Genomic DNA, 46,259 nt, shown 5'->3' on the forward strand with positions numbered 1-46,259 from the left:
CCGTCTTCTGCCCGACGACCTCCAGCAACGCCGCCTCAACACCCGCCGCATCCACGGTGGGCACGGACGACTTAGCGGCCGGGGCGGGCAGCTGCACCGTTGCGGTCGACGCGGCGGAGGACGCCATGAACTCCACGATGTGGCGCAGGGTCCGCAGCTCGGCCAGCTGCTCCGGACCGGCAGCCACACCACCACCGAACCGCTCCTGCATCACACCCATGATCTCGACCCGCTTGATCGAGTCGATCCCCAAATCCGCCTCGACGTCCATGTCCAGCTCAAGCATGTCCGCCGGATAACCCGTCTTCTGCCCGACGACCTCCAGCAACGCCGCCTCAACACCCGCCGCATCCACGGTGGGCACGGACGACTTAGCGGCCGGGGCGGGCAGCTGCACGGTTACGGTCGACGCGGCGGAGGTCAGCGGCTGCGGGGTCGGCGCGGGTGCCGTGGGCCGGGCTTGCGGGGCGGATGCCGGGGCCGGGGGCGCGGCCGGGGCGGGTGCCGGGGGCAGCGCGGTGGGGGCAGGGGTGGGCAGGGCGGACTGCGAGGTCGGCTGCGCAGGAGCCGAGTGGGGGGCCGAGGACGGCCCCGCCGTGCCAAGCTCCAGGCCGGCAAGGTCGCGCAGGATCTCGTTGGCCCGCAGGTGGCTGCGTCCGATGTCCAGGCCGTGCTCCTTCACGGCGTTAATCCCGGGGAGGACCTGGCCGAGCCGGTTCTGTTCGGCGGCGCGCTCCAGGAGACCGGTGAGGCGCTCGGCGCTCTGGAGTTGACCGTTCAGGTAGTCGTCGTGCAGGGCGAGATGATCGGCCATGAGCTCGGCCAGGCGGTCACGGTCCACGTGAGGTGTCTCCATGGCGGTGGAAGCAGGAGTGGGGATTGGGGCGGGTGCTGCCGCAGCGGGTGCGGCCGGGGCCGGGGGGCTCGGCTCACGCACGGCCACGGCGGCGTGGGACGAGCCGTTGGGGCCGGGAATCGTCGCGGCAGCGGCGGCGTGGACGGGAGCGGGTGCCGGGACGGCGGCGGATGCGGCCGGGGCTCCGGCGGCTCCTCCACCCGGTCCGGCAGCGGCGTCCCGCGGTACTGTCCCATTGATTCCGGACAGTGTCGGTGCGGCGATCTTGTATCCGTTGTCGATCGCGTCCCGGTACTTCGCCTTCCGCTCGGGCGAGACGTAGTTGATGCCGTTGAGGAGGATAGACATGCCCTTGGCGGGGGGCTCTTCGGCCACGGGTTCGACGTAGCGGTCGCTCGTGGCGAGGGCCAGTCCGTGGACGGCGAGCTGGGCCAGGGCCTGCTTTAGAGCTACGTCGGCGTCGCGTCCCGGGCCGGCGTCCAGGGCGAGCGCGGTGTGCTCGCGGTCGCCCAGGATGCGCCGTACGAGCTGGGTAAGCACGCTCTTTGGGCCGAACTCCACGAACACCCGGTGTCCGGCCGCGTACATGTCCTCCACGCACGTGGCGAAGTCGACGGGGTTGATGAGCTGTTCGGCCAGGACCGCGCGGTTGGCGGCGATGTCGTCGCCGTACGCGGCGCCCTTGGTGTTCGCGTAGACCGTGCCGTTCGGGGCGCTCACGTCGAACCGGTCCACGTCGGCGCGGAAAGCGTCCACGGCGTGGCCGACGAACGGGGTGTGGAAGGCGGCCGAGACGGGCAATCGGCTCGCGCGCAGACCGGCCGCGCCGGCCTCGGCGACCAGGCGGTCGATCTCCTCGGTGGGGCCGCCGACGACGATCTGGTCCGGCGCGTTGCGGTTGCAGATCACCACGTCGGTGCGCGCGGCGAGCAGTTCGGTCAGCCGCTCCTCGGAGGCCGAGACGGCGGCCATGGCGCCCGCGTCGAAGCCGGGGTCCTGCGGCGGCGCCATCGCCTTGCCGCGGGCGCGGGCCAGTGCGAAGAAGGCCTCGTTGGTGAGGGCTCCAGCGGCCCACAGGGCACTGAGTTCGCCGAAGCTGTGGCCGAGGAAGCCCTCGGCGCGGAAGCCGAGTTCGGTGAGATAGGTGAACTGGCCGGCCGACAGCGCGCCGATGGCCGGCTGGGCGTACGCGGTGGCCCGCAGCCCGGTCTCCTGTTCGGCGCGCTCGGCGTCGCTGAACGCGGGCGGCGGGAAGGCGATGCGGGACAGCGGCTCGACGCCGTCGAAGTGGTCGTTGGCTGCGTCAAAGGCGGCCCGCAGCGGCGGGAGCGCCATGACGGCGGACCGACCGGGGTTGACATACTGGCTGCCCTGACCGGCGAACAGCGCGGCGACCTTCCCGGAGGGCGCGGCCGAGCGGCGGAAGAATACGCCCTTGGGGTGGGACCAGGCATCGGCGTCGGGGCGGGCGCGCAGTTCGCCGAGGGTGATCGCGCGCAGGTCGGCCAACTCCCACTCGGTGCGGGTCACGAACGCGACGCGCGCATGGTTTGCGGGTGCCGGGCCGCCGGTCGGGGGCGTGCCTGAGGCGAGAGCCTCGGTCAGCTGCGCGGTGTCGGGCGCGTGCCACAGATGCACGGTCGCCACGGGGTAGGAGACGCGCAGGTCGTCGCCGTCGCCGTACTCCTCCAGGACCAGGTGGAAGTTGGTGCCGCCGAAGCCGAACGAGGACAGCGCGGCACGGCGATTGGGACGCTCCGGCGTGCGAATCCAGGGCCGTGCCTCGGAGTTGACGTAGACGGGCCCGTCTGTGAAATCGATGGCGGGGTTGGGCTCGCCCACGTTGATGGTGGGCGGCAGCACCTTGTGGTGCAGGGCGAGTGACAGCTTGATCAGGCCGGCCGCGCCGGCCGCCGCCTTGGTGTGCCCGATCTGCGACTTGACACTGCCGAGGGCCGCGTACCGCCGGCTGTCGGTGGCCTCGGAGACCACGGCGGACAGAGCGCTCAGCTCGGTGGCGTCGCCGACGGCGGTGCCGGTGCCATGCGCCTCGAAGAGCTCGATGCTCGACGGTGAGCAGTCGGCGTCCTCGTAGGCGCGGCGCAGGGCGACCATCTGGCCCTCCTTGCGCGGGGCGTAGATGGACTTGAAGCGGCCGTCGCTGGAGGTGCCGATGCCACGCAGGACGGCGTAGATCTTGTTGCCGTCGCGTTCGGCGTCGGACAGGCGGCGCAGCGCGAGCATGCCGATGCCCTCGCCAATCAGCGTGCCGTCGGCGTTCTTGTCGAACGGACGGATGTGCCCGGACTTCGACAGCGCGGGCGTCTTGCTGAAGCACAGGTACATGAAGATCGTGTTCTCGGCGTCACAGCCGCCGACCAGCATGGTGTCCGCGCGCCGCTCGACCAGCTCGCTCGCGGCCGCGCGGACCGCACCGAGGGAGCTGGCGCAGGCGGCGTCGATCGTCATGTTGATGCCGCCGAGGTCGAACCGGTTGGCGACGCGACCGGCGACGACGTTGCCGAGCATGCCGGGGAAGGAGTTCTCCTCCCACGGGGCGTACGCGAGGCGGAACTTGGCGACGATCTCCTCGGCGTCCTGCTCGGACAGGCCGCAGCTGCGTACGACTTCCTTGAGCACTCCGCTCTGCAGCCGGGAGGTGAGCGGTTGAGTGAGTTGGTTGGCGCCGGTGATGCCGAGGACGACTCCGGTGCGCGACTTGTCGTACCAGGCCTGGTCGGCTCCGGCGTCCTTCAACAGGTCGCGGGCGACGACCAGGCTGAGCAGCTGGAGGACGTCCGTGACCTCCAGAGTGTTGGGCGGAAGCCCGAACTCCAGCGGATTGAAGGGCGTGTCGGGGATGAAGCCGCCGCGCCTGGCATACGTCTTGTCCGGCACGGTGGGGTCCGGGTCGTAGTGCTCATCGACGTCCCAGTGGCCGGCGGGCACGTCGTCGATGCAATCGGCGGCCGAGACGACGTTCGACCAGAACTCCCGCAGATTGCTGGACTTGGGGAAGAGCGCGGAGAGGCCGACGATGGCGAGGGGTTCCCGGGCGAGCCGACGGTCGAGGTCGGATTCCTGCGAAGAGTTCACGGCGAGTCTCTCTGGATCTGGAGCGAACAGGGAGGTCGGGAGCGGTGGGCGGCCCGCTGGCCGCACGACCGGCCGGGCGGGGCGCGTGGCGAGGGCGGCGGTTCCGGCGAGTGCGGTCCTGTGGGAGGCGACTCCCGGCGGATCCGCCTCGACGACGGGGCTCCGGGCGGACGATCGGGGATGGCCCGGCCCGGTGCCCGCCGACGTCACGCCGCGGCGATCCGCTGCTCGGACTCCTCGGCGATGTGCGCCGCGAGGGCCTCTATGGTCGGGTGGTACCAGAGGGCAGTGGTACCGAGCTCGAAGCCCAGCCACTTCTCCATCTCGCCCGCTATGATCAGCGCCGCGGTGCTGTCAAGGTCAAGCTCGTCAAAGTACTGGTCCGGCGGGACCTCGGACGGGTCAACGCCCAGGCGCTGCGCGATCTCGTCGATCAGCCACTTCTGGGCCTCCTCGGCCGTGATTTTCACCATTTCCGATCCTCTCCGAACGGCTTGTCGCACGTTTGTCGGGGGTTGGGTGGGATTCCCGGAGAGCGCCCCACTGCGGAGGGCGCGGGGATGATATGAGCAAAGGGGGCCACAACGGGCCGGGGGACGGATCCTGATCCGCGAGCGTGAACCTATGGCCACCGGCCCCGACCGGCAACCGGGATCAGCACCGCCAAAACCTTTCCGCCCGCATGGCAATGGGTTGTGTGACGGTATTCCGCCGGTATCCCCCACGCTGAGCTGGGGCGTTTTCGCCGGGCTGAGGAAAGCCGACACTGATGTCAGGATGAGGCAAAGATGTCAGCGTTCGTGTCAGCCATTTGGGCGGACGACCCGCCGCTGTTCTCACGTGTTTCTAGCGTGCGGGTCAGGCGAGTTGTGAGCGATGGACGAAGGGGGGACGGATTCCGCCACCGCGCGTGCGAGTTCACCGACGACGGCGCGGACGGACCTGCCCGGACTTACCGCGAGACGAGCTGCGACGGCACACAACCGCAGCGGAACGGCCTGCAGACCGCCACTAGTCCGGCGGTGGCATCGGGTACGGCAGCGATTCGCTCGACGCCGGGACAGGCCGACTCAGCCTCACTTGAAGACGTATCCGCCCTGGACTGTGCCGATCCCGCGCCCGCCGCCCCGACCGCTGGCTCACTGCCCGAAGAACCACCGCAGCCGGGCGCGGCGTTCCTGGTGCACAGGACGTCGAGGGCGCGCAGCTTCATCGGCATCGCGACAGCCCCGCGCGCACCACTGTCAGGGCCCCAGCAGGCGTATCTCGCAAGGCGCCGTGGCCGGATCGTATCCGACCACCTGTGCGACGCGGTCGAGCGAATCGAGCCGCGGATTGTGTACCTGGCCGTACTCGATGCCGAGTGCACGGTGAATTAAGGATCTTTACTCCAACCGCGGAGCGCACGGACATGAGGAGCGGCAAAGGGACGGATTCATCACCCAGAAGTCACCTCCCGAACAGTAGGCAAATTCCGAGGATTGCGCTTCCGAATCGAATCCCTCCGCTCGGCTACCGGATTTTCCACGCGCGCGTCGCGGGCAGGTTTCCGGAGGTTTACGCGTCGAGAGTCACCGGGATCGGCGGTCACATCGCGCGGATGTCTCCTTCCGGCGCCGTCCTGAGCTCTGTGGTTTCCTGCAGGGCTCCGGTCACCGCAGGTTCGGCGGAGCCGCGCACCACGAGCAGTACCAGGATGCCAGCGACGACGGACACGAGTCCGCCGACGAGGAACACCCGGTCGAGGCCGGCGGCACAGGCGTCCTCGATCATCCGCTTCGCGGCGGCTCGGGACTGCCCGGGGACCGAGACAAGCACGGCCGCCGATTGCCCGCCGGTGACGAGGCTGGCGGCGGTGTCGCTGTGGGTGAACAGCCCGCCGTCGGCCAGCTTGGTCGCGACTACCCCGGACAGGATTGTGCCCACGGCGGGGATACCGAGGGCGAACCCCAGTTGGCGGAAGGTGTTGGCAGCACCGCCCGCCATGCCCGCGCGATCGGGCGGGGCCGCCGCCAGCGCGGCCGAGGCGAGGATCGGCGAGGCGATGCCGACGCCAGCGCCAGCCACCAGGAAACCGGCCAGCAGGCCCGTCCAGCCGGATGTGCCGGAGACGAACATCTCCAGGAACGAGCCTGCACCAATCAGCAGAAGACCGCCACCGATCGGGTACTGCGGCGGGACGTTCGCGAGGAACCGGCCAGCGAGCCCGGCGGCGAGGAAGGACATGCCGCTGAACGGCATAAGGATCAGTCCGGCCTTGACGGGGCTGAAGCCGAGCACCGACTGGGCCCACACGGACACGAACACGAGATTGGCGAAGGCGGCGGCGCTGAACACCACGGCGCCGGTCATTAGGGTGGCGAAGGACGGCGTACGCATTAGGCGCAGGTCCAGCATGGGGTCTCGCCGGCTGCGTTCGACCAGTACGAACAGCACCAGCGCGAGAGCCGATCCGCCGAAAATTTGGAGGGTGCGGCCAGCGCCCCAGCCGTCCTCACCCGCGCGGATCAGGCCGAAGATCAGCAAGGCGGCGACGAGAGTGAAGCCGATCGTGCCGGGCAGGTCGATGCGACGGCCGAGGCGGGTGGCCGTGCCGGCCAGGTGCCGGGCGCCGATGAACAGGGCGCCGACCGCGACGGGCAGGTTGACCAGGAAGATCCAGCGCCAGTCGAGGTGCTCGGTGAGCAGCCCGCCTAGGATCGGCCCAGCGGCCGCGGCGGCGCCGTTGACGGCGCCCCAGATACCGAACGCGACGCCACGGTCGCGGCCCTCGTAATTGATTGCCAGGAGCGTGGTGTTGGTGGCGAACATGGCGGCCGCGCCGACACCCTGCAACCCGCGCGCGACGATCAGCATCTCGCTGCTCGTGGCCATGCCGCAGGCGAGCGAGGACAGGGCGAAGGCCGCTAGCCCGGCGAGGTAGACGCGTCGGGTACCGATCAGGTCCGACAGCGATCCGAACGCCATCAGTAGGGCGGCGAGGACAAGGACGTAGATGTCCACAACCCATTGCAGGGCGGAGAACGATGCGTCGAGCGAGTCGGTCATCTGGGGCAGCGCGACGCTTACGATGGTCACGTCGATGAGCAGCATGAAGGTGCCCAGGCACACGGCCAGCAGCGGCATCCATTTGCGCATGGCGTGGAGCCTCTCGGGGTGGGTTCGGCGCGGGCGGGAAGGCAGCCGCACCGGGACGGAAGTGGAGACGGGAAGGCGCTCCCGGAGAGGTCGACAGGACCTCTATTAGCCACTGTCTAAGAGGCTACACCATGCTCTTAGACAGTGGCTAATAGGTTAGGATGGATCGTGCCTAGCGAGCCGCCGGGCATCACAGCGCTGCAACCGACAGCGCCTCAGCGTGAGGTCTTTCGTCATGCCTGACTCAGCGCCCCGCCGCCGATCACGGGCGTCGGCGGGCCTGCCGCCGATCACGGCGGACAAGATCATCGATGTCGCAGTCGAGCTAACCGGAGAACGCGGACTCGACGGCTGGTCCATCCGCCAGATCGCCACCAAACTGGACGTCTGGCCGGGGGTGATCGCCCATCATGTCGGCGACCGCGAAGCGGTGGTCATGGGAGTGACTGACCGCGTGATCTCCCGGATACCGGTCCCGGGAGACGACGTGCCCTGGCGCCACTGGTTCCGCTCCGTGATGTTCGACGGGCGCACCGTCCTGCGCGAATACCCCGGGGTGGCCCGGCGTCTGTGCGTTGTGGGACCGAACGTGCCTTCTGCCCTGTCCACCATCGACACGGGCATCCGAGTACTGATAAAGGCCGGGTTCGGAGAGCACGCGCCCGAGGTCTACCGGTATCTGTTCAACTCTGCGTTCACGCTGGTCGCCGTAGAAAACGACCGGGGCAACTTCCCCACGGCGCGGGCCGACATGGGGCGCGCGATGGCCGCCTTCGCGGAGGACGAGTCACAACCGGGCCTCGCCGCAGCGGGCACTACCGCCCGCGCCCGAGGCACCGACCCCAAGGCCATAGCGGCACAAGAGACGGAGTTCTTCCACTTCACCGTCGAACGCTCCCTGGACGGCGCGGAAGCCATGCTGACATCCTGCTAAAGGAACGTGACGACGGCTTGTGGGCTGCCCGGACAGGTCCATCCGGGCAGCCCCCGATCCGTCGTCGGCGAAATGCGGACGCATACGGACCCGCCTTGACTGCGCCAGCACGCGCGTCGGCCGCCGTCCTCGCCCGGACCGGCCGCACCTGGTCGACGGTAGCGAGGACGGCGGCAGCTTCGCGTTACTGATATCGGCGTTTTGGAGTCGGGGCGTCGTCGGACCCGGTGACGGGGCACGCCGTGGGTGGTAGCCCAGAAGTATGCGGTATCCAGACGGGGGCAACTTGACCGCCGAGCGGCGCAAGCGCCACGAAGACCTACGCATGCGGACCGCTGGCCCCTTTGAGGAGCGCATGGAAGTCCCGTGCATCGCCCGGGAGTTACGGGGGAGCGAGAAGTCGGTCTTTCAATGACGCCGTGCCTGGGAGTCGGGGAGCGCGCCTGCGGAGACCGCCGGTGATCAGGTAGGTGCCGCCGAGAGCGAGTTCGGCCGGGACGAGCGCGGGACCCGTACGCCGTCCTCGGCGACGGAGATCACGGGCTCGGCGGGCCGCAGATGCAGCAGGTTGAGCAGCAGCCGGGCGGGCACCTCGCCGAGTGGCCCGGCCGGGACGTCGATGACCCCGCCCCAGAACTGGGGGTGCTCGCTCGCAGCGGCGCGGCCCATGCCCCAGAGCGGGGCTTGGGCGAGCGCCCCGGTGGTGGCCCCCTCGCGTACGCCACGTGTCAGGCACCACAGCAGCGGTCTGCGTCCGGGCAATGCGGCGATGTCGGCGGCCAGCCGGGCGAACTCAGCAGGTACGTCCGCCGGTTCGCCCGTGTCGGCCCCGTCCAGGGCGCCGAGTGCGAACAGTACGTGGTCGGCGTCAGCGAGCGCGGCCCGGTCGGCGCTCACCGTCGCACCGTGTGCCGCGGCCCCGGGCACCAGCGAGCGGGCCAGTCCGGCTTGCCCGAGGACCAGCACTGTGCATCCAATCAGGGCCATCTGGGCCGTGGTGTCCCCCGGGAAGGGCTGCCAGATCACCTCGAAGCGGCCGTCGGCTCCCTGTTCCTGGCCGACCAGGTCGCCGTAGCGCAGCATCGTCAGCTCCCCTTCGGGACGACATATGGGGCGACGCTGCGGAGCTTTTCGCAGGTTTCCTCGTACTCGCGGGCGGGCCGGGACGCCCCGACGAGGCCCGCGCCGGCGCGCAGCCAGGCTCGGCCATCCTGCTGGTAGACGGCGCGCAGTACCAGCGCCGAGTCCAGCGAGCCGTCGGCGCTGGCGCGCAGGACAGCGCCCGCGTACAGACCGCGCGGCTCATCCTCCAATTCGCGAATCAGTTGGTATGCGGCCTGCTTGGGGATGCCAGACGCGGTGACCGGCGGGAAGACCGCGCCAAGAGCGTCCCATGCGGTGCGGCTCTCGGCGAGAACGGTGGTGACGCGGGAGGCGAGATGCTGAACGCTGCCGCGCTGCTTCACTGTGAGGAACTCCCCCACGCGTGTGGTGCCCGGCTCACCCACGGAGGACAACTCCTCCACGGCCAGCTTCACGGAGGTGGCGTGCTCGTAGACCTCCTTGGCGTCGCGATACAGTTCGGCGCGCAGGGCGGCGTCCGTGTCCAGGTCGCCGGTCAAGGCACGGGTTCCGGCTAGCGGTTGAGTGGTAGCGGTGCCGTCCCCGGGTGCCTCGACCACGGATTCGGGGCTGACGCCAGCAGCCTGGATACCGTCGAGATCCAGGAGGAACGACCGCGCGGGCGTGTTGGCGGTCCGGGCGCTGACGTAGGTGGCCGTCATGTCGACGGGGAACGGCACGGGAACGGTGCGGGAAAGGATGACCTTGTCGAGCCTGCCGCGGCCGATCTCGGCGACGGCGTTGGCGACATGACGCTGGTAGACGCTGGGGTCGTGGATGTCGACCGGCTTGGGGGCAAGTGCGGCCTTCGGTGTCTCAGCCAGCACCTTGCGGAGGCGGTCCGGGAGGTCCGGGTCGAGTGTCCGGATGCTTACTTCAGCCTCGGTGACCGTCAGCTCGGTGCCGGGGACGATGAGATGGCCGAGGGGGGCGTCGGTGCGGGCGCCGCTCGCCAGCTCGAAGGCCAGCCATCCGTAGGCGTGCCAGTCGGGTACCGGCGCCTCGTGCAGTGCAGAACGAATGGCTTCCCAGGGCGATCCTGACCAGGTGTGGGTCTCTCCAGCCGTCGTACGGACGACGTCGGCCTCAACGCGCACCTCATAGATGGGGTTGCCCGCGACGTACCACCGCTGGTCCTGCTCGTATATGACGTAGTCGGTGAGTAGGCCCGAGTCGGCGATCTCTGCGACGACAGCCAGAGGTACGAACGGTCCCTTGATGCAGGCGTCTTGGTGGAGCTCGGTCATGCTGGCCTCCTGTTAGTAGCAGAGCGGTGCGCGCAGTGGGGTGGTTACGGGGTCGATTACACGGGCTCCGTGCGGCATCTTCGATGCAACTGAAGTGGTTGCCTTCGATGCCGGTGACGGGCAGGGCGCCGATGCACACGTCCTGCCGGAAGGCGAGCGTGGCGTCGTCCGTGGCGGGCGCCAAGCCGGAGGCGCTGCGTGTCGAAGCGGATGTCTCCGGCGTGCGGCTCCGGGGGAAGCGGGCCGGCAGGTCGGAGGGGGAGGGCGTTAGAGGGAACGGTCATACGCACGGGAAGGGTCGTGCGGTATGAGGAGGCGTCAGAAGTACATGACCGCCCTGTCCCAGTCCTCGCCCTCCGCGAACAGATAGCGGGCCTTGAGGATGTCGCGCTGCGCGGTGAGGGCCTCCACCGGGACGAGGCTGCCCAGGGGACGTCCGGTGATCCGGTGCGGGACGCCGAGTTCGCGGTCGATGGCGGCGCCCAGATCCTTCACGGCCTGCTCGCGCGTCGCCTCCGGGGCTTCGAACTCCAGCCGCAGCACGTCGGGATGGGCCATGGCCCGCCAGAACATCACCTCGTAGGTGGCGGGCAGCGAGAACACCAGCTCCTCCAGCCGCGCCTGCGTCACGGTGACGCGGCCCACGGTGTATTCGGTGCCAGCCCTGCCGAGCACCGTGACCGTCGGCAGCAGCCAGCCGCATGGGCACGGATCGGTGGACACCTCGACCTCGTCTGCGAGGTTATAGCGCAGCAACGGCATCGCGTCGCGGTACAGCGGGGTCACGACCATCTGTCCGCGGCCCGCGTCGGAGAGCGTGAACGTCGTCGGATCGTATACCTCGAAGATCGCGCGGTCGGCCCACAGGTGCAGCCGGCCCTCGGGACACTGCCCGGCGATGGTGCCGGTCTCTGTGGAGCCGTACTCCTCGACGATCGGGATGCCGCCCCAGATCTCGCTCAGCCGACTGCGGCGCACCGCGGTCAGCGGCTCCGCGGCGGTGAACATGGCGCGCAGGGCAGGGAAGTCCTCCTCCGGGCGCAGGCCCACGGCCTTCGCGGCGGCCGCCAGCATGGTGATCTCGGTCGGGTTGCACCAGGTGAGCGTCACGTCCAGGGACTTTAGGACGCGCACCATACGGGACAGCGGTGTGGCGAGCGAGCGGGCATCGCCGGGAACGACCGTGGCACCGCGCATCCGGCCGGCGGCCTGGGCGAGATGCCCGGTGATGACCAGGCCGTAGGGGGTGCGCACCAGGAAGGTGTCGGAGGGATGGATGCCGACCCACTTGCGGGCGTACCGCTCGGCGAGGTCGATCCAGTCCTCTTCGGTGTAGTAGGAGGCGGTGGGCTCGCCCGCCGTGCCACTGGACTCATGGTAGGTGGCGAGCTGCTCGCGCTGCACCGCGAGCATCCCGAATGGGTACTGGTCGCGCAGGTCCTGCTTGGTGGTCAGCTCGATGCCGGCGAAGTCGGCAGCGGTGCGCGGCGCGGGACCGTCCGCGTAGCGCGCCGCGTAAAAGGGTGAGCGCAGAGCCTGTGCAAGGACCCTCGGCAACTGGGATCGCTGCAATTCGGCCAGTTCGGCGGGGCTCGACCAATCACCGGGTTCTGGACGCGACTGCAACATACGGGACCTCTCTCGTGTGTGCCCGAGGACCTTTCCGACGCAACATCCCGGGCCCGCGGGGTCTGGTGTGCAACCGCTCACCAACTGGTGTTCTGCGGTCGCGCGGCACCGAAGACAGGCTCCGACCGCGTGCCGATCCCACGCGACGGCTACGGCGATAGCACACCACCGCGGGGGCGGCGGCCACGCGAGTAGTCGCCACTCAATTCGGCCACCGGGTAGGGAGCCCGATCCCGGGGTCGTCACCGCGCAGGGGGCCTCGCGGCCGGGCCGGCGAGGACCGCGCCGGTTGAGTACCGCCTACTCATGAGACCCGGCGGCCCTGGTGCTGTGCTTGCGGCCAGGGCATTCACCTATCCGCAGCACCCCCGGGCCGTCCCCGTCCGAACCCCACCTGCGCCCCCACACACTCATCCGCCCGTACGCGTTTTCCCCCTGCGCCCAACCGGCTATTCCCCCCTCCCGCCTGCCCGGCATTCCCCAGGCACGCACGAGGTCACACATCAGGACACGAAGGAGTCGGCTCGATGAGGACTGCGAACCTGTATCTCGCCGGGATCGGCAACCACCTGCCGGCCCTGTTCCCGGCCGAGCGCGCGGTCGCGGAGGGGCTGTACGACGAGGAGGCCCGGCAGGCTTCCGGTATGCGGTCGGTCGCCGTCAGCGCATCCACGCCGGCCCCTCAGATGGCGATCGACGCGGCGCGGGCCGCGCTGGCCGGTTCCGGGCACGGCGCGGACGACATCGGGATTCTGCTACACAGCTACACCCACCACCAGGGCCCCGACGGCTGGTCGGCGGCGCACTACATCCTGAACAACACGATCGACCGGCCCGTGCCCGCTGTCGAGATCAAGCAGGGCTGCCTCGGCATGCTGGTCTCGGTAGCCATGGCCGCGAACCTCCTGATCGCCAACCCAACGCACGATGCCGCGCTGATCACCACGGGCGACAACTACTCCACCCCCGGCGTCGAACGCTGGCGCGCCTCGGGCCTGTTCGTGCTCGCCGACGCGGGTAGTGCCGTGGTGGTCTCGCGCCGTTCGGGCTTCGCCGAGCTGCTCGCCCTGGACTCGCTGTCCGACTCCTCCATGGAGATCCTGCATCGCGCCGGCGAGGAGCTGTTCCCGCCAGGTGTCACCCGCGGCCGCGGCCTGAACTTCGCCGAACGCGCCGAGAAGGTCCGCGAGCAGTGGGCAGCCGGTCAGGCCCCGCCCATCAAGAACTTCGGGGACCGGATCGCGGAGATCACCGAACGCACCCTCAAGCAGGCGGACGTGACCTGGGATCAGATCGTCAAGGTGTGCCACGTCGGGTTCGGCTGGCCCGCCTTGGAGGCGATGTTCCTGCTGCCGCTCGACGTCCCCGAGGAGAAGACAGTCTGGGAGTACGTCAACACCATCGGGCACACCGGCGCTGCCGACCTCTTCCTGGGTCTGGAGCACGTGTGGCGCACCGGCCAGGTCAAGCCCGGCGACCATGTGCTGCTGATTGGCGCGAGCACCGGAATGGAGGCCGGCGCGGCCGTCGTCCGCATCACGGAGGCCGCCCCGGAGGCCACCACGTCCGCAACCGAGTCCGAGTAGGAGCGCGGACATGCTCGAGGGATTCACCCCCTGGCCTGAGGACGTCGCACGCCGCTATCGCGACCAGGGCATCTGGCGTGGCGAGACGCTGGGCGCGGTGTTGCGTGAGGCCGCGCGTCGGCACGGCGACAAGAGCGCGCTGATCCACGGTGAGCGGCGGATCAGCTACGCCGAACTCGACGGCTGGGCCGACCGGCTGGCGGCCGGCTTCGCCGCGCACGGCCTGCGTCCCGGCGACCGGATCGTCGTCCAGCTGCCGAACGTGCCGGAGTTCGTGGCGATCGCGTTCGGGCTGATGCGGCTCGGCGTGAAGGTGGTTTTCTCGCTGCCGGCACACCGGGCCACCGAGATCGTCCACCTGGTCCGGCTGAGCGGAGCGGTCGGCTACCTGGTGCCCGAGACGCACCGCGGCTACGACTACCGCGAACTGGCCCGGCAGGTCCAGGCCGAGACTCCCACGCTGACGTCGCTGTTTGTGCTGGGGGCGAAGACCGAGGGTTTCGTGTCGGTCGCCGAACTGGAGTCGTCCGTCGCCGAACCGCGACCACTGCCTGAGCCCGATGCCGCCGACGTGGCATTCTTCCTCCTGTCCGGCGGGACCACGTCCCTGCCGAAGCTGATCCCGCGGACCCACGACGACTACGTCTACATGTCTGACCGCGCGGCGCAGGTGTGCGAGCTGGCCGAGGACGACGTGTACCTCGCCGTCCTGCCCATCGAGTTCAACTTCGCCTTCGGCTGCCCTGGCCTGGTCGGCACGCTCCAGACCGGCGGCACCACGGTCCTCGCCGATGCCCCCAACCCTCTGGACTGCTTCCCACTGATCCAGCGTTACGGGGCCACCGTCACCGCGGTGGTGCCCTCCATCATGACGCTGTGGCTGGAGGCGGCCGAGTGGGCCGAGGAGGATCTGTCCAGCCTTCGACTGGTGCAGGTTGGCGGTGCGCGGATAACGCGTGAGATCGCCGCACGGGTCCAGCCCACGCTGGGCGCGAGGCTCCAGCAGGTGTTCGGCATGGCCGAGGGGCTGCTCACCTTCAGCAGACCGGGCGATCCGGCTGAGTCGGTCCTCACCACGCAGGGCAAGCCGATCTCCGACGCCGATGAGCTCGTGATCGTCGACGAGGACGGCAGGCTGCTGCCCCCGGGCGAGATCGGCGAGCTGATCACCCGCGGCCCGTACACCCTGCGCGGCTACTACCGGGTGCCCGACTACAACCGTCGTGCGTTCACCGAGGACGGCTTCTACCGCACCGGTGACCTGGCCCGGTTTACCGAGGACGGCAACCTGGTCATCGAGGGCCGCATCAAGGAGACGATCATCCGCGGAGGCGACAAGATCTCCGCGGGTGAGGTCGAGGACCTGCTTCACCCCCACCCCGGCATCGCCGAGGCAGCCGTGATCGGCGTGCCCGACGCGTTCCTGGGCGAGCGGATCTGCGCCTACCTCGTCGCCGACGGCCCCGAGGTCCCACTCGCCGACCTCAAGCAGTTCGTGCACGCGCAGGGTGTGGCCGACTACAAGCTGCCCGACATCGTGCGCTACGTGCCCGAACTCCCCCTGACCCCTCTCGGCAAAGTCGACAAGAAGGCGCTGGCCGCACACGCCGCGTCCGAGCAGGAAGGCTGACGTGGACGCCTCTACATTCCCGACCGAACGCGAGCTGCGCGCTATCGTCGCGCCCCTGGTGGGCATCGAGCCCGGCCGGATCGAGCCGGACGCCAGCCTGGTGCAGCTCGGACTGAGTTCGCTGGAGATCATGCGGCTGGTCAGCCGCTGGCGCAAGGCGCGCATCCCGGTGCAGTTCGACGCCCTGGTCGCCGCGCCGACGTTGAGCGGCTGGCTCGCCCACTTCGACACGCTGGCCGCATCCGCGCCTACCGACCCAGGGACCGCGTGATGGCGGCCCAGCTGATCACCGGAGGCACCGTCTACACCGCCGACGCTCAGGAATCCGCGCACTCCTGCGGCGCGGTCCTGATCGTGGATGACAAGATCACCGCCGTGGGCCCAGCCCGGGAGGTCGAGCAGGCGGTGGCCGCGCTCCATCCGGTGGTCAGATCGGAACTGCGCACGATCGACGCCAGCCGGATGATGGTGCTGCCGGGCTTTGTGAACGCCCACTGGCACGAGATGTTCGCGATGGGCTTCACCATGCGCGGTGCGCTCCGGCCGGTCTCCGACCGCGAGGATCAGGTCGTGTTCATGGGCGGCGGCGGTGACATGCACCAGATCTCGACCGCTTTCGATCAATTCGACAACCTGATCGAGGCCCTGACGCCGGACGAGGCGCAGTCCATCGCCGAGTATTCGATGTGGATCCAGCTGCGCGGCGGAGCGACGACGCTCGGCGATATGGGCTCCCTGAACCGGCCGCACTCCATGGTCGCCGCGGCCCGCCGCCTCGGCATCCGATTCTCGGCGAGCACCTGGGCAAGCGACGCGGTCTGCCCACCCGACCGATCGCGGTTCCTGCGTACCCGAGACGCAGACGCGATCCTCGCTGGCTTCGAGTCGCTGCTCGGTGCGGTCACCTCGGACACCACGGGCCGGATCAGGTGCCGTCCGAATATCTCCTATGTCACCAACATGACCGACGAACTGGCGAGCGGAATGGCCAATCTGGTCGTCCGGCACAATCTGCCGTTCGCCACGCATGTGGGTGCGCTGCGCAACGAGGTCGAGGTGATGCGCACGTACTACGGCGAGACCGGGCTGCGTCGGCTGGAGGAAGTCGGCCTGATTAATGACGGGTTTATGGCCGGGCACGGCGCCTTCCTGGATGAGCACGAGCAGAAGCTGATGCTCGCCGCGCGGGCTCACATCAGCCACTCCCCCGGCAAGTACGGTCCCTCGGGCGAGTCTTCGCTGACCGAGACCGGGGTGGTGCCGGCGCTGCGCCGCGCCGGCCTGGACGTGTCGCTGTCGACCGACGCGGCCTCACTGCCGGGCGCGGGGATCGCCGAGACGATGCGCGCTGCCTGGCAGATGTACAACGAGATGAGCGCCGACCAGACCGAGGTGCTGCCCACCGACGCGCTCGCGATGGCCACCCGGATCGCCGCCAGAGGGCTGTGCTGGGACGACGCCGTCGGCAGTCTCGAGCCCGGCAAGCAGGCCGACCTTCTGCTGGTCCGCACCGACGACTGGCGCTATCTGCTCAATCCGCGGCCGCTGGAGAGCTTTCTGTGGTTGGCCGGCTCCGCGGACGTGGACACGGTGATCGTCGGCGGCCGCACCCTGGTGGCGGGCGGCCGGGGCGTCGAGGTGGACGAGAGGGCGTTGCGGGACCGCTATCTGGAGGCGCTGCGCGGCTTCACCACGCGGGCCCTGCGCGTACCCGCCGAGGCGGTCGACGCAGTACTGGGAAGGGTGGCGCGATGAGTGGTTCCCGTGTGACGACCGGGGAGCCCGGCGCGGAGTGGTCGGGGGCCGCCGTGGTGACCGGGGCGGCCGGCGGCATCGGTGCCGAGGTCGCCCGCGCACTGGTGGCCACCGGAGTCCCCGTGGCCTTGCTCGACCGAGAGCCCGTGCCGCTGTGGGAGCTGGCGGACGACCTAGACGGATCCCGCGGCGGTGTGCTGGCAGTACCCACGGACGTCACGGACAGCGCCGACGTGGACACCGCGATCGCCAAGGTCGAGGCCGAACTCGGGCCGATCGCCTACCTCGTCAACAGCGCGGGGGTACTGCGCAGCGGCCCGGCCAGCGAGCTCAGCGACGAAGAGTGGGACGCCACGTTCGCGGTCAACGCGGGCGGGGTGTTCCGCGTCAGCCGGGCGGTGGCCCGGGTGATGATTCCGCGCGGGCGGGGGTCCATCGTCACGATCGCCTCCAACGCGGCCCTCACCCCCCGGACCTCGATGGCGGCGTACGCAGCGTCCAAGGCGGCCTCGGCGATGTTCACCAAGTGCCTCGGCCTGGAACTGGCCCGGCACGGCATCCGCTGCAACGTCGTCGCGCCCGGCTCGACGCGCACCTCGATGCTGACCGCGCTGCAGGGCAACGCCGCCGAGCGCGCCTCGGTGGACGGGGTGCCGGAGGCCTACCGGGTCGGCATTCCACTGGGTCGGATCGCCGAGCCCGCCCACATCGCCGACGCAGTCCTGTTCCTGCTCTCCGAGCGGTCCGCCCACATCACTCTGCACGACCTGACGGTGGACGGCGGCGCGGCGCTGGGCGTCTGAACAGCAGATCCGTATGGGGGGCTCCGCACCAGCCCGCACCACCAGAAACCCTCCCCCGGCACGCCCCCTCCAGGACCGGCCCGGCAACGGGCCGCCCGCCCGGACTACTCCCCCGGGTCCGGGCCGGGAGGCGCCCGGGACCGAATCCCTCCGGTCCCGGGCGCCCACCGCCGCACGCCATCGGTGTCCCCGAGGCCGAGGAACACCCGACGCCAGCCGTCATCCGACCAGGAAAGGAACCCGACGTGGCGATCGCCCCGATCAATCCGTATCCGATGCCACGGCTCGCAGAGCTGCCACCCAACACCGTTTCCTGGAGCGTCGATCCGCACCGGGCGGTGCTGCTGGTGCACGACATGCAGCACTACTTCCTCGCCCCGTTCAAGCCGGGTGCCCAGCCGCACGCCGACCTGCACGCCCACGTCCAGGTGCTGCGCGAGACCTGTGCCGCCGTCGGTGTGCCGGTCGTCTACTCGGCGCAGCCCGGGGATATGACGCCCGAACAGCGTGGTCTGCTCGCGGACTTCTGGGGTCCTGGTATGTCGGCGGCCCCGGAGGACCGTGGAATCCCCGAGGCCGTCGCGCCCGGTGCGCACGACACGGTTATCACTAAGTGGCGTGCCAGCGCGTTTCACCGTACTCCCCTGCTCGAACTCCTACGCGAACAGGGCCGCGACCAGCTGATCATCTGCGGCATCTACGCCCATGTCGGCATTCTGCTCACCGCGTGCGACGCCTTCGCTCACGGCATCAAGCCCTTCGTGGTCGCCGACGCGATCGCCGACTTCACGCCGGCGTTCCACCAGATGGCGCTGGACTACGCGGCGTCCCGGTGCGCCATGGTCCTGCCCACCGCAGCGGTCCTCCAGGAACTGTCGACGACGGCCCCCGCGTCCGTAGGAGACCCCTCATGACGTCGCTGGAGGAACTGGCCGCAGGCGGACAGTCGTTCGCGCTGCTCCACCGGACCGGCAGTGGCGCGGGCAGCCATGTCGACCTGCTGGTGGGCGAGTTCGGGGTCGTCGCGGGTACGGCGGAGCTGCCGGTCCCCGACTTCGGGAAGCCCAGCACCCACGAGGTGCTCGTTGTCCTGCCGTACCGGGTGATCGGCGAGCGCGGCTACGACCACCACGATGACAGCGAACCGATCCTCGCGATGCCCGTGCGCGAACAGGCGTTGCTGCCCGTCGACGACGTGCTCGACACCGTCCTCGCCTGGCCCCTCGCCACCGACGAGGGCCACTTCGACCTCGACGACGAGGAGTACGGCGACCTCGTGCGCCGCGTCGTCGACGAGGAGATCGGCCACGGCTCCGGCGCCAACTTCGTCCTCAAGCGCACCTTCGTCACCGAGATCCCCGACTGGTCGGCCCGTACGGCGCTCGCCTTCTGGGGGCGGCTGCTGCGCGGCGAGCCCGGCGCGTACTGGACATTTTTGATCCACACCGGCAGCCGCACCTTGATCGGCGCGAGCCCCGAACGCCATGTCAGCCTCGACGACGGCGTCGCCGTCATGAACCCGATCAGCGGCACCTACCGCTATCCGGCCGACGGCCCCACCATCGCATCCGTGCTGGACTTCCTCGCCGACGGCAAGGAGACCAACGAGCTGTACATGGTGCTCGACGAGGAGCTGAAAATGATGAGCCGCGTGTGCGACGACGCGCACGTGGTCGGGCCGCACCTGAAGGAGATGGCCCACCTCGCCCACACCGAGTACCGCATCGTCGGCCACAGCACCCGGGACGTCCGCGAGATCTTGCGGGAGACCCTACTTGCCCCGGCGGTGACCGGCAGCCCAGTGCAGAGCGCCTGCCGGGTGATCGCCAAGTTCGAACCGAGCGGCCGGAGTTATTACTCCGGCGTGGCCGCCTTGATCGGCCGCGACGCCACCGGACGGCGGCGCATGGATTCGGCCATCGTGATCAGGACGGCGGACATCGACGCGGCTGGCCGGGTCCGGATCGGTGTCGGAGCGACGCTCGTGCGCGACTCCGATCCTGCCAAGGAGGCCGCCGAGACCAAGGCGAAAGCCGCAGGCCTGCTCGACGCCCTGCATCGGGTCGCCGAGCGGCCTCGCCCCGCCGGCCTGGAGCGGCATCCGCAGATCCGAGCGGCGCTCGCCTCGCGCAACACACCGCTGTCGGAGTTCTGGCTCGCGCCGGCGCTGGTGCGGCCGACGACTCGCGCCAAAGTGCTGATCATCGACGCGGAAGACACGTTCACCGCGATGGGCGCGCTGCAACTGCGCAGCCTCGGCTACGACGTGACGATCTGCCGCTACGACGAGCCGTACCGGCTGACCGGCTACGACCTTGTCCTGCTCGGCCCGGGCCCCGGCGACCCGCGCGAGGTGAGCCACCCCAAAATCGCCCATCTGCGAGCGGTCACCGGCAGCCTGCTCAACCTGCGGATTCCGTTCGTGTCGGTGTGCCTCAGTCACCAGGTGCTCTGCTCGCTGCTCGGCCTCGAACTGCGCAAGCTGGGCTTCCCAAACCAGGGAGTGCGACGCACGATCGACCTGTTCGGCACCCCTGAGCCGGTCTACTTCTACAACACGTTCGCCGCGTACAGCGACAGCGCCCTGCTGGACGGACCTCTCGGCCCAGGCCTAGTCGAGGTCGCCCGCGACCGGGCGACAGGCGAGGTGCACGCGCTGCGCGGACCCGGTTTCACCTCCGTGCAGTTCCACCCCGCGTCGGTGATGACGCTGCGCGGAGCTTCCATCCTGGACCACCTGGTCACCGATGCCCTGGCACCGGTGCCTCACCGAGCGGAGCTGACGGCGTGACCCCCCTCCTCGATCTGCCCACTGCGCATGCGATGCACGTGGGCTGGCGCGCGCTCCCGGCCGGTCAGCAGCCGTCGTGGCCGGACGCCGCCGCGTTGGACGCCGCGGTCGCCACCCTCGCTGCAAGCCTGCCGCTGGTGATGCCTCGCGAGTGCGACCTGCTCAAGGGCCGACTGGCCGCGGTTGCACGCGGCGAGGCGTTCCTGGTCCAGGGCGGCGACTGCGCCGAGGCCCTGGACGCCGTCAACGCCACATCCATCAGCCGTACCGCCGGCGTCCTGCAGCAGTTGGCCACCGTTTTCGGATACGTGATGTCGCTGCCCGTGGTGACGCTCGCACGCATGGCTGGGCAGTACGCCAAGCCGCGTTCGGCGAACACCGAGACCCTGGACGACGTCGAACTGCCGGTATACCGGGGCGACGCGGTGAACGGGCACGCCTTCACGGCGGCCGACCGCACCCCCGACCCGCACCGGATGGTCCGCGTCTACCACACGTCCGCCGCCACCTTGAACCTCATACGGGCGTATGGCGCCAGCGAACACGCCGGGCCCGAGCATGTCATGGAGGCCCTGCGGCAGTTCACCGCGGCCTCACCGGAGTCGTACGAGGTGCTCACCAAGGAGATCGAGCAGGCCGGCGGCTTCACCGGCATCGGCGACGGCTGGCACACGCCCGACGAGCTGTTCATGTCCCACGAGGGACTGTTGCTGGACTACGAGTCGGCGCTGGCCCGAATCGACGCTGCCACCGGTCGGCCGTATGCCACCTCCGGACATCTGCTGTGGATCGGCGAGCGCACCCGCCAGCTCGACGGGGCCCACGTGGAGTTCTTCTCCCGGATCCGCAATCCGATCGCAGTCAAGATCGGCCCGAGCGCCAGCGTCGACGACGTGCTTCGCCTGATCCACCGGTTGTCGCCCGAGGGCGAGCCGGGCCGGCTGACACTGGTTGCCCGGATGGGCGCCGGGAAGGTGCGGGAGACGCTGCCCAGCCTAGTCGAACGGGTCATGGCAGAGGGGCTGCCGGTGGCGTGGGTGTCCGACCCCATGCACGGCAACACCATCAGCGCGCCGAGCGGCCACAAGACCCGGCGGTTCGACGATGTCCTCGACGAGCTGGCTGGCTTCTTCGAAGTGCTCCGCGGGCTGGGCGCTCACCCGGGCGGGGTGCACCTGGAGCTGACCGGCAACGACGTGACCGAGTGCATCGGCGGCGGCGCGGGCCTCGACTACGACGACCTGCCCACGCGCTACCAGTCGCTCTGCGATCCACGGCTGAACCGGGACCAGTCGCTCGACCTCGCCTTCCGGCTCGCCGAGCTCCTCGACAGTGCGACTGCGCCGGACTCTGCGGAGACTCTGCGGTGACGGACCTGTGGATGTTGCCCGAGTCGGCGCTGGCCACCTTCGTCGAGCGGATGGGCGGCGAGAGGCTGCTCACCGACGACGAACGGGCCCGTCTGGAACGAATGTTGACACAACGTCAGCGAAGGCAGTTCCTGGCGGGGCGGCTGCTGTGCCGGCACGCGCTCAGCGCCCGGACGGGTCATCCACAGGACGACTGGCAGTTCCCCGCGACTCCTGACGGGCGGCCCGAGCCCAGACCAGACTGGTACGGCCTGCGGTTCAGCATCTCGCACACGGACGGGCTGATCGCCTGTGTCGTGACGGACGGCCGGGCCTGCGGGGTGGATGTCGAGGATTGGCTGTCCGACGAGTCGGCCACCCACCTCACACACTTCTTCGCGCCCTGCGAACGGGCCGAACTGACTGCCCTCCCCCCGGCCGAGCGCGCTGATCGCACCAGGGAACTGTGGGTGCTCAAAGAGGCGTACCTCAAGGGCCTCGGCACCGGGATGCGCCGCAACCTCGACGGCTTCTCCTTCGCCCCCCGAACCGCCGCACGAATCACCGTGCACGACCCGCAGCAGCCTCACCCCGGCGGCCCCGGCTGGAGCTTCGAGCTGTTCCGGCCCACCCCCCGACACGTCCTCGCCCTCGCCGTCGAGAGCGACAGCACCGGGGCCGTGCGTCAGGTGGACCTGACCGATCCGACCAGCCTGACCGAGCCGCTCGCCGTATCGGACGTCTGAAGACGACGGGAACCCTCATGAATCGAGACCTGGATCTGACCGTTGCCCTCTTCCCCGGGCAGGGCGCCTATCGTCCCGGCGCCCTCGCGGGGCTCTGGGAGCGGGGCGTGGAGGCTGTGCGGAGCACGTTCGAGGTGGTGGACGCGGTCGCGAAGGAGCGGTTCGGCCAGGATGTGTCGTCCGTGCTGTTCCGGCCATCGCCGCCCAGCCCTGCGGCCCTCCTCCAACAGGCCCCGGACATCCTCCAGCTGGCAATATTCGCCACCTCGGTGGCCACGCACCGACTGCTGGCCGAGCGCGGCGCGAGCCCTTCGGTCCACCTGGGACACAGTCTGGGCGAGGTTGCCGCGCTAACGTGCGCGGGCGCCTACGACCTCACCGACGCGGCCACGGTGCTCTGCGAGCGGATTTCCGTCGTCCGCGCCCACGACCGCAGTGGGGGTGCGCTGCTCGCGCTGTGCTGTGAACGGGTGCGGGCCGAGCGGCTCGTCGACGTGATCGGCCACCCCGCTTTGGTGGTGGCCGTCGACAACGCCGTCGACCAGACTGTCATCTCCGGGCCCGCTGACGCGATCGGCATGGCCGAAGCGATCGCGCAGCGGCTCGGCATCACGGCGACGCCGCTGCGCTCCCCGCACCCCTTCCACAACCCGCTGCTGGCTGAGGCGCGCCGTGAACTTGCCGTCAGCATAGGTAAGTTCAGGCGCCGCCCGACGACCGTGCCGGTGTACTCGCCGATTCTCGGCCGCTTCTACCGCGACGGTGACGATCTTGCCGAGCTGCTGGCCCTGCACCTGGTGACACCCGTCGAGTTCCGTACGTCCGTCGCCGCGCTGCATGCCGCCGGTGCGCGCACCTTTGTGGAGGTAGGCGCCGGGCAGGTGCTGACGAGCCTGGTCGGCGCGGCGCTGCCTGGCGTGCACACAGCGGCACCGCTCGCGGGCCGTGACGAGGAGGCCGCGCTGGCGGTGGCCGCCGACGCGCTGCGGGAACCGCTGAGCCCGGCCGCCGCGATGAGCCCGGCCCCGGCTGCACCGGTCGCGCTAAATCCTGTGGCGGTGGCCCCGGTCTTCGAAAGATCGGCCTCCGAGACCGACCGGCCCTCGCAGAGTGCCGCGCCCGCTGTGGTTGACCGGGGCGAACTGGCCGGTCGTGTCCGGGCCTTGTACGCCGAGGCAATGGAATACCCTCAGGAGGTCTTCACCGACGACGTGCTCCTCGAGGCAGACCTCGGCGTCGACTCCGTGAAGCAGACCGAGCTGCTGAGCCGACTCGGCGACCGCTTCGGCCTGGGGGTGCCGCCGGCCGGGCTGCGCGTGGCGGACTACGACACCTTCGGGAAGGTCGTCGACTTCGTGGCCGCCGGGGTCACGAGCGGCGCCTTGGCCGACGGCGCGGCTGCCCGATGAGCGCCCGCCTGTCCGTGGGCCACGGGGCGCCGGAGTTCGCCGGGCGCGTCGCCCTCGTCACCGGCGGTGCCGGAAGTGTGGGCCGGGTGATCGTGGAACGGCTCGCCGAGCGCGGCGCCACCGTGCTGCTCAATTGCTTCCATTCCTACGACGCCGCCAAGGAACTGGCGCGCGGCCTGGCCAAGAGAGGCCTGGACGTCCGGGTCGTCAGGGCCTCGGTGGCGCGACCGGCGCAGGTGGAGCGGATGTTCGCCGAGATCGGCGAGACACACGGCCGGCTGGACATCCTGGTGAACAACGCGGCGGCGGGCTCCTTCGTACCGTTCGAGGAGATCACCGAGGAACTGCTCGACCGGACGTACGCCACCAACGTCAAGGGTCCGCTGTGGTGCGCCCGGTACGCCCGGCCGCTGCTCGCCCGGTCCGCCGGGCAAGGCGGCTCGGTGGTCAACGTCTCCTCCCTCGGCTCGGTCACCACTCCGGCCAACTATCTGCCTGTAGGCATCTCCAAGGCCGCTCTGGAGTCGCTGACCCGCTATCTCGCGGCCGAACTCGCCGCGGACCGGATCCGGGTGAACGCGGCGTCCTGCGGGCTGATCGACAACCCCGTCGGCCAGCTGTTCCCGGCCTTCGACGATGTCAGCGCCAACACGGTCGCCGCCACGCCGCTCGACCGCCTCGGCCGCCCCGAGGACCTCGCCGAAGTCGTTCTCTTCCTCGCCTCCGAGCGATCCGGCTGGGTCACCGGGCAAACGGTGCTGGCGGACGGCGGCCTGACCCTGCTGCGCTCGGCGATGTCCCCGACGCCGCAGCCCCCGACGACACTTGAAGCACCGGCCGTCGTCACCGCGTCGGCTGAGGCCACCACGCCAGCCGAGGTCACCACGCCCGCTGGCACCGGCGCTCCTGAGCCGGAGCCCCCATCCGGCCCGACTGACGATCCCATCGCCATCGTCGGCATGGGCCTCGCCGTCCCCGGCGCGTCCTCGCCACAGGAGTTTTGGCGCCTGCTGCTGGAGGGCGACGAACTGTTCGTAGAGGCACCCGCAGACCGCTGGGACATCGCGCGCTTCCACGACCCGGACCGCAGTGCACCGGACAAGACCTATCAGCGGCGCTCCGGCTTTATCACCGGCTTCCGGCCGCACGAGCGGCTACGGAAGGAGGGCCCGGCCGCGGCCCGGCTCGACCACACCACGTTGTGGCTGCGGCACAGCCTGCACCAGGCGCTGGAGGACGTGCGCCACGATCCCGGCGACCGCTTCTCCTTCTGCGTCGGCTACACGCCCGACGGCAGCCAGCACCTGGAGGAGGCCTTCGTACTGCGCACCGCGCTCGGCACGCTGTCCGAGGACGGCGAGGACGCCGTCGAGGGGCCGATCGGCGACGCGTTGCGGCGCCGGTTCCACCGCGGCAGCGACCCGTCCGCCCGGTACCTCCCGCACCGGATCGGCGAGGACGCGATGGCCGGCATCCTGCCGCCCGGCACCCGGCTGCACATGGTGGACACCGCGTGCTCCTCCTCGCTCTACGCGATGGATCTCGGAGTGCGCGACCTGCTGTCCGGCCAGAGCGACATCGCCGTCTGCGGTGGTTCGTTCGCCCTGGCGCCAAGCGGTTCGGTGCTGTTCGCCAAGCTCAACGGCCTCTCGGCGGGCGGCGCGGTGCGCGCGCTGGACGCCGGGGCGGACGGCGCGCTGTTCTCCGACGGCGCCGGTCTGGTTGTCCTGAAACGGCTCTCGCGTGCCCGCGCCGACGGAGACCGGGTGCTGGGGCTGCTGTCAGCGATCGGTCTGTCGGCCGACGGCCGCGGCAAAGCCATCTATGCCCCGGCGCCCGCCGGTCAGGAGCTCGCCGTCGAGCGGGCCCTGGGCCGCGGCGGGCTCGCCCCGGACGACGTGGACTGGATCGTCGCGCACGCGACCGGCACGCCGGCCGGCGACGAGGCGGAGTTCACCGGTCTGCACGCGCGCTACGCCGGGACTCGGCCGACGTACATCACCTCCAACAAGTCCCTGGTGGGACACAGTGGTTGGGCGGCCGGCGTCGTCTCCGTGATCCATGCGCTCCTTGCACTGCGGAACGACACGATCCCCGCGCAGTACCGCTTCGAACGGCTGCCGGACACGCTGACCGGTCTGTCCGGGGAACTGCGGGTGCCGCAGGAGCCGGTGCCGTGGCCGGCTCATGCCGACCGCCCGCGCCGGGTGGCCGTCTCGGGCTTTGGCTTCGGCGGCACCAACGCCCATCTGATCATCTCCGAAGATCACCGGACGGCCTCCCGTTCCGGCGGTCCGCTCGCCCTGCCCGCCCCTAGCGACGAGGACCTGGTGGTGGTCGGCTGGTCGTCCCGGCTGCCTGGCGATCCGGATGCCGAAGCGGTCGCCGCCTGGGCCGCGGCCCGGGGGCCCGCTCCCGAGCCGTCGTTCGGAACCGTCTATCCCGTGCCGCCGTTCCAGGAGCTGCGGATGCCGCCCCCGACGGCCCGCGCGACGGACCGCACCCAGTTGATGCTGGTGCGCTGTGTACAGCAACTTGACGATGTCGTGCGGGAGTTCTGCCTGAGCCGGCACAAGACCGCCGGCGTGGTGGTCGGTCACACGGGCGCGACCCGCAACGCGCTGCTGTACAAGACGCGCGCCTACCTCGACGAGATCGCCCACGCTGTGGCGGGCGCCGGGGATCCCGCCGTGGCGGCCAAATTCCTGCAGCGTCTTGAGGAGCAGGCCACGGGTCTGATCGCCGCGCCCACCGAGGATTCCTTCCCGGGCGAGATGCCGAACGTCATCGCGGCCCGCCTGTCCAACTACTTCGATCTGCGCGGCCTCAGCCTCACCGTCGACGCGGGCGAGGCCTCGCTCCTGGAGGCTTTCGACGTGGCCGGGCTCTACCTCGGCTTCAACGAGATCGATGTGGCGCTGGTGGCCGGCGTAAACGGCACGGCGCTGGCCGGCTGGAACGACACGGACGGTCGTCCCGCTGCCGAGGGAGCGTTTCTTTTCGTCGTGACCCGGCGCTCCCTCGCCGAGGCGGCCGGCCTTCCCGTCCTGGCCGTCATGGAAAGGAGCGCGGCCGCATGAACGACCATCAGGTCAGCACACTCTTGGGTGCCGAGGGCGCTCGCGAACTGATCGCCTTCCTCACCCGGGCGGACGCGGCAGCGGACACGGCGGTGCTGGAACGCGCGCCGCGGAAGGACGGGCCGGTGCACCGGCTGGCGTTCCGCCGCGCCACCATGAGCACGGTGAGGGCCGAGCCGCCGGGCGACGCGGCGAACGCTGAGCCGCACCTCCTCGACCGTCACGTCCTGCGCCTGACCCCGGCCCCGGCCCCGGCCCGCCGCGATTGCCCGGCAGCGGACCTCTTCCCGCCCGGCACCGCCCTCCTGACGAACACCCCGAACCACGTCACTGGGGTGGAGCCACTCCCCCTCGACGACACCCTCGAAGCCACGATCGAGCGCGCTCGCCCCCGGCACATCCGCGTCCTCGTCGATCTGCACGCCGAGCGCTTGGCACCCTCCGCCGCACTGCTCGACCTGCACGATGCCCTGTTCCGCACTGCGAAGGCCTGCGTCGCGCTGTCCTCCCGACCGGAGTCGTTCGCCGTGGTGGTGCTCGGCGGCGTCGGCGCCGCGCGCGTTCCGCACCCGTGCGCGGGGCTGTTCACCGGGTTCGCGAAGAGTCTGGCCCTGGAATGGCCGGACACGTCGGTCGTGGCTGTCGTGCACGAGTCTCGGGCCCTGATCACGGCCGAGCCGGACGCGGCCCGTGAGACCGTGACCGAGCAATTGCTGCCCGTCGTGTACTACGCAGGCGGCACCCGGCTGCTGTGGCAGGCCGTCGTCGATCCGGGCGAGCGCGTCGAGGCCCCGGTGGGCACCGGGGACTACACGGTCGTCTCAGCTGGCGGCGCCCGCGGCATCGGGGCCGAGCTGCTGCTCGCCCTGGCCCGCCGCGACCGGCCCCGCCTGCACATCATCGGCTCGACCTGCCCGGATGGCGAGGTGGCCGCCGCGCATCTGGAACGCAAGGACTTCATCCGGGCCCGTACAACCGGCCCGCAGCGGCTCACCGTCCGCGAGGCGAACATGGCGTACGACCGACTCGGCGCCGCCCGCGAGGTCCGCGCCACTCTGGCCGCGCTGCGGGAGCTGTGCGGCGCGAACCGGGTTTCCTACCACGTGTGCGACCTGCGCGACCAGGAGGCCGTGCACGCCGTGGTCCGCCGGATCACGGAGGCGGACGGCACCGTCGACCTGCTCCTCAACATCGCCGGTACGAACCGGGCTGCGTCGGTCGAACAGAAGCGCCTGAAGGACTTCCGTACGGTCCGCGACCTGAAAGTCCGCTCGTACACCCACCTGAAGGCGGCGTTCGGCGACCGGCAGCCGCGGCGCTGGTGCAACTTCGGTTCTTTCGTCGGGTTCACGGGCCAGATGGGCGAGACCGATTACGGCGCGGCGAACGACTACTTCAACTCCGCCGCCCTGCACAACTCCGCCTGCGGAGCACGGGAGTTCACCCTCGGCTGGACCCTGTGGCGGGACGTGGGCCTGGGCGCGACACCGCTGATGCGGACTTTCCTCGCCAAGAGCGCCCAGTTCACCGCCATGTCCACGGCCGAGGGCGTCGATCATTTCCTACACGAGCTCGACCAGGCCGAGCAAGACCCGGTCACGGTGTTCTTCGGCGCCGCGGAACGCGCCTCCATCGAAGCGGCTGCCCCGGGCTACCTGGACTTCTGCCGTACGACAGTTCCGACCGCGGCGATCGCACCGGCCGCGCCAACCCCGCGGCTGCCCGACTTCTATGTCGACGACATCGTGGATCGCGCCCCCGGCCGGCTCACCGTCGTCCGCGCCTTCAGGCAGGACCGCGATGCCTACCTCCATGAGCACGTCGTCAACGGCTACCCCACCCTGCCGGGCACGTTCGTGCCCGAACTCGCCGCCGAGGCCGCCATGCACCTCGTACCCGGACGCGTGCCGACGGTCATCGAAGACGTCCGCCTGGAGTCGTTCCTGCGCGTCTACAGAGCGGGGCGCGACGAGGTCAAGCGGGTTCGTGCGCGGCTGATCGACGACGGACCGCACGAGTCGGTCGTCGCGGTCGAGGTGACCGGCGATGTCCTGGCGCCGGACGGGCGCCTATTGGTGAAGGATCGCCGGCACTTCACGACGCGTGTACGGCTGCGTGACGAACCTGTGGCGCCGCCGCGCTGGGAGCACTGGGATGACCAGGGCGCCGAGCCGCTGGCCGACCCCTATCACCTGCCGAATCCGGCCGTGCTGCTCAGCGGAGTCTTTGTCTCCACGGCCGACACCCGCACCCATCCAAGTGGTCGGCGTGCCCGGTACGCGCCCGACCGGCCCGGGATCGAGCGCTGGTTCTCTGGGCTCGTGGTGCCGTCCGTGCTGCTGGACGGTCTGGCCCGGGTGTGCGTCCTGGATCGCGCTGAGCTGTCGGGGCACGGCGGCGGCTGGACTCCGCTTGCCGTGCCGCGCACGATCCGCCGCATCGACCTGTACGGCGGCCACACCGATGCCTCCCTCGCCGCCGCCGGAACCCGCGTCGAGTTGTACTCCCTGCCTTCGCGCCTGGACCTGGAGAGCGAGGAGTCCAACCGAGCGGTTGCGGTCACCGCCGACGGTGACGTGGTGCTCCAGATCAAGGACATGACCGGCGTGGTGCTTGGCCATGTCCACCAAACCCACGGCGCGTACCTCGAACGCCCGCGCCGCAGCGCGCACGACCAGGAGGCGACACCATGACCCGGGAGATCACCGCTCAGGGCCGCGAGACCGTCCCCGAGGGCGCCGTCCGCTGCCCGGTGACCGGAGCCGTGGCGGGCGACGCCCCGCCGAGGGAGCCCGACGGGCCGACCGGCCTCCCGCTCGCCTGGCCCGTGGTCGGCTCCACGGTCCTTTACGCCGCCGACCCACCGGGCTTCGCGTTGCGCGCGCAGCGGGCCCACGGCACCGTCCTGAAACTGCCGATGCTCCCGCACAACCCGACCGTACAGGTCACCGACCCGGAGGGCATCCGACGGATCCTTCAGGGCAACGCGGACAACTACCGCCGCGGCGCCTACTACGAGGCGTTCAAGCTGTTCATGGGTCACGGCCTGCTGACGTTGGACGACGCCGACTGGCGCAGCCACCGCAAGGTCGTCAATCCCGCATTCACCCCGAACGCGATCGCCGCGCGGGCCGCCGAGACCGACGCAGCCGTGGCGGACCTGACGGACCGCTGGGCCGAACACGCCCGCGTGGGGCGTCCGTTCGACCTGTACGCCGAGTCGATGCGGCTGACCTGCCGGGTCATCGGGCACGCTCTGGTGGGCCGCGACCTCTCCCAGGAGGGCGGCGAGTTCGCCAGCGCCCTGTCGGTCGCCCTCGAGGCGATCTTCAAGGAGGTCGGCTCCCTGGAGAAGATGGTCCCCTCTTTCATTCCGACCCCCTACCGGCGGCGCGTCAACCGAGCCCGGCTCACCTTGCAGCGAGTGATCGCCCAAGCCGCGCAGGATGCAGACGAGGGCGCCGGCGGCGAGGTCGCGTCCCTCATCCGGGCGTCCGACCTACCCGAGGACGCCTTCTGGTCGGACCTGGTGACGCTCATGCTCGCGGGCGTGGAGACCACTGCGCTGGCCTTGGCGTGGACGCTGTACGAAACCGCCCGCCATCCGGAGGTCCGCGACCGACTGGAGGAGGAGGCGGACGAGGTGTTGGGCGGGAGCCCGCCTATCGTGGCGGACCTCGACCGTCTGACATACACCGAGATGGCTGTCGACGAAGCGTTGCGCATGCACCCGCCGGTGTGGCAGTTCCCTCGGCAGTCGATCGAGGACGACATCCTGGCGGGCCGTCGCATCCCGGCGGGCACCCCGGTCCTCATCTCCGTGTACGCAGCGCATCGCAACCCCGAGCAGTGGAAGGACCCAGATCGGTTCGACCCGGAGCGGTTCCGGACGGGCGCCTGCCCAGACCGGGACAGGTCCGCCTATCTTCCCTTCGGCGGTGGGCGGCGCCAGTGCATCGGCAAGAAGCTGGGGCTGGGGCTGCTGCGCCAGACGGTGGCCGCGGTGCATGGTCGTTTTCGGCTCACCCTGATCGGCGAGGCGCCCCGCAATGGCGCGTACATCACCCTCTTCCCCAAGGACGGTATCCGGGTGACGGCCGAGGAGCGCCGACGATGACCTCCGCCGCCCAACCGGCACCGGCGGAGCGGGACTGGCCGGCGCTGCGCCCTCACCTGTCCTCCTTCGACCCCGACGCCTTCGTCCGCCCTGTGGGCCGTTTCGTCTGGGAGCCCATCGAGGTCCCGCGTCCCGGCCCCGACACAGACGAGCCGCTCGCCGGACGAGCCTTGCTGCTCATGGGCGAGTCGGCTGAGTTGGTCGGCGCTGTTGGCGCGGCCCTGGAGCGGCGCGGGGCGCAAGTGGTGCAGTACACCCCCGGCAGCAAGCTGCCCGCCGACGGCTGGGACGGCATCATCGACCTCAACGTCGTAGGCCAGACATACGAGTTGGGGGACAAGACGTGGCGGCCTGCGCTCGCCCGCACCACGGATGCCGTGCGCGCCGCGTACGGCCGCTGGGCCGCCGAGCGCCGCTTCGGCCACCACGTCTATCTCGCCGTCACCCATCTCGGCGGGCTGGGCGGACACGGCGATGGGCCGGTGCCACAGCCATTGGGCGGCATCTGGGCCGGACTGGCCAAGTGCCTGCCGCGGGAGTTGCCCGCCACCGCGATCGTCGTCGTGGACGTGGACCGTGCCGAACCCGAGGTGATCGCCGAGGCTGTCGTCCGCGAGTACGTGCGCCCCGAGCATTTCGAGGTCTGCTATCGCAGCGGCCAACGCCGTGTGCTCGCGGGACGGCCCGCCCCGGCCGTGCCGCCGGACGGCCCCGCGGCGCCCGGCCCCGACGACACCGTTCTGGTCACGGGCGGTGCGCGCGGTGTCGGCTTCGCGGCGGCCCGCGCCTTCGCCGAGACCTTCGGCTGCCGCGTCTTGGTCACCGGACGAGGTGAACGCCCGGCGCCGGACGGAAGCACCATGCTGGACGACGAGGAGTTCACCCGTTGGCGCCGCGAGCGGCTCGCCACCGCTCGGACAGCCGCCGAACTCGCCGGTGTACGAGGCGAGGTTCGCCGGGCGGAGGAGAACCGCACCGTCCACCGCAACCTCGCCGGTGCGGCAGCCGACGGGCTGCGCATCGACTATCTGCGCTGCGACTGCACGGACCCCGACCAGGTCGAGCGGGCCTTCGCCGCGCTGGGCGACGGGCCGACCCACGTCGTGCACAACGCCGGCATCGACGACCCGGCCCGCCTCGACCGCAAGTCCGCCGACGACGTCCTGCACACCGTCGACGTCAAGGTCACCGGTTTCGCCAACCTGGTCGCCGGGATCCTGGCCCGCCCCGAACGCAGGTCCCGGCTAAAGGTGTTCAGCAATGTCGGCTCGCTCGCAGGCCGGATGGGCGGCATGGTCGGGCAGATCGACTACGCGGCGGGCAACGAGGCGCTGGCCCGGCTGGGCTTCTGGGCCCGGGACAACCTCGGCCTGCCCGTGCAGACGCTGTGCTGGCCGACCTGGGAGCGGCTCGGCGTCATCGCCAACTACTCAGCCGCCGTGCGGTACGTCTCCACGCTCGACCCTGCCGAGGGTGCCCGCCGCTGGAGTGCCGAACTGGCCTCAGGCCACACCGGCGAGACGGTCTTCCTCGGCCGCATCGGCGCCGTTCTCTCCCCCGGCCAGCTGCGCGGCTTCGGCATGCTCACGGGGCATCCGGACCTGCCGCGGCTGCACGCTCTGGACCACTATCTCGGCGAGGTCGAGGAGTACGAGATCTTCCGTGCGTTGCGCAGCACGCTGACCCTGACGGCACGTCACCACCCATGTCTGGCCGAGTTCCACGTCGGTTCGGACCTCGCCGTACCGGTCAGCGTCATCCTCGAATGCATGGTGGCCTCGGGCGACTGGGTGGTTCCAGAGGGCTGGCCCCTGCTGCACCTGCGTGAACTGCGCGACCTGCGCTTCCGGCTCGCGGCGCTGCGGTTCGCCGACGGCTCGCTCACCCTAAGCCGCGCGACGCGGGGCGTGCACCGCGACGGCCAATGGTGCGTGGACGTCGCAGTCCACGACGCCGCGGGCGCGGACGTCGCATCGGTGACGCTGGTCTACGGCGAGCGGCCGATCTCAGAGCTTCCGGGCAGCGGTTGCAGCAGTGCTGACGCGGGTGGACCGCGGCGACAGGGCGGCCTGCTCGACTGGGCGGGCGTGGTCTTCCCGGAGTGCGACGACGGGGTGCCCGCGGTCCTCCCAGCCGATTTGTGGACCGTGCCCTTCCCACCCGACCCGACGGTCGACCCGGCCGCCGTCGAGACACTCGTCCGCGCTGCCGACCGCCACTCCCCTAGGGCCACCGCGGGCACCTTCTCCGTCCGCCGCCTCGTCCTGTCGCCCGGCGCTCAACGCGTCGAACGCCTGCACACCGAGGCGGAGTCGGGACGCTGGACGGGCAGCCGCGAGGGAGTCACGGTCCTGGGTGCGGAGGGCGTCGACGTGTCGGACTGAGCACGTCGACCTGCCTCGCATCCCGGACCGACCGGCCGGCAGGCCCGGAGCGCAAGGGCTCCGGGTCTGTCTGACGTCTGCAAACCGTTCCTGAACAGTGATCAGGAGTGACCTTGAAGGTCAATCTGGCACTGCACCCATCCCGAACGGTCTTGGATGGGCTGGTCCACCGCGTTCCTGCCGCGTTCAGCACTTACGGATCGTGTCCGTGGTCCGGGTACGCGGGGGCGGTTTCCCTCACGCCCCTGGTCACTGGGTCGGGCCTGGGCGGTCCGTTGCCCGCTGGCATCGCTCTGGTGCCGGCGGGGCGGTGCCGTCCGTCGCCTGATCCGGTGGCCGAGGGCGCGCCGGCCGATCGCCACGGCTGCCGCTTGGTGGCGGGTGGCGGGGCGTCGGGGTGTGGAGAGGGGCTGCTGCCAGTGCTGCGCGCCCCATCGGGAGGTGTAGGCCGGATCGACGGCGATCACGCCGAGCCCTGCTTCGGCGCACATCGCCAGCAGACGTGCGCGGAGTTTGCCGGTGGGGATACCGGAGATGAGCTTGCGGAACCGTTTGCGGCGGCCGTGCTTCTCCCGGGTCTTGGAGTCGGTGAAGTCAAGGTCTTCGATCGCGATGGCCTTAACGCCCGTGGCCTTGGCCCAGTGCAGGAGGCGGGTGAGGGCGTGGCGGAGCTGGGCGTCGCGGTGGCCGGCGTTACCGGAGAGGTCGTAGTCGAAGCGGCGGGGTGTGCCGATCGGGTTGCCGTACTCGTCCAACCGCCACGCGGCCAGGTGACCGGCGTTGGTGTCCACACCCACCACGCCACCGGTCCGCAGGGAGTTGAGCGGGACGATCGGGAGGTTCTTCCGGGTCCAAGAGGCATCCAGGTACCAGCGGGTGGAGGACACGTTGAGGTGGATGCGGTATGCGACGGCCCGGTTGGTTTCGATGCGGTCGCGCCATTCGTCTGCCCGGTGCGGGAAGCCGACGCGCGTGGCGAGGACGTAGCGGCCATGTTGGGCGTTGGCCAGATGCGCCAGCGGCGCGGGCAACTTGATGCTGACCTCGCCGTCGGGGGCGACGCGGATCGTTTCGTTGCCGAAGCGTTTGCCGGACTCCCCGTCAGCGGTCAGGAACCAACGCCTAGCCTCCCACTCCCGCCTCCACCCCTCCTTGGTCTTCTTGGCGGCATCCAGGTTGTGGCGCTGCTTGAGCAGCCGACGGCCGCCACGCACCACCGACACGCGGCCCGCTTCACGCTCAGACGACACGCACTCGTACGCGGCCTCAAGGATCGCCAAACGCCGGGACTTGTGGAACCACTCCTTGCGGGAGCTGTAACCGCCGGGCCGCCCCTTGGAGCCCTTCTCCCCGATCGGCAGCGACAGACGGTGCCCGATCATGGCGATGCCGGCCTTCTTGCCCATCAGGTCCCGCCACTGCGCGCGACGGGAAAGGCCCCACTGGTCATGCGTGTTCGAGGTGACCGAACCCGCCCACCGCGAGGACGACTCGGCCGTCAACTCCCGCTTACGCGCGGCCCACCTATCGGTGGAGTGCTTAAGGCCGTCCCGGCACCTGCGAGCCAGATCCCGCGAGGCCAGACGCCCCATATGCTCACCCACAGCACGCAGAACCATCTCGTCCTGAGCCGTCAGGTTCTTCAGACGGTCCCGGATGCTGACACCACTCGGCCCCTCCACCACGAACGGCCGGGCGATCTGCCGCAGCGGCCTCTTGTCCGCCTCACCCATGCCCGGTGACCTCCAACGCCCTGCGGGCACGGCCCTGCGCCGAGCGCCGACCGTACAGGCGGGCGCAGAACGAGGTCAGTATCTCCCCCATGTCCCGCACCAGATCGTCCTCGACCCCGCCCTCATCCAGGACGACGAGACGGCGCCCGGTCGCAGACAGAGCGGCTTCGACCAACTCCACGTTCATCCGGCCGAGGCGGTCTATGTGCTCGACCACGACCGTGGCCACGGCCGGGTCAGCAACCAGCCGCTGCGCCTTCGACCGGCCCCCGTTCATCCCCGAGCCGATCTCCCACTCAACCCGCACGACACGGTGACCACCCCGCGCAGCCCACCCCGGCCGAGCCGTCCGCCGCTCAAGACCGGATTTCTGCTCCTGCGAGGACACACGCGCATACAGGCCGATTCCCCCGGCATGCTGCCGCGCGGCGTTCGCCTCGAAGTTCACCAGGATCGTGCGCGGCCCCACCCGTTTTGCAGGGACCGGCAACGTGCCCTCACGGAACCAGCGACACGCGAAACCCGGTGCAACACCCTGCACACTCGCCCATTCCGTCAGGTTCACACCGAGAATCTTACGACGCTCATGAACACCCAACGCCACTTATAGACACTACCCGAACAGCTCATCACCCCTCGGTCGTCCCTCAGTCAACGCGCCACCCCGCTACCACGGCGCTCAACATCCGCTCGTAGGAGTCGGCGATGGACAGCGCCGGCGGCTCGTTGCCGGACAGCTCCAGAGACACCAGGCCGTGGGCGGTGGCCCAGCAACACAGCGCCACGACGTCGGGTTCGAGCTCTAGGGTGAACTGCCCGGCCCGCTGACCCCGGCGCACGGCGTCGACGAGCGGCTGGTACGTCTCCACCACCTCGCGCCGCCCCTCCGGGGCGGACTCGAACTGGGCCGGGCTCTCCGAGAAGAGGATCGCGTAGAGGTAAGGGTTCGCGAGTGCGTATTCGCGATAAGCGATGCCGAGGCGGATCACGTCCCGCGCCGGGTCGTCCGTCGAGTGGACGGCGGCCAGCCGCATCACGAAGAGTCGCGCGGCCTCCTGGTAGAGGCTGGCCAGCAGACCGGCCTTGTTACCGAACAGCGAGTAGACCGCCGTGGTCGAGGTTTTCACGTCCACTGCGAGCTGCCGCAGGCTCAGCGCCGCCGTGCCGCGGTCGAAGACCGTGGCAGCCGCGCGGTTGATGAGCCTCAGCCGGAGTGCTTCGTCATGTGTCTTGAGCCTGGCCATTCCCCCACAGTACGACAACACCGTTATGAATGGCCTCTAACATCACGTCAGGCTCACGTCAGATCTACCTCACCCCTCGGGCGCAACCCCCTTGAAAGAAGTTCTTCTGGTCGAATCGGCAGGTCACAAGGGGTTACTCGGCGTCCATCCGGTTAGACAGTGCGCAAGAGCCCTGGGGCGCGCAATAAAAACACTGTTACGGTTGCCGCGGCGCCGAACTCTGGCAGGCATGCGGCGCTCGCAACTACCCCTAGGGAGAACCATGTTCGAGGCGCTGGGGCGATTCCTGTTCCGCAGGCGCAAACCCCTGCTGGTCCTGACGTTGTTGTTCGCCGTCCTGTCGGGTGCCTACGGCGTCGGCGTCTTCGGCGACATGAAGCCCGGCGGGTTCGAGGACCCCGGGTCCGACAGCCGCAAGGCCGCCCAGCTGGCCGAGCGGGCGTTCCCGCAACGAGCACCCGACGCGCTGGTCGTCTACCGCGACAAGGACCGCACGGTCGACGACCCCGCCTTCCAGAAGGCGGTCACCGATACGGTGCAGGCCCTGCCGAAGTCGTCGGTCACCGGGTACTCGACCTTCTGGATGACCAAATTGCCGGCGCAGGTCAGCCATGACCGGCACGCCACCTATGTGGCGATCAACCTCCGCGGCGGTGACGACAACGCCAAGGAGAAGTCGTACAAAGCCATCACCGACAAGCTCTCCGCACCGGGACTTCAGACCCTGCGCGGCGGTCCGGTGCCCACGGGACACCAGGCCGGTGACGAGATCGGTAAGGACCTCGGAGCGGCGGAGGGCCTGTCCTTCCCGGTGCTCTTCATTCTCCTGATGATCGTCTTCGGGGGCCTGGCCGCGGCCAGCCTCCCGTTGCTCGTCGGCGGCCTGTCCATCGTGGGCTCGATGGCGGTGCTGCGGGTCATCGCGCAGTTCACGGACGTGTCGGTCTTCGCCATGAGCCTCGTCTCGATCCTGGGCCTCGCGGTCGCCATCGACTACGGCCTGTTGATCGTGAGTCGCTACCGCGAGGAGTTGGAGCGCGGACACAGCGGCGAGGAGGCGCTGGCCCGCACGGTCGCCACTGCCGGCCGCACGGTCGTGGTCTCCGGCATCACGGTCGCGGTCGCACTGGCGGGTATGACCTTCTTCCCCTTCGGCTTTCTGAAGTCCATGGCGTACGGCGGCGTGGCCGCGGTGGTGCTGTCGGTCTTCTTCTCGCTGATCGCCCTGCCCGCGGCTCTGGGCGTGCTCGGCCCGAAGGTCAACGCCCTCTCGCTGCGCCGCCGGAAGAAGTCAGCACGCCAGGAGGGCCAGGGCGCCTGGTACCGCCTCGCGCAGGGCCTGATGTGGCGCCCGGCGCTCGTGGCGGTGGGCACGCTGGCCGTGCTGCTGGCTCTCGCCACACCGTTCCGGCACGTCGAGTTCGGTATCAGCGACGCTCGGCAGCTGCCCAACAGCGCCGAGGGCCGTGAGGTCCAAAACGCCTTGGACCGCGACTTCGACAGCGACGCGGTGAAGTCCATCGATTCGCTGCTGGTGCTGAAGTCGGATGCCACCTCCCGGGAACAGGGCGCCGCGCTCCAGGCCTACGCCGAGCGACTGGGCCACACCGAGGGTGCGACCGGCGCGAAGATCACGGGCGCCAAGGGCCTGATCGCGCGCGTGTCCGTCACCTTCGATGGCCCTGAGGTTTCCACCCCGGCGCGTGACCTGGTGAATCGGCTGAAGGACGTGGCACCGCCGGCGGGTGCCAAGGCCTACTTCGGCGGCCAGACGGCGGTGTTCGACGACACCCTGGACGCGCTCGCCCGGACGCTGCCCTGGATGCTGCTCTACATGGCGGTGGCGACGTACATCCTGCTGTTCCTCGCGTTCGGCTCGGTCCTGCTGCCGCTGAAGGCGATTCTGATGAACCTGCTGTCGCTGTCCGCGACGTTCGGTGTCCTGGTGTGGATCTTCCAGGAGGGCCACCTCGAGGGGCTGATCGGCTTCGATTCAACGGGCAACATCGAACCCAACATGCCGATCATGCTGTTCGCCTTGATCTTCGGACTCTCCATGGACTATGAGGTATTCCTCGTGTCCCGTATCCGGGAGCAGTACGACCTGCTGGGCGACAGCACCGCGGCCGTGGCCTCCGGGCTGCAGAAGATCGGCCGCCTGATCGCGAGCGCCGCGCTGCTGATGTGCGTGCCGCTCGCGGCGATGGCGACCAGCGGTGTGCTCATGATGAAGCTGTTCGGCGTCGGCATGGTGTTCGCGATCCTCACGGACGTCGCCGTCGTTCGCATCCTGCTCGTCCCCGCGGTGCTGAAGCTGATGGGCAGGGCTGCCTGGTGGGCCCCCGGCCCACTGGCCAGGATCTACAGCAAGTACGGCATCAAGGAGAGCGACGAGGCACCGGACGCAACGCAGCCCGTCCCCGTCGCGGGCTGAGTGCCCGGCGGCGCCGAAGTGCCGTGCAACTCACGGCACTTCGGCGCCCTGTGTTCGTTTTCTCTTCATCCGCGGCCCACCCGTTTTCGGTTGACGCGAAACATCGGGAAGCGGGTACAGTCGCCCACTGTTAGACACCGTCTAACAGTCGTCCAAACCGAAGGGCTTGGAGGCCCGCATGCCCGCGGGAAAGACCCACCTCGGCGCGATTCTCGGCCCGGTCAAGGGAAGGCTGCGCTGGGCGATCACCGCCCAGGCCGTTTCGGCGGCCGTCGGCGTAGTGCCGTTCCTCGCCGTCGCCGAGCTCGGCCGGGTGCTGCTCGACGACAACCCTGACCGCACCGGTCGCGCCTGGGCCGTCACCGCGATCGGCGCAGGTGCGCTGCTGATCCGCCTGATCGTCGGGCTCGTGGCGGGCGGGATCTCCCACCTCGCCGACAACGCCCTGCAGTTCCACATCCGCCGCTCGCTCGTCGACCGCCTCGGCCGGGTGCCGCTGGGCTGGTTCTCGTCCCGCAACTCCGGCCAGGTGAAGCAGGCCGTGCAGGACGACGTCGACGCGATGCACCATCTGGTCGCCCACTCAATGCTCGACATCACCACGGCGACCGTCGTTCCGGTCACGTCCCTGGCCTATCTGTTCTGGGTGGACTGGCGGATGACCCTGGTGGTGATCGCGCCCCTGGTCATCGGACTAACGCTGTACAGCGCCACGATGGCCGGAATATCCAAGAACCTGCCCCAGTACGACAAGGCCATGGGCCGCATCAACAGCAGCACCGTCGAGTTCGTGCAGGGCATCGCGGTCGTCAAGACTTTCGGCCAGGCCCGGCGGGCGCACCGCGAGTTCGCCGACGCGGCCGACGACTTCTCGGCCTTCTTCCTGAACTGGGTGCGCTCCACCCAGTACTCCAAGGCGGCGGCCGAGATCGTCCTGTCCCCGATCGCGGTCCTGGTGACCACGCTGGCCGGCGGCGCGCTGTTCGTGACGCGGGGCTGGCTCGACGCCGTGGACCTGCTGCCGTTCGCGCTGCTCGGGATCGGACTGACCGCGCCGATCCTGTCGTTGTTCTACGCCAGCTACGAGCTGCGCATCGCCCAGGGCGCGGCGGAACGTGTCGCCGGGATCCTCGACGCCGAGGAACTCCCCGTACCCGCCGCGCCGCAGTCCCCGGCGGACAACAGTGTCGTCTACCGGGGTGCCCGCTTCTCCTATGACGGCGAGCTGGAGGCCGTGGCCAGCGTCGACCTGGAGCTCGCGCCCGGCACAGTGACCGCGCTGGTCGGCCCGTCCGGCTCCGGCAAGACCACGCTGGCCGCGCTGCTGCCACGGTTCCACGACGTCACCGGCGGCTCCATCAGCATCGGTGGTGTCGACATCAGGAACATCGCCATCGACGACCTCTACAGCCGGGTCGCGTTCGTCTTCCAGGACGTGCGCCTGACCCAGGACACGGTGGCCGCCAACATCCGTATGGCGCGGTCGGACGCTTCTCTGGACGAGGTGCGCGCCGCGGCCCGTGCGGCCTGCGTCGACGACGTGATCCAAGCTTTGCCCCGCGGTTACGACTCGGTGATCGGGGAGGACGCGCGGCTGTCCGGCGGTCAGGCACAGCGTGTGTCCATCGCGCGGGCGCTGCTCGCCGACACTCCGGTGATCGTCCTCGACGAGGCCGCCGCCCATGCCGACCCGCACTCCGAGGCGGCCGTGCAGGACGCGCTGTCGCAGCTGACCCGGGGCAAGATCGTGCTGATGATCGCCCACCGGCTCTCCAGCGTGGTCGGCGCCGACCAGATCGTGGTGCTGGAGGAGGGCCGGGTCGTCGAGCGGGGCCGGCACCCGGAACTCGTCGCGGCGGGCGGCAGGTATGCCCGGATGTGGCACGCCCATGAACGCACGACCCGGTGGCAGCCTCACGGCCCCGCGCCCATCACACAGGCCGCGGACGTCGCCAAGGCGGGAGGAATCGGCTGATGATCCGCCAACTCATCGATGCGGTGGGCCCCGAGCACGCACGTCCGGTGCGCCGGATGATCACCGCCCTGGTAGCGGGCGCCGTGTTGCAGGGCGTCGCCTTCGCTCTTCTGGTCCCGGTACTCGAGGCGCTGTTCGGCTCCGACCCGGACGAGGTCTGGCCGTGGCTGTGGGCGCTGCTCGGGGTGTCGGTCCTGTACTGCGCGGCGTACTACTGGAGTCTGCTCACCGGGTTCGAGGCGGGTGCGACCCTCGCGAAGAGCCTGCGCCACCGTATCGGCGACCGGGTGGCCACGTTGCCGCTGGGCTGGTTCGGGCCGGAGCGTGTGGGCCAGCTCGGCCAGCTCGCCACGAAGAGCGTGATGGACATCATGGGTGTGCCGGCGCATCTGCTGCGCCCGCTGGTGACCAGCTTCGTCACACCCGCGACCGTGGTTGCCCTGATGTACGTGTTCGACTGGCGAATCGCCCTCGCGGCCACGCTCACCACTCCGGTGATCGTCCTGGTCTACCGGTGGAGCGTCGCGCTGAGCCGTCGGGCCGACGAGGCCCGCACCGCCGCCCGGGCGGTGACCGGCGGCCGGGTCGTGGAGTTCGCCCAGCTGCAACCAGCGCTCCGGGTGTTCGGCCGGGGTGACGTCCGCTCCGGGGCACGGCTCGACGATGCGCTGCGCACTCAGACCGAGGCGTCCCGTCGGGTGCTGGTCACCGGGGTGCCCGGTCTGATCGGTTTCGCGCTGGTGATCCAGGCCGCGTTCACCATCGTCCTCGTGACCGGTACGTATCTGGCGCTGGACGGCAGCTTGGACGTGGCCAAGTTGCTGGCGCTGCTGGTCCTGGCGGTGCGGTTTACCGAGCCGATCGCGGAGACCGCGGTGCTCGGCTCGACCCTCGGCACGGCCCGCTCCGCCCTGGCGCAGGTGGCCGAGCTGCTGGCGCAGCCCACTCTGCCGGCACCGCACAACCCTCGGGTTCCGGACGGCGACTTCGTCGAGTTCAAGAACGTCGGCTTCGGGTACGACGGCAAGCCGGTGCTCTCCGGCATGACCCTGACCCTGGCCGAGGGCACGATGACTGCTCTGGTCGGCCCGTCTGGTTCCGGCAAGACCACGGTGAGCAAACTCATCCCGCGGTTCTGGGACGTCGACTCCGGGACGGTGCGCGTCGGCGGGGTGGACGTCCGTGACATCGACCCCGAGGTCCTCATGTCCCGCATCTCGGTGGTGTTCCAGGACGTCTACCTCTTCGAGGGCACCCTCCTGGACAACATCCGGGTCGGACGGCCCACGGCCACTGACGCCGAGGTCCGCCAGGCCGCGCGGCTGGCCCGGGTCGAGGAGATCGTGCACCGGCTGCCCGATGGCTGGGACGCCCGGGTCGGTGAGGGCGGTGCGCTCCTGTCCGGTGGCGAGCGGCAGCGCGTGTCAATCGCCCGGGCGATCCTCAAGGATGCCCCGATCGTGCTGCTCGACGAGGCGACGGCGTCGCTCGACCCGGAGAACGAGCAGGCGGTGCAGGACGCCCTGAGCAGCCTGACTGCGGGCCGCACGCTCCTGGTGATCGCCCACCGGCTGCAGACCGTGGCCGCCGCCGACCAGATCCTGTTCCTCGACGAGGGGCGGATCGCCGAGCGAGGCACACACGCCGAACTCATTGCAGCGGACAACCGGTATGCATCGTTCTGGACGGAGCGCAGCCGGGCCGACGGCTGGAGTCTGACCGAATGCAAATCCTGACAAGAAGCCAATTCCAGATCTCGGTGTAACCCGATCCATCTGAACAGTGAGTAAAAAGCGGCCTCCCCGGTGATCCGAGGAGGCCGCTCGAGCGACCCCGAACAACAGCAGAAAAGCCACCTCGATACCCCAGGGAATCGTACGGGTTGCGACGACAGAATTGTCGGTTCAAGTTTCCCGTTACTCCCCGGTATTCCTGTGAGAGTACCCACCGAACAGGCTTTTCAACATTTCAACTTCGCGCTACAGGAAGTCCAGCCCGACTTCCTATCTTGCTGTCTATACTGACCGGCATCGAACGGACAACTGACCTGAACCAGCCTTGCAGGGTACGCCATGGATCGACTCAAAGGAGACCCGAAAGTTGACAAAGGCTCATCTCCCCTACCGACTGGTCAATCGTTCAAATATCCAAACTGAAAGTTGTCTGTTGGATTCAGTACACGTCGCAGAATTGTCGATAAAACTCAACGGCGGGGGTGTGAACAGATGGCAACGAGCGATTCCTTCGACTGGCCGATAACTGCGCGAGATACTGAGCTCCACGCCCTCATGAACGCCCTCACACGGCGCGGCGGAGCGCTCCTCGTCGGAGCCCCGGGGGTCGGCAAGAGCGTGCTTCTCTCCACCGCTCTGCGGCAGGCGGCCGACGAGGGCCGAACAGTCTTGTGCGTCGGCGGAGCCGGCTGGAACAGCGGCACCCGCACAAGGGGGTTCGGCACGCTGGCCGAGTGCCTGGAGGCAGTGCAGCCCTCCACCCTGGACGGCACCGCCGACGACCGGCCCCTCGTCGGTATCGACGACGCCCACCTGCTCGATGCCTCGTCCAGCGTCCGCCTGCACCGACTGGTCGCGGCCGGGCGCCTCAGCGTCCTCGCCGCCGCCCGCCTGGACACGCCCAGCCCGGCCGGCCTCGACAAGCTCTGGGTGGAACGCCTGGTCGATCACATCGAGGTGGCGCCCTTCGACAGAACCGCGATGGGCGCCGTGCTGCGGGCCCGGCTAGGCGGCCACACCGACACGGCCACGCTAGAGCGACTGTGGGCCGCCACGCACGGCAATCCGCTGATGCTGCGCGAACTCGTCGAGCACGTACTGGAGGACGGTTCACTGCGCTGCGTCGACGGAACCTGGCGCTGGCCCGGCCTGACCGAGCGTCCCGGCAAGCGACTCTCGGACGTCATTCGCGTGGGTCTGCGCGACCTCAGCCACGACGAGCAGGAACTGGTACACATGCTCGCCGTCGCCGAACCGCTCGAGGCCGAGATCGTCGCAGCGGCGGGGCTGTCCAAGGCGGCCGAGTCGCTCGATCTGCGCCGCATCGTCAGCGTCGAGCGCAGCCGGTCGCGCGTCCGGCTCCGACTGGCCGTCCCGCTCAGCCGCGTCGTGGTGGCCTCGCGCATGTCCGACCTCACCGCGGCGCGACTGCGCCGCGAGGTCGCCGACGCCCTCGAAAACACTGGGGCGCGCCGGGAGGACGACATCCTCCGCATCGTCTCGCTGCGCATGGACGCGGGCCTCGTCCCCAGGCGGGAGCAACTGCTCAGCGCTGCCCGCATCGCCATCCGGCGCCGGGAGTTCCCACTCGCGGAGCGCATGTGCCTGCTTGCCCTGCATGATGCCCCCACCGATCCCGACACGCCGTCGCTGCACGATCCCGTCCCGGACTCCCCCGAGTACGGCGCGGATCTGCGGCGGATGGTGTTGCGTGTGGTCAAGAGCCCCGAGCACGCCGCAGACCGCGTCCGGGCGGCCCTGCTGCTCGGCCACGTGCTCGTCGGCAAGAACCGCCCCGCGGAGGCCGAAACGGTCCTGGCAGCCGCGTTGGAATCCGGTGTGGCGGTTCCGCTGACCGAGTTCGTCACCGCGGTGCACACCCGCGTGACCAACCTGGCCTGGACCCTCCGGCGCGTCCAGGAAGCGAGCGAGCTGCTGGACCGCACGATCGCGGCGGTCGGCGCGGAACGCGCCGGCATGCTGCACGGCACCCGCGTCGTGATCGCCGTGATGTCGGACCGGCTCCACGACGCGGTCGCACTCGGCGACGCGGTGCTCGGCGAAGAGACCACGGACCTTCGCCTCGCCCAGGCAGTGGTGCCCACAGTGGCCTTCGCCCGCACCGAACTCGGGGACCCTGCAGGCGCGTTGGAGCTCCTGAACCGCTACCAGGACGTCTCCGATGACTGGGACACCGACGCCCTGCTGCTCGCCAAGTCCGTCTCCGCCCGCTGCTCCTCCCTCCTCGGCCGCCTTAAGAGCGCCACCGAGGCACTCGACGCGGTCCACCGCTACGACCCCGGTCACGGCCGGCCCGTACTCCTGCAGGCGCTGCTCGACCGCTGCCGATTGCTGCGGATGCTGGGGCAGCCCGAGCCGGCCGTCGCACTGCTGCGGGGAGCCATCGCTGCCGAGGCGGCCCACCAGTACCCGGTGACCGGTGCGTGGCCGCTGGCCCAACTGGCCGGTGCGCTCGCCGAGTCGGGCGACCATGCAGAGGCGCTGCGCACTCTGGTCGAGGTCCGGTCGCTGCGCGGCGAGGTCCTGGCGTCCCGGATCACCGAGGACGAGATCGCGTACGAGAGTGCGCTGGTCCTCGCCCACACCGGGGACCACTCCAGTGCCGCCACCCAGGCTTTGGACCTGGCCGAGCGCGCGGGCGCGGCCGGTTGTACGGTCAGGGCGGCCACCGCGCTGCTGCTGGCGGCCCGAGTCACGGACGGCGCCGCGGTCCGCTTCCCGCACCGGGCCCTGCTCCGCGCGGCCCGCACCACCGGAGGCCTGATCCGGGTATTCGCCGACTACACCGAGGCTCTCGCCGACGCCGACGGCGCCGCGCTGATGGCGGTGTCCGCGCGCCTGGGTGAGATGGGCGCGCTGCCGTTCGCGGCCGAGGCCGCGGCCCAGGCGGCGCGGGCATTCCGGGCCTCGGACCAGCATCGAAAAGGCCGCGAGGCCGCGGCAGCCTGCCGGGAGTTGCTGCACGACTCGGGCACGACGCTCCCGCCGTGGCTGGAGGCGGACGGGCGCCAGGAACCCGATTCCTCCTCGCTTACGCCTCGGGAGCGGGAAGTCGCGGCACTCGCGGCGACGGGGATGTCCAATCGCGACATCGCGGACCGCCTGGTGGTCTCCGTGCGCACGGTCGAGAACCACCTGCACCGCATTTACCACAAGCTCGGCATCACAGCCCGCAGCGATCTGAAGCGGGGCCTGGACAAGCTGATCAGGCGGTCGCAGGAGGCGAACCGCGTTGCACCGCTGCAGCTCCTTGCCGCGGGATCGGAGCATGTCGCATAGGGGCGTCGTGCGGATTCTGCCGGCGTCGCGGGCACCGGCGCCCCCACCGTACGGAACATGCCCCGCACGCACCGCAGTGGTGGGGGCGGAGGGGCCGGGGCCCCGGGGGAAGGAGCTGTTGCGGGGGGGGCTCCACCCCGGGGGGGGTTTGTTGCCCCCCTGCGCTCG

Annotated in this window: 28 protein-coding genes and 1 pseudogene; 20 read left to right on the forward strand and 9 right to left on the reverse strand. The window is 70.0% G+C overall.

The annotated features are described in order from the left end of the window. The 3 genes from AC07CM_RS40765 to AC07CM_RS40775 form a co-directional block, all read right to left on the reverse strand. Positions 1–3,952: beta-ketoacyl synthase N-terminal-like domain-containing protein (locus AC07CM_RS40765; RefSeq protein ID WP_478881580.1), on the reverse strand; the 3,952-nt coding region annotated here is incomplete at its 3' end. Positions 3,953–4,158: 206 nt separating this feature from the next. Then, entirely contained in the window at positions 4,159–4,425 is a 267-nt protein-coding gene (locus AC07CM_RS40770; RefSeq protein ID WP_478881581.1) for an acyl carrier protein, read from the reverse strand. Positions 4,426–5,539: 1,114 nt separating this feature from the next. Next, complete coding sequence (locus tag AC07CM_RS40775) at positions 5,540–7,090, reverse strand: MFS transporter (RefSeq protein WP_478881582.1); 1,551 nt, start codon at positions 7,088–7,090, stop codon at positions 5,540–5,542. Between the two features lie 235 nt (positions 7,091–7,325). On the opposite strand from AC07CM_RS40775, the gene AC07CM_RS40780 reads away from it, so the two are divergent. Both AC07CM_RS40780 and AC07CM_RS40785 read left to right on the forward strand, forming a co-directional pair. Beyond that, entirely contained in the window at positions 7,326–8,024 is a 699-nt protein-coding gene (locus AC07CM_RS40780) for a TetR/AcrR family transcriptional regulator (protein WP_478881583.1), read from the forward strand. A gap of 262 nt (positions 8,025–8,286) precedes the next feature. Continuing rightward, positions 8,287–8,436 (forward strand): annotated as a pseudogene (locus AC07CM_RS40785) (IS630 family transposase); the annotation flags it as partial. Positions 8,437–8,486: 50 nt separating this feature from the next. On the opposite strand, the gene AC07CM_RS40790 reads toward AC07CM_RS40785, so the two are convergent. The 3 genes from AC07CM_RS40790 to AC07CM_RS40800 form a co-directional block, all read right to left on the reverse strand. Then, complete coding sequence (locus tag AC07CM_RS40790) at positions 8,487–9,107, reverse strand: hypothetical protein (RefSeq protein WP_478881584.1); 621 nt, start codon at positions 9,105–9,107, stop codon at positions 8,487–8,489. A 2-nt stretch (positions 9,108–9,109) separates the two neighbouring features. Then, positions 9,110–10,393 carry a salicylate synthase gene (locus AC07CM_RS40795; protein WP_478881585.1) on the reverse strand — a complete coding sequence of 428 codons (1,284 nt, stop codon included), beginning with the start codon at positions 10,391–10,393 and terminating at the stop codon, positions 9,110–9,112. A gap of 318 nt (positions 10,394–10,711) precedes the next feature. Continuing rightward, positions 10,712–11,950: a phenylacetate--CoA ligase family protein gene (locus AC07CM_RS40800; protein ID WP_478881586.1), complete on the reverse strand. Its 1,239-nt coding sequence runs from the start codon at positions 11,948–11,950 to the stop codon at positions 10,712–10,714. A gap of 599 nt (positions 11,951–12,549) precedes the next feature. Here AC07CM_RS40800 and AC07CM_RS40805 point away from each other — a divergent pair. The 14 genes from AC07CM_RS40805 to AC07CM_RS40870 all read left to right on the forward strand — a co-directional run bounded on the left by AC07CM_RS40805 (position 12,550) and on the right by AC07CM_RS40870 (position 33,672). Next, positions 12,550–13,608 carry a ketoacyl-ACP synthase III family protein gene (locus tag AC07CM_RS40805; protein ID WP_478881587.1) on the forward strand — a complete coding sequence of 353 codons (1,059 nt, stop codon included), beginning with the start codon at positions 12,550–12,552 and terminating at the stop codon, positions 13,606–13,608. A gap of 10 nt (positions 13,609–13,618) precedes the next feature. Further along, positions 13,619–15,238 carry a (2,3-dihydroxybenzoyl)adenylate synthase gene (locus AC07CM_RS40810; protein WP_478881588.1) on the forward strand — a complete coding sequence of 540 codons (1,620 nt, stop codon included), beginning with the start codon at positions 13,619–13,621 and terminating at the stop codon, positions 15,236–15,238. A gap of 1 nt (position 15,239) precedes the next feature. After that, entirely contained in the window at positions 15,240–15,509 is a 270-nt protein-coding gene (locus tag AC07CM_RS40815) for a phosphopantetheine-binding protein (protein ID WP_478881589.1), read from the forward strand. Beyond that, entirely contained in the window at positions 15,509–16,993 is a 1,485-nt protein-coding gene (locus AC07CM_RS40820) for an amidohydrolase family protein (RefSeq protein WP_478881590.1), read from the forward strand. Before AC07CM_RS40815 ends, AC07CM_RS40820 begins: the two co-directional genes overlap by 1 nt. After that, positions 16,990–17,796: a 2,3-dihydro-2,3-dihydroxybenzoate dehydrogenase gene (locus tag AC07CM_RS40825; protein ID WP_478881591.1), complete on the forward strand. Its 807-nt coding sequence runs from the start codon at positions 16,990–16,992 to the stop codon at positions 17,794–17,796. The genes AC07CM_RS40820 and AC07CM_RS40825 overlap by 4 nt, the downstream gene beginning before the upstream one ends. Before the next feature lie 245 nt (positions 17,797–18,041). After that, entirely contained in the window at positions 18,042–18,710 is a 669-nt protein-coding gene (locus AC07CM_RS40830; protein ID WP_478881592.1) for an isochorismatase family protein, read from the forward strand. Continuing rightward, positions 18,707–20,587 (forward strand): anthranilate synthase family protein, encoded by a 1,881-nt coding sequence (locus AC07CM_RS40835; protein ID WP_478881593.1) that lies wholly within the window; start codon positions 18,707–18,709, stop codon positions 20,585–20,587. Before AC07CM_RS40830 ends, AC07CM_RS40835 begins: the two co-directional genes overlap by 4 nt. 32 nt (positions 20,588–20,619) lie before the next feature. Then, positions 20,620–21,957: a 3-deoxy-7-phosphoheptulonate synthase gene (locus AC07CM_RS40840; RefSeq protein ID WP_478881607.1), complete on the forward strand. Its 1,338-nt coding sequence runs from the start codon at positions 20,620–20,622 to the stop codon at positions 21,955–21,957. Beyond that, on the forward strand, positions 21,954–22,682 hold the full coding sequence (locus tag AC07CM_RS40845) for a 4'-phosphopantetheinyl transferase family protein (RefSeq protein WP_478881594.1): 729 nt from the start codon (positions 21,954–21,956) through the stop codon (positions 22,680–22,682). Before AC07CM_RS40840 ends, AC07CM_RS40845 begins: the two co-directional genes overlap by 4 nt. A 17-nt stretch (positions 22,683–22,699) precedes the next feature. After that, positions 22,700–24,091, forward strand: coding sequence for an acyltransferase domain-containing protein (locus AC07CM_RS40850; protein ID WP_478881595.1), 1,392 nt, complete (start codon positions 22,700–22,702; stop codon positions 24,089–24,091). Then, positions 24,088–27,171 (forward strand): SDR family oxidoreductase, encoded by a 3,084-nt coding sequence (locus tag AC07CM_RS40855; RefSeq protein ID WP_478881596.1) that lies wholly within the window; start codon positions 24,088–24,090, stop codon positions 27,169–27,171. Before AC07CM_RS40850 ends, AC07CM_RS40855 begins: the two co-directional genes overlap by 4 nt. Continuing rightward, on the forward strand, positions 27,168–29,864 hold the full coding sequence (locus tag AC07CM_RS40860; RefSeq protein WP_478881597.1) for an SDR family NAD(P)-dependent oxidoreductase: 2,697 nt from the start codon (positions 27,168–27,170) through the stop codon (positions 29,862–29,864). Before AC07CM_RS40855 ends, AC07CM_RS40860 begins: the two co-directional genes overlap by 4 nt. Next, positions 29,861–31,288, forward strand: coding sequence for a cytochrome P450 (locus tag AC07CM_RS40865; RefSeq protein ID WP_478881598.1), 1,428 nt, complete (start codon positions 29,861–29,863; stop codon positions 31,286–31,288). Before AC07CM_RS40860 ends, AC07CM_RS40865 begins: the two co-directional genes overlap by 4 nt. Further along, positions 31,285–33,672, forward strand: coding sequence for an SDR family NAD(P)-dependent oxidoreductase (locus tag AC07CM_RS40870; RefSeq protein WP_478881599.1), 2,388 nt, complete (start codon positions 31,285–31,287; stop codon positions 33,670–33,672). Before AC07CM_RS40865 ends, AC07CM_RS40870 begins: the two co-directional genes overlap by 4 nt. 101 nt (positions 33,673–33,773) lie before the next feature. On the opposite strand, the gene AC07CM_RS40875 is transcribed toward AC07CM_RS40870, so the two are convergent. The 3 genes from AC07CM_RS40875 to AC07CM_RS40885 all read right to left on the reverse strand — a co-directional run bounded on the left by AC07CM_RS40875 (position 33,774) and on the right by AC07CM_RS40885 (position 36,649). Next, entirely contained in the window at positions 33,774–35,405 is a 1,632-nt protein-coding gene (locus AC07CM_RS40875) for an IS200/IS605 family accessory protein TnpB-related protein (RefSeq protein ID WP_478881600.1), read from the reverse strand. Next, positions 35,398–35,970, reverse strand: coding sequence for an IS607 family transposase (locus tag AC07CM_RS40880; protein ID WP_478881601.1), 573 nt, complete (start codon positions 35,968–35,970; stop codon positions 35,398–35,400). The genes AC07CM_RS40875 and AC07CM_RS40880 overlap by 8 nt, the downstream gene beginning before the upstream one ends. Positions 35,971–36,052: 82 nt before the next feature. Beyond that, the gene (locus AC07CM_RS40885) at positions 36,053–36,649 is read right to left on the reverse strand and encodes a TetR/AcrR family transcriptional regulator (protein ID WP_478881602.1); all 597 of its coding nucleotides are present in this window, start codon (positions 36,647–36,649) and stop codon (positions 36,053–36,055) included. Between the two features lie 262 nt (positions 36,650–36,911). On the opposite strand from AC07CM_RS40885, the gene AC07CM_RS40890 reads away from it, so the two are divergent. The 4 genes from AC07CM_RS40890 (at position 36,912) to AC07CM_RS40905 (ending at position 46,091) form a co-directional block, all read left to right on the forward strand. Beyond that, on the forward strand, positions 36,912–39,083 hold the full coding sequence (locus tag AC07CM_RS40890; RefSeq protein ID WP_478881603.1) for an MMPL family transporter: 2,172 nt from the start codon (positions 36,912–36,914) through the stop codon (positions 39,081–39,083). Positions 39,084–39,261: 178 nt separating this feature from the next. Beyond that, complete coding sequence (locus AC07CM_RS40895) at positions 39,262–41,058, forward strand: ABC transporter ATP-binding protein (RefSeq protein WP_478881604.1); 1,797 nt, start codon at positions 39,262–39,264, stop codon at positions 41,056–41,058. Further along, a complete protein-coding gene (locus tag AC07CM_RS40900; protein ID WP_478881605.1) occupies positions 41,058–42,794 on the forward strand; it encodes an ABC transporter ATP-binding protein in 1,737 nt (578 codons plus the stop codon). The genes AC07CM_RS40895 and AC07CM_RS40900 overlap by 1 nt, the downstream gene beginning before the upstream one ends. A gap of 552 nt (positions 42,795–43,346) precedes the next feature. Further along, a complete protein-coding gene (locus AC07CM_RS40905) occupies positions 43,347–46,091 on the forward strand; it encodes a helix-turn-helix transcriptional regulator (protein ID WP_478881606.1) in 2,745 nt (914 codons plus the stop codon). Positions 46,092–46,259: the final 168 nt, after the last annotated feature.

The organism is Streptomyces sp. NPDC044061 (assembly GCF_056434305.1).

Coding starts and splice junctions, on each gene's coding strand:
- AC07CM_RS40810 (WP_478881588.1), top strand. CDS start 13,619: ATGCTCGAGGGATTCACCCCCTGGCCTGAGGACGTCGCACGCCGCTAT.
- AC07CM_RS40770 (WP_478881581.1), bottom strand. CDS start 4,425: ATGGTGAAAATCACGGCCGAGGAGGCCCAGAAGTGGCTGATCGACGAG.
- AC07CM_RS40805 (WP_478881587.1), top strand. CDS start 12,550: ATGAGGACTGCGAACCTGTATCTCGCCGGGATCGGCAACCACCTGCCG.
- AC07CM_RS40790 (WP_478881584.1), bottom strand. CDS start 9,107: ATGCTGCGCTACGGCGACCTGGTCGGCCAGGAACAGGGAGCCGACGGC.
- AC07CM_RS40885 (WP_478881602.1), bottom strand. CDS start 36,649: ATGGCCAGGCTCAAGACACATGACGAAGCACTCCGGCTGAGGCTCATC.
- AC07CM_RS40820 (WP_478881590.1), top strand. CDS start 15,509: ATGGCGGCCCAGCTGATCACCGGAGGCACCGTCTACACCGCCGACGCT.
- AC07CM_RS40825 (WP_478881591.1), top strand. CDS start 16,990: ATGAGTGGTTCCCGTGTGACGACCGGGGAGCCCGGCGCGGAGTGGTCG.
- AC07CM_RS40870 (WP_478881599.1), top strand. CDS start 31,285: ATGACCTCCGCCGCCCAACCGGCACCGGCGGAGCGGGACTGGCCGGCG.
- AC07CM_RS40795 (WP_478881585.1), bottom strand. CDS start 10,393: ATGACCGAGCTCCACCAAGACGCCTGCATCAAGGGACCGTTCGTACCT.
- AC07CM_RS40890 (WP_478881603.1), top strand. CDS start 36,912: ATGTTCGAGGCGCTGGGGCGATTCCTGTTCCGCAGGCGCAAACCCCTG.
- AC07CM_RS40900 (WP_478881605.1), top strand. CDS start 41,058: ATGATCCGCCAACTCATCGATGCGGTGGGCCCCGAGCACGCACGTCCG.
- AC07CM_RS40855 (WP_478881596.1), top strand. CDS start 24,088: ATGAGCGCCCGCCTGTCCGTGGGCCACGGGGCGCCGGAGTTCGCCGGG.
- AC07CM_RS40860 (WP_478881597.1), top strand. CDS start 27,168: ATGAACGACCATCAGGTCAGCACACTCTTGGGTGCCGAGGGCGCTCGC.
- AC07CM_RS40835 (WP_478881593.1), top strand. CDS start 18,707: ATGACGTCGCTGGAGGAACTGGCCGCAGGCGGACAGTCGTTCGCGCTG.
- AC07CM_RS40895 (WP_478881604.1), top strand. CDS start 39,262: ATGCCCGCGGGAAAGACCCACCTCGGCGCGATTCTCGGCCCGGTCAAG.
- AC07CM_RS40875 (WP_478881600.1), bottom strand. CDS start 35,405: ATGGGTGAGGCGGACAAGAGGCCGCTGCGGCAGATCGCCCGGCCGTTC.
- AC07CM_RS40775 (WP_478881582.1), bottom strand. CDS start 7,090: ATGCGCAAATGGATGCCGCTGCTGGCCGTGTGCCTGGGCACCTTCATG.
- AC07CM_RS40850 (WP_478881595.1), top strand. CDS start 22,700: ATGAATCGAGACCTGGATCTGACCGTTGCCCTCTTCCCCGGGCAGGGC.
- AC07CM_RS40905 (WP_478881606.1), top strand. CDS start 43,347: ATGAACGCCCTCACACGGCGCGGCGGAGCGCTCCTCGTCGGAGCCCCG.
- AC07CM_RS40865 (WP_478881598.1), top strand. CDS start 29,861: ATGACCCGGGAGATCACCGCTCAGGGCCGCGAGACCGTCCCCGAGGGC.
- AC07CM_RS40780 (WP_478881583.1), top strand. CDS start 7,326: ATGCCTGACTCAGCGCCCCGCCGCCGATCACGGGCGTCGGCGGGCCTG.
- AC07CM_RS40840 (WP_478881607.1), top strand. CDS start 20,620: ATGCACGTGGGCTGGCGCGCGCTCCCGGCCGGTCAGCAGCCGTCGTGG.